This is a genomic window from Streptomyces sp. NPDC002499 (genome assembly GCF_053595415.1).
Window position 1 is genome coordinate 397,310 of the sequence record NZ_JBSFXO010000010.1, and the last position, 57,671, is coordinate 454,980.

At 72.2% G+C, this 57,671-nt stretch carries 47 protein-coding genes (2 of these 47 running past the window's edge); 19 read left to right on the plus strand and 28 right to left on the minus strand.

The features are described 5' to 3' along the window. The 3 genes from ACWD5F_RS29410 to ACWD5F_RS29420 form a co-directional block, all read left to right on the plus strand. On the plus strand, positions 1-182 hold the final stretch of the coding sequence (locus ACWD5F_RS29410) for a GTP-binding protein (protein WP_451258817.1). Its footprint begins 1,849 nt before the window's first position; only the last 182 of its 2,031 coding nucleotides appear in the window; the start codon falls outside the window, past its left edge; its stop codon occupies positions 180-182. A 348-nt stretch (positions 183-530) separates the two neighbouring features. Then, a complete protein-coding gene (locus ACWD5F_RS29415; RefSeq protein WP_401721274.1) occupies positions 531-1,004 on the plus strand; it encodes a single-stranded DNA-binding protein in 474 nt (157 codons plus the stop codon). Between the two features lie 270 nt (positions 1,005-1,274). Beyond that, positions 1,275-2,681: a Cys-Gln thioester bond-forming surface protein gene (locus ACWD5F_RS29420; protein ID WP_451258819.1), complete on the plus strand. Its 1,407-nt coding sequence runs from the start codon at positions 1,275-1,277 to the stop codon at positions 2,679-2,681. 105 nt (positions 2,682-2,786) lie between these two features. Here the strand turns inward: ACWD5F_RS29420 and ACWD5F_RS29425 are convergent, their stop codons facing one another. Then, the gene (locus ACWD5F_RS29425; protein WP_451258821.1) at positions 2,787-3,578 is read right to left on the minus strand and encodes an SDR family oxidoreductase; all 792 of its coding nucleotides are present in this window, start codon (positions 3,576-3,578) and stop codon (positions 2,787-2,789) included. A gap of 84 nt (positions 3,579-3,662) precedes the next feature. Here ACWD5F_RS29425 and ACWD5F_RS29430 point away from each other — a divergent pair, with 84 nt between their 5' ends. The 4 genes from ACWD5F_RS29430 (at position 3,663) to ACWD5F_RS29445 (ending at position 7,207) form a co-directional block, all read left to right on the plus strand. Next, positions 3,663-4,280, plus strand: a complete 618-nt coding sequence (locus ACWD5F_RS29430; RefSeq protein ID WP_451258823.1) for a TetR/AcrR family transcriptional regulator — start codon at positions 3,663-3,665, stop codon at positions 4,278-4,280. A gap of 150 nt (positions 4,281-4,430) precedes the next feature. Beyond that, a complete protein-coding gene (gene ettA / locus ACWD5F_RS29435; protein WP_451258825.1) occupies positions 4,431-6,095 on the plus strand; it encodes an energy-dependent translational throttle protein EttA in 1,665 nt (554 codons plus the stop codon). A 6-nt stretch (positions 6,096-6,101) separates the two neighbouring features. Further along, entirely contained in the window at positions 6,102-6,530 is a 429-nt protein-coding gene (locus tag ACWD5F_RS29440) for an acyl-CoA thioesterase (protein WP_401721262.1), read from the plus strand. Next, positions 6,527-7,207, plus strand: a complete 681-nt coding sequence (locus tag ACWD5F_RS29445; RefSeq protein WP_451258827.1) for a hypothetical protein — start codon at positions 6,527-6,529, stop codon at positions 7,205-7,207. Before ACWD5F_RS29440 ends, ACWD5F_RS29445 begins: the two co-directional genes overlap by 4 nt. Before the next feature lie 14 nt (positions 7,208-7,221). Here the strand turns inward: ACWD5F_RS29445 and ACWD5F_RS29450 are convergent, their stop codons facing one another. The 4 genes from ACWD5F_RS29450 to ACWD5F_RS29465 all read right to left on the minus strand — a co-directional run bounded on the left by ACWD5F_RS29450 (position 7,222) and on the right by ACWD5F_RS29465 (position 14,935). Further along, positions 7,222-8,184, minus strand: coding sequence for an ABC transporter ATP-binding protein (locus ACWD5F_RS29450; RefSeq protein WP_451258829.1), 963 nt, complete (start codon positions 8,182-8,184; stop codon positions 7,222-7,224). 97 nt (positions 8,185-8,281) lie between these two features. Further along, the gene (locus ACWD5F_RS29455) at positions 8,282-11,101 is read right to left on the minus strand and encodes an FtsX-like permease family protein (RefSeq protein ID WP_451258831.1); all 2,820 of its coding nucleotides are present in this window, start codon (positions 11,099-11,101) and stop codon (positions 8,282-8,284) included. 1 nt (position 11,102) lies between these two features. Then, positions 11,103-14,339: an FtsX-like permease family protein gene (locus tag ACWD5F_RS29460; protein ID WP_451258833.1), complete on the minus strand. Its 3,237-nt coding sequence runs from the start codon at positions 14,337-14,339 to the stop codon at positions 11,103-11,105. Positions 14,340-14,530: 191 nt separating this feature from the next. Next, positions 14,531-14,935 (minus strand): globin, encoded by a 405-nt coding sequence (locus ACWD5F_RS29465; protein ID WP_124000028.1) that lies wholly within the window; start codon positions 14,933-14,935, stop codon positions 14,531-14,533. A gap of 130 nt (positions 14,936-15,065) precedes the next feature. Here ACWD5F_RS29465 and ACWD5F_RS29470 point away from each other — a divergent pair, with 130 nt between their 5' ends. After that, positions 15,066-16,052: a methyltransferase domain-containing protein gene (locus tag ACWD5F_RS29470; RefSeq protein WP_451258835.1), complete on the plus strand. Its 987-nt coding sequence runs from the start codon at positions 15,066-15,068 to the stop codon at positions 16,050-16,052. 25 nt (positions 16,053-16,077) lie between these two features. Here the strand turns inward: ACWD5F_RS29470 and ACWD5F_RS29475 are convergent, their stop codons facing one another. The 14 genes from ACWD5F_RS29475 to ACWD5F_RS29540 form a co-directional block, all read right to left on the minus strand. Further along, positions 16,078-17,538 (minus strand): FHA domain-containing protein, encoded by a 1,461-nt coding sequence (locus ACWD5F_RS29475; protein ID WP_451258837.1) that lies wholly within the window; start codon positions 17,536-17,538, stop codon positions 16,078-16,080. A 37-nt stretch (positions 17,539-17,575) separates the two neighbouring features. Continuing rightward, entirely contained in the window at positions 17,576-18,922 is a 1,347-nt protein-coding gene (locus ACWD5F_RS29480) for a vWA domain-containing protein (protein WP_451258839.1), read from the minus strand. Positions 18,923-19,032: 110 nt separating this feature from the next. Beyond that, positions 19,033-20,400 carry a protein phosphatase 2C domain-containing protein gene (locus ACWD5F_RS29485; protein ID WP_451258930.1) on the minus strand — a complete coding sequence of 456 codons (1,368 nt, stop codon included), beginning with the start codon at positions 20,398-20,400 and terminating at the stop codon, positions 19,033-19,035. Further along, entirely contained in the window at positions 20,401-22,881 is a 2,481-nt protein-coding gene (locus tag ACWD5F_RS29490) for a tetratricopeptide repeat protein (RefSeq protein WP_451258841.1), read from the minus strand. It lies immediately after the preceding gene. A gap of 25 nt (positions 22,882-22,906) precedes the next feature. After that, a complete protein-coding gene (locus tag ACWD5F_RS29495) occupies positions 22,907-24,244 on the minus strand; it encodes a hypothetical protein (RefSeq protein ID WP_451258843.1) in 1,338 nt (445 codons plus the stop codon). Between the two features lie 81 nt (positions 24,245-24,325). Next, positions 24,326-25,363 carry a glutamate ABC transporter substrate-binding protein gene (locus tag ACWD5F_RS29500; protein WP_451258845.1) on the minus strand — a complete coding sequence of 346 codons (1,038 nt, stop codon included), beginning with the start codon at positions 25,361-25,363 and terminating at the stop codon, positions 24,326-24,328. A gap of 68 nt (positions 25,364-25,431) precedes the next feature. Next, positions 25,432-26,883 (minus strand): hypothetical protein, encoded by a 1,452-nt coding sequence (locus tag ACWD5F_RS29505; RefSeq protein ID WP_451258847.1) that lies wholly within the window; start codon positions 26,881-26,883, stop codon positions 25,432-25,434. Positions 26,884-27,077: 194 nt separating this feature from the next. Further along, positions 27,078-28,049 carry an N-acetylglucosamine kinase gene (locus ACWD5F_RS29510; protein WP_451258849.1) on the minus strand — a complete coding sequence of 324 codons (972 nt, stop codon included), beginning with the start codon at positions 28,047-28,049 and terminating at the stop codon, positions 27,078-27,080. Next, positions 28,040-29,305 (minus strand): 6-phospho-beta-glucosidase, encoded by a 1,266-nt coding sequence (locus ACWD5F_RS29515; protein WP_451258851.1) that lies wholly within the window; start codon positions 29,303-29,305, stop codon positions 28,040-28,042. Before ACWD5F_RS29515 ends, ACWD5F_RS29510 begins: the two co-directional genes overlap by 10 nt. 6 nt (positions 29,306-29,311) lie before the next feature. Further along, positions 29,312-30,205 carry a carbohydrate ABC transporter permease gene (locus ACWD5F_RS29520; RefSeq protein ID WP_451258853.1) on the minus strand — a complete coding sequence of 298 codons (894 nt, stop codon included), beginning with the start codon at positions 30,203-30,205 and terminating at the stop codon, positions 29,312-29,314. A 2-nt stretch (positions 30,206-30,207) separates the two neighbouring features. Then, on the minus strand, positions 30,208-31,176 hold the full coding sequence (locus ACWD5F_RS29525; protein WP_451258855.1) for a carbohydrate ABC transporter permease: 969 nt from the start codon (positions 31,174-31,176) through the stop codon (positions 30,208-30,210). After that, a complete protein-coding gene (locus ACWD5F_RS29530; protein ID WP_451258857.1) occupies positions 31,177-32,514 on the minus strand; it encodes an ABC transporter substrate-binding protein in 1,338 nt (445 codons plus the stop codon). A gap of 84 nt (positions 32,515-32,598) precedes the next feature. Continuing rightward, positions 32,599-33,810 carry an ROK family transcriptional regulator gene (locus ACWD5F_RS29535; RefSeq protein ID WP_401721218.1) on the minus strand — a complete coding sequence of 404 codons (1,212 nt, stop codon included), beginning with the start codon at positions 33,808-33,810 and terminating at the stop codon, positions 32,599-32,601. A 217-nt stretch (positions 33,811-34,027) separates the two neighbouring features. Then, positions 34,028-35,131 carry a mechanosensitive ion channel family protein gene (locus ACWD5F_RS29540; RefSeq protein ID WP_401721216.1) on the minus strand — a complete coding sequence of 368 codons (1,104 nt, stop codon included), beginning with the start codon at positions 35,129-35,131 and terminating at the stop codon, positions 34,028-34,030. A gap of 332 nt (positions 35,132-35,463) precedes the next feature. Here ACWD5F_RS29540 and ACWD5F_RS29545 point away from each other — a divergent pair, with 332 nt between their 5' ends. Continuing rightward, positions 35,464-36,000, plus strand: coding sequence for an HNH endonuclease (locus ACWD5F_RS29545; RefSeq protein ID WP_124000013.1), 537 nt, complete (start codon positions 35,464-35,466; stop codon positions 35,998-36,000). A 111-nt stretch (positions 36,001-36,111) separates the two neighbouring features. Here ACWD5F_RS29545 and ACWD5F_RS29550 read toward each other — a convergent pair whose 3' ends face one another. The 3 genes from ACWD5F_RS29550 to ACWD5F_RS29560 form a co-directional block, all read right to left on the minus strand. Then, positions 36,112-37,467, minus strand: coding sequence for an ABC transporter permease (locus ACWD5F_RS29550; protein WP_451258932.1), 1,356 nt, complete (start codon positions 37,465-37,467; stop codon positions 36,112-36,114). A 74-nt stretch (positions 37,468-37,541) separates the two neighbouring features. Continuing rightward, the gene (locus tag ACWD5F_RS29555; RefSeq protein WP_451258859.1) at positions 37,542-38,240 is read right to left on the minus strand and encodes an ABC transporter ATP-binding protein; all 699 of its coding nucleotides are present in this window, start codon (positions 38,238-38,240) and stop codon (positions 37,542-37,544) included. Continuing rightward, on the minus strand, positions 38,237-38,770 hold the full coding sequence (locus ACWD5F_RS29560; protein WP_451258861.1) for a PadR family transcriptional regulator: 534 nt from the start codon (positions 38,768-38,770) through the stop codon (positions 38,237-38,239). Before ACWD5F_RS29560 ends, ACWD5F_RS29555 begins: the two co-directional genes overlap by 4 nt. A 180-nt stretch (positions 38,771-38,950) precedes the next feature. On the opposite strand from ACWD5F_RS29560, the gene ACWD5F_RS29565 reads away from it, so the two are divergent. From ACWD5F_RS29565 to ACWD5F_RS29575, 3 genes are all read left to right on the plus strand, one after another. Beyond that, the gene (locus tag ACWD5F_RS29565; protein WP_451258863.1) at positions 38,951-39,163 is read left to right on the plus strand and encodes a hypothetical protein; all 213 of its coding nucleotides are present in this window, start codon (positions 38,951-38,953) and stop codon (positions 39,161-39,163) included. A gap of 29 nt (positions 39,164-39,192) precedes the next feature. After that, the gene (gene malQ / locus ACWD5F_RS29570; protein WP_451258865.1) at positions 39,193-41,292 is read left to right on the plus strand and encodes a 4-alpha-glucanotransferase; all 2,100 of its coding nucleotides are present in this window, start codon (positions 39,193-39,195) and stop codon (positions 41,290-41,292) included. A 67-nt stretch (positions 41,293-41,359) separates the two neighbouring features. Then, positions 41,360-41,623, plus strand: coding sequence for a hypothetical protein (locus tag ACWD5F_RS29575; protein WP_451258867.1), 264 nt, complete (start codon positions 41,360-41,362; stop codon positions 41,621-41,623). 66 nt (positions 41,624-41,689) lie between these two features. Here the strand turns inward: ACWD5F_RS29575 and ACWD5F_RS29580 are convergent, their stop codons facing one another. Beyond that, on the minus strand, positions 41,690-42,316 hold the full coding sequence (locus ACWD5F_RS29580) for a TetR/AcrR family transcriptional regulator (protein WP_451258869.1): 627 nt from the start codon (positions 42,314-42,316) through the stop codon (positions 41,690-41,692). 114 nt (positions 42,317-42,430) lie between these two features. Between ACWD5F_RS29580 and ACWD5F_RS29585 the strand changes: the two genes are divergently transcribed. Continuing rightward, positions 42,431-43,903: an FAD-dependent monooxygenase gene (locus ACWD5F_RS29585; RefSeq protein ID WP_451258871.1), complete on the plus strand. Its 1,473-nt coding sequence runs from the start codon at positions 42,431-42,433 to the stop codon at positions 43,901-43,903. 63 nt (positions 43,904-43,966) lie between these two features. On the opposite strand, the gene ACWD5F_RS29590 is transcribed toward ACWD5F_RS29585, so the two are convergent. Further along, on the minus strand, positions 43,967-44,470 hold the full coding sequence (locus ACWD5F_RS29590; RefSeq protein ID WP_401721192.1) for a MarR family winged helix-turn-helix transcriptional regulator: 504 nt from the start codon (positions 44,468-44,470) through the stop codon (positions 43,967-43,969). Positions 44,471-44,576: 106 nt separating this feature from the next. On the opposite strand from ACWD5F_RS29590, the gene ACWD5F_RS29595 reads away from it, so the two are divergent. Further along, entirely contained in the window at positions 44,577-45,569 is a 993-nt protein-coding gene (locus ACWD5F_RS29595) for an EamA family transporter (RefSeq protein WP_451258873.1), read from the plus strand. Here the strand turns inward: ACWD5F_RS29595 and ACWD5F_RS29600 are convergent. Next, the gene (locus tag ACWD5F_RS29600; protein WP_451258875.1) at positions 45,557-46,450 is read right to left on the minus strand and encodes an SDR family oxidoreductase; all 894 of its coding nucleotides are present in this window, start codon (positions 46,448-46,450) and stop codon (positions 45,557-45,559) included. The genes ACWD5F_RS29595 and ACWD5F_RS29600 overlap by 13 nt on opposite strands. Before the next feature lie 158 nt (positions 46,451-46,608). Here ACWD5F_RS29600 and ACWD5F_RS29605 point away from each other — a divergent pair, with 158 nt between their 5' ends. Beyond that, positions 46,609-47,517, plus strand: a complete 909-nt coding sequence (locus ACWD5F_RS29605; protein WP_451258877.1) for a LysR substrate-binding domain-containing protein — start codon at positions 46,609-46,611, stop codon at positions 47,515-47,517. Between the two features lie 32 nt (positions 47,518-47,549). Here the strand turns inward: ACWD5F_RS29605 and ACWD5F_RS29610 are convergent, their stop codons facing one another. Next, positions 47,550-48,041 (minus strand): hypothetical protein, encoded by a 492-nt coding sequence (locus ACWD5F_RS29610; RefSeq protein ID WP_451258879.1) that lies wholly within the window; start codon positions 48,039-48,041, stop codon positions 47,550-47,552. 204 nt (positions 48,042-48,245) lie between these two features. Here ACWD5F_RS29610 and ACWD5F_RS29615 point away from each other — a divergent pair, with 204 nt between their 5' ends. The 3 genes from ACWD5F_RS29615 (at position 48,246) to ACWD5F_RS29625 (ending at position 53,422) form a co-directional block, all read left to right on the plus strand. Next, positions 48,246-51,083, plus strand: a complete 2,838-nt coding sequence (locus ACWD5F_RS29615) for an AfsR/SARP family transcriptional regulator (protein ID WP_451258881.1) — start codon at positions 48,246-48,248, stop codon at positions 51,081-51,083. A gap of 143 nt (positions 51,084-51,226) precedes the next feature. After that, the gene (locus tag ACWD5F_RS29620; RefSeq protein WP_451258934.1) at positions 51,227-52,597 is read left to right on the plus strand and encodes a sigma-70 family RNA polymerase sigma factor; all 1,371 of its coding nucleotides are present in this window, start codon (positions 51,227-51,229) and stop codon (positions 52,595-52,597) included. A gap of 66 nt (positions 52,598-52,663) precedes the next feature. Next, positions 52,664-53,422, plus strand: coding sequence for an SDR family NAD(P)-dependent oxidoreductase (locus ACWD5F_RS29625; RefSeq protein ID WP_451258882.1), 759 nt, complete (start codon positions 52,664-52,666; stop codon positions 53,420-53,422). Between the two features lie 51 nt (positions 53,423-53,473). Here ACWD5F_RS29625 and pepN read toward each other — a convergent pair whose 3' ends face one another. Then, entirely contained in the window at positions 53,474-56,047 is a 2,574-nt protein-coding gene (gene pepN, locus ACWD5F_RS29630; protein ID WP_451258884.1) for an aminopeptidase N, read from the minus strand. Between the two features lie 112 nt (positions 56,048-56,159). Between pepN and ACWD5F_RS29635 the strand changes: the two genes are divergently transcribed. Continuing rightward, the gene (locus ACWD5F_RS29635; protein ID WP_451258886.1) at positions 56,160-56,654 is read left to right on the plus strand and encodes a DUF1203 domain-containing protein; all 495 of its coding nucleotides are present in this window, start codon (positions 56,160-56,162) and stop codon (positions 56,652-56,654) included. A gap of 81 nt (positions 56,655-56,735) precedes the next feature. Here ACWD5F_RS29635 and ACWD5F_RS29640 read toward each other — a convergent pair whose 3' ends face one another. Then, positions 56,736-57,671, minus strand: partial view of an aspartate-semialdehyde dehydrogenase gene (locus tag ACWD5F_RS29640; protein WP_451258888.1) — the 3' portion only. Its footprint extends 81 nt past the window's final position; only the last 936 of its 1,017 coding nucleotides appear in the window; the start codon falls outside the window, past its right edge; its stop codon occupies positions 56,736-56,738.

Here is a 57,671-nt window from a genome sequence, read left to right on the forward strand (position 1 = left end):
CGGCACGGGGTCCCGCGCGGCGGTACGGCACGGACGCGGAACGGCGGTTGCGGGAAGCGGCCGCCGGGTGCGGGCGGGCCCGTGTGCTGGATCCGGTGGCGGCGGAGCTGCTGCGGTACCGGGAGGTACGGGAGCAGTTCGGGCGGGTCGCGGGGGTGGGGGCGGCGGCGGGGACGCGGTGACACCGGTGACCCGGTGACCCGGTGACCCGGTGGCGCGGTGACCCGGTGGCGCGGTGACCCGGTGGCGCGGTGACGAGCGAGGGCTGGTCGGGGTGGATCCGGCCGGCCAAGGGGGCCGGGTGAACGGAGTCATGACGGTGGATCACTCGTCCGGGTGACGGAGTTTTCCACAGGCGGAGGGCGGTCCACAGGGCTCAGCGGGCTCGGCCCGACGGAGGCAGTCTGGCGGTGCGGCGATCGCGACGGACGTGATCGCCGCGGCGGCGAAAGACACAGACGCAGCCGTACGGGACGGGCCCGTAGGCATGTCCGCCCGGCCTCCGCGGCCGGGTGAGGGAGGGGTTCGTGATGAACGAGACGATCATCTGTGCCGTGGGGAACGTGGCGACGCAGCCGGTGTACCGGGAGCTGGCGTCGGGACCGTCCGCGCGGTTCCGGCTCGCGGTGACCGCGCGCTATCTGGATCGCGAGAAAAACACGTGGACGGACGGGCACACCAACTTCTTCACGGTGTGGGCCAACCGGCAGCTCGCGACGAACGTGGCGGCGTCGCTCAGTGTGGGCGACCCCGTCATCGTGCAGGGCCGGCTGAAGGTGCGCACGGACGTGCGCGAGGGGCAGAGCTGGACCTCGGCGGACCTGGACGCGGTGGCCATCGGGCACGACCTCGCACGCGGTACGTCGGCCTTCCGGCGGGCGAACAAGCAGGAGCCGGGATCGGCCGCCGCGTCCGCGCAGCCGGAGCCCAACTGGGAGACACCGCCGGGCGGTTCGGAGGCGGACTTGTCCCCACAGGAGCCGGAACCTGTGGCGGTGACGTGATGGTGGACAGTGCCCCGAGCTGACCGGACTGCGGCTTATCGGCGAATGCGCCCGGTGCGGCCTGGTGCGGGCCGGTGGATTTGTCGATAAGCCCTGCTCGGACGCGGTCCTGGCGATAACGATTCCGAGTCGGATCGTTTGTCCGACGGTATGACCGGGAGGCGTGGTGTGCCGCGTCCCTAGGATGCCGGTGATATCTCTCGGGGCTTCTGATTCTGCTGGTGGGACCACACCCCCCACGTCAACGGGTCCTGCTCGAAGGGGAATTTGGTGCTTTCTTCGTTCTCTGTGCTGTCCGTGTGCAGGCGGGGCGCGGCCCGGCTGGCCGCCGCCACTCTTGTGTCCGGACTCGTCGCCGCGGGTGTGCTGGCCGCGGCCGGATCGGCGGCCGCCGAGGAGACGACGCAGGGTCAGGGCGGGGCGACCGCGACCATAGGCGCCCTGAAGACGTACGGCACGGCCGTGATCCACGACGCCGGCGGGGACCAGGAGGTCTCGGCAGGGCTGTTCGAGATGTCCGTGGACGGCGGCGGCACCCTGCAGACGTACTGCGTCGACATCCACAACCCCACGCAGCGGGACGCGAAGTACCACGAGACCGCCTGGAGCGGCACATCGCTGGCCGCCAACAAGGACGCCGGCAAGATCCGTTGGATCCTGCAGAACTCCTACCCGCAGGTCAACGACCTCGCGGCGCTCGCAGCCAGAGCGGGTGTCCAGGGCCTGACCGAGCAGGACGCGGCGGCCGGCACCCAGGTGGCCATCTGGCGTTACTCGGACGGGGCCGACGTCGACGCGGTCGACCCGCAGGCCGAGCGGCTCGCGGACTACCTGCAGAAGAGCGCGTCCGGTCTGAAGGAGCCCAAGGCCTCGCTCACCCTCGACCCGGCCGCCGTCTCCGGCCACCCCGGCGAGCTGCTCGGGCCGGTGACCGTGCACACGAACGCGGCCGGTGTGACGCTGACGCCGCCGGCGGACGCCGCCACCAGCGGGGTGCGGATCGTCGGCAAGGACGGCGAGCCGATCACGTCCGCGGTGGACGGCAGCCAGGTCTTCTTCGACGTGCCCGAAGACAGCGCCGCCGGCTCGGCGGAGCTGACCGTGCAGGCCTCGACGACGGTGCCGGTCGGCCGTGCCTTCGCCTCCGAGAGCCGGAGCCAGACGCAGATCCTGGCCGGCTCCAGCGAGTCGACGGTCTCGGCGACGGCGAGCGCGAGCTGGGCGAGCCAGGGAGCCATACCGGCACTGTCCGCGGTGAAGAACTGCGCCAAGGGAGGCCTGGACCTCACCGCGGCCAACCAGGGCGACGAGGCGTTCACGTTCGCGCTGCTGGGCGCCGAGTACAGCATCCCGGCGGGGGAGTCGCAGACGGTGACGGTCCCCTTGCAGGAGGACCAGACGTACGACTTCACGATCACCGGGCCGAACGGCTTCGCGCAACGCTTCACCGGGGTGCTCGACTGCAAGACGCAAGGCAGCGCGGGCGGCGAAGCGGTCCAGACCCTCAGCGAGCCGAGCCCGGCCACGGTGGGAGGCGTCGCGGACGACACCAACCTCGCCGCGACGGGCAGCTCCACGGTGACTCCGCTGATCGCGGGTGTCGCCATCGGGCTGGTCGTGATCGGCGGGGCGGTGCTGGTGCTGGTCCGCAAGAAGGAGATGTCCGCGGAGGGGTGACGGTCACGGCGGAGGTCGGCTCACGGCGGACAGCGACTCACCGCTGAGGGCAGTTCGCAGCGGACGGCGGCTCACGGCAGAGGGCAGTTCGCAGCGGAGGGCGGCTCACAGTCCGGAGCCGCCCGTCGCGTCGATCACCCGGCCGGTCACCCAGCGTGCGTCGTCGGAGGCGAGGAACGCCACGATGTCGGCCACGTCCTCCGGCCGGCCGACCCGGCCCAGTGCGGCCAGGGACGCCGCGTGGGCTTCGGCCTGCGGATTGCCGCGTAGCCAGCTCGCGTTGACGTCCGTGTCGATGATGCCGGGCGCCACCGAGTTGGCGGTGATGCCTCGGGGGCCCAGTTCCTTGGCGAGGTTGAGGGTGAAGGTGTCCAGCGCGCCCTTGGTGGCGCCGTAGGCGATGATCTCCGGCATGGCGAGGCGGGCCGCGCCGCTGGAGATGTTGATGATCCGCCCTCCGTCGCGCAGCCGCTCCAGCCCCTGCTGCACGATGAAGAACGGTGCGCGGACGTTCACGGCGAAGACCTCGTCGAAGGCGTCCTCGGTCAGGGATATCAGGGCGGAGCTGCGGCCGATGCCGGCGTTGTTGACGATGATGTCGATGCCCCCGCCGGGTGTGTAGGCCTCGACCTGGGCGTCGAAGGCGGTCCACAGGGAGGCCGCGTCACCGTGCCGTCCCAGCTCGGCGTGCAGGGTGAAGGCCTGGCCGCCGTCCTTGCGGATGCGTTCGACGACCTCGTCCGCCGCTGTCTCGTCGCGCGCGTAGGCGACGGCGACGGTGGCGCCGTCCCGCCCGAGGCGTTGCGCGATGGCCCGGCCGATGCCGCGGCTGCCGCCGGTGACCAGTGCGGTCTTTCCCTCAAGTGCGCGTGTGCCCGCAAGTGTGCGTGTGCCCATGGCTGTTGGCCACTCCCCGATTTCTTGAGTGATTGCTCAAAAAAGGTAGCACGCATTCTTGAGCGAGCGCTCTAAAATGGAGGGGTGACTGACACACACGCCAAGCGAGGGCGGCCGAGGGCGTTCGACCGTGCCACGGCCCTGACAGCGGCCACCCGTCTGTTCTGGGAACGCGGCTACGAGGCCACCTCCATCGGCGAGCTGACGGAGGCGATGGGCATCAGGCCCGGCAGCCTGTACGCGGCCTTCGGGGACAAGAAGTCGCTGTTCAAGGAGGTGGTGCACAGTTACGGGCGCTCACCCGTGGGCGCCTTCATGGGCGTCGCCCTCGAAGAGGAACCCACCGCCCGCGGCGCCTTCACCCGCATCCTGCGCGAGGCGGCGGTCATCTATCCCGACCCGGCCCACCCGGCCGGATGCCTGACGATCAGCGCGGCCACCAACGTCACCCCGCAGGACGCCGAGGTGGAGGCATTCCTACGAGACCTGCGCAACGGGAACCTGGGAGTCTTCGAGGCCCGACTGCGCAGGGCGCAAGCGGCCGGCGAGCTGTCCGACGCGGCCGACCCCCGCGCGCTGTCCGCGTACTTCGCCGCGGTCATCCAGGGCATGTCGCAACGCGCCCGCGACGGGGCCACGGCGACGGAGCTGACCGAAACCGCGGAACTGGCCCTGCTCGCGTGGCCCGCGGCAGGAAACTGATCTTGCCCGCTGCGAACGGCTTTCCGGGTGCGCAAGAGAAACCCCAGGTCACAGCCCCCCGACCAAACGGGTTAACACCCAAGGGTGGACCTCGGGCAAGATGGGGTGTATCTGCCCACTGCCAGATTTCAAGCTGCCGGACGGTTTCTCTTGGCTGAGTTCATTTACACCATGCGCAAGGCGCGCAAGGCGCACGGCGACAAGGTGATTCTCGACGACGTCACCCTGAGCTTCCTCCCTGGGGCGAAGATCGGCGTCGTCGGCCCGAACGGCGCCGGTAAGTCCACCGTCCTCAAGATCATGGCCGGGCTGGAGCAGCCGTCGAACGGTGACGCGTTCCTGTCTCCCGGTTACACCGTCGGCATCCTGCTTCAGGAGCCGCCGTTGAACGAGGAGAAGAACGTCCTGGAGAACGTCCAGGAGGGTGTCGCCGAGGTCAAGGGCAAGCTCGACCGGTTCAACGAGATCGCCGAGCTGATGGCGACCGACTACTCCGACGCGCTGCTCGACGAGATGGGCAAGCTCCAGGAGGAGCTGGACCACGCCAACGCCTGGGACCTCGACGCTCAGCTGGAGCAGGCCATGGACGCGCTGGGCTGCCCGCCCGGCGACTGGCCCGTGGCCAACCTCTCCGGTGGTGAGAAGCGCCGCGTCGCGCTCTGCAAGCTGCTGCTCGAGGCGCCTGACCTGCTGCTCCTCGACGAGCCCACCAACCACCTCGACGCCGAGTCGGTGAACTGGCTGGAGCAGCACCTCGCCAAGTACGCCGGCACCGTCGTGGCCGTGACCCACGACAGGTACTTCCTGGACAACGTGGCCGGCTGGATCTGCGAGGTCGACCGCGGCCGTCTGCACGGTTACGAGGGCAACTACTCCAAGTACCTGGAGACCAAGGCCACCCGCCTCAAGGTCGAGGGAGCCAAGGACGCCAAGCGGCAGAAGCGTCTGAAGGACGAGCTGGAGTGGGTGCGGTCCAACGCCAAGGGGCGTCAGGCCAAGTCCAAGGCGCGCCTGGCGCGTTACGAGGAGATGGCCGCCGAGGCCGACAAGATGCGGAAGCTGGACTTCGAGGAGATCCAGATCCCGCCGGGCCCGCGGCTCGGCAGCATCGTCGTCGAGGTCAACAACCTCGGCAAGGCCTTCGGTGACAAGGTCCTCATCGACAACCTCAGCTTCACGCTCCCGCGCAACGGCATCGTCGGGATCATCGGTCCCAACGGCGCCGGCAAGACCACTCTGTTCAAGATGATCCAGGGCCTGGAGGAGCCGGACTCCGGTTCGATCAAGGTCGGCGAGACCGTCAAGATCAGCTACGTCGACCAGAGCCGCGAGAACATCGACCCCAAGAAGACGCTGTGGGCCGTCGTCTCCGACGAGCTCGACTACATCAACGTCGGCCATGTGGAGATGCCCTCGCGGGCGTACGTCTCCGCGTTCGGTTTCAAGGGTCCCGACCAGCAGAAGCCCGCCGGCGTTCTCTCCGGCGGTGAGCGCAACCGCCTCAACCTCGCGCTCACCCTCAAGCTCGGCGGCAACCTGCTGCTCCTCGACGAGCCGACCAACGACCTCGACGTCGAGACCCTCGGCTCCCTGGAGAACGCGCTCCTCGAGTTCCCCGGCTGCGCCGTGGTCGTCTCCCACGACCGGTGGTTCCTGGACCGGGTGGCGACGCACATCCTCGCCTACGAGGGCGACTCCAAGTGGTTCTGGTTCGAGGGCAACTTCGATGCGTACGAGAAGAACAAGGTCGAGCGGCTCGGACCGGACGCCGCCCGGCCGCACCGCGCCACCTACAAGAAGCTGACCCGGGGCTGATCGATCTTGCGCCACATCTACCGCTGCCCACTGCGCTGGTCGGACATGGACGCCTACGGCCATGTCAACAACGCGGTCTTCGTCCGCTACCTGGAGGAAGCCCGTATCGACTTCCTGTTCCGCCCGGAAAAGGACTTCCAGCAGGGGTCGGTGGTGGCGCGCCACGAGATCGACTACAAGCGGCAGCTCGTCCACCGGCACCACCCGGTGGACGTCGAGCTGTGGATCACGCAGATCAAGGCCGCGTCCTTCACCATCACCTACGAGGTGAAGGACGACGACCTGGTCTACGTACGGGCCTCGACGGTGGTCGTGCCGTTCGACTTCGAGGCCCAGCGGCCGCGCCGACTCACCGCCGAGGAGCGGGAGTTCCTGCGGGAGTACACGGACGACGCGGCCGCTGCGGACCCTGAGCAGGGGGCCGTCGCCGCATGACGGTGCTGCACCTCGCCGACGAGGGGGAGGCGGCGGACCTCGCGGCCTTCCTCTCCCGGCTGCTCCACTACGACCGTGGAGCAGCGGTGCGCCTTCAGGCCGCCGGCACGGCGCTCGCCGTCTTCGGGCGACCGCCGTCCTTCGAGGTACTGGCCATCCGCGCGGTACGACTCGGCAAGCCCTACGAGAACGGTCTCGACGTCACCCTGGATGTGACCGTCTCCGCCGGTGAACTCCTGGAGTCCGTCGACGAGTCGGCCGCCACGGCCGGCGTGCCGGCTGCGGTGACCGGGCCGCCGTGGGCCGGAGTCCTTCCGCCGCGCGGCGGCTGGCGGCCGGTGCCGGGACTCCCCGAACCGGACGCGCTGCGCGCGCTGGTCGGTGCCGCGGTCGCCGAATTCCGGTCCCGCATGCAGGAGTTGGCGCCGGAGCTGCGTACCCGGGCCGAACTCGACCGGATCGGGCGGGAGATCTGGTCCCGGACGGTCGGTGACACCCGCCTTCCGGTACGGGTCCTGCACGCGGCCCAGTCCCTCGGCTTCCTGCGCGGACCCGCCGACGCCTCGGGGGAGTGGCGGCTCTTCTCCTCCGGCGCGTGGCTGCGGCTGCGTACCGCCTATGGGTCGATCGCCGTACGCACGGCGGGAGTCGGGGCGCTCGGCGTCAGCGTGCGCTGAGCCGCGCCCGGTATCTATCGGTCACTGTCGTCCGGCCATACGGCGATGTGGTCCGGTTCCAGTTCCAAGCCGACGCGGTCGCGCATGCCCAGGGCCTCGGTGTACTCGGCGGGGAGCTGGAGGCGGCCCGCGCGGTCGAGCATGGCGTACTCGCGGGCGACCACCGTCTCGTGGCCCGTGGTCTCGTCGACCTCGCTGCGGCGCAGGACCTCCGTGGAGGTGCGGCCGTCGCGGATGGCGACCGTGCGGCGGACCTCGCCGGCGACGGCCTGGTCGTGGGTGACGATGACGATCGTGGTGCCCAGGGCCTCGTTCGCCGTGCGGAAGGCGGCGAAGACCTGTTCCGCGGTGTGCGAGTCGAGTTCGCCGGTGGGTTCGTCGGCGAGCAGGACCGAGGGGTTGTTGGCGAGGGCCGCGCCGATCGCGACGCGCTGTTGCTGGCCGCCGGACATCTGGTGCGGGCGGCGGTCGCGGCACTCGGCGATGCCGAGCAACTCCAGGAGTTCCAGGGCGCGTTCGGTGTGGGCGCGACGGGAACGGCGGCCGTGGGAACCGGTCAGCTGCATCGGCAGGGCGACGTTCTGGGCGGCGGTGAGGTAGGGGAGCAGGTTGCGGGAGGTCTGCTGCCAGACGAAGCCGATGGTGTCGCGGCGGTAGGCGAGGCGGTCCTTGGCGGTCATGGTGAGCAGGTCGTGGCCGGCCACGCGGGCGGCGCCCGCGGTGGGGGTGTCCAGGCCGGCGAGGATGTTCATCAGCGTGGACTTGCCGCTGCCGGACGCGCCCACCAGCGCCATCAACTCGCCCTCGCGGACCAGGAGATCGAGACCCTGGAGGGCCTGCACCTCGATGCCGTCCGTGGTGAAGATGCGGACGAGCCGGTCGCAGGTGATCAGGGCGTCGTGGCCGTAGGCGGGGCGGTCGCGGTGCGCGGTGGCGCGCTGGGCCAGGTCGGCGAGGGTGGGGTTCGTCGTGGTCATCGGAGATCTCCTGGAACGGTGCCTCGTCGGTGCCGCAATTCGTGAGTCGTACGGGCCATCGGCCGTCCCGCACCTTCGGTTCCGCCGGTCGCGCAGGTCATCGGCCGTCCCCCACCCGCAGTTCCGCCACCGACCCCCGCCGACCCGTCCACCACGCCTGCACCCCGGCGACGCCCACCGTCACCGCGATGATCGCCAGTGCCGGGACCGTGAGCGACACCGCGTCCGTGTGCAACTCGGCCGCGCCCGCCGGGACTTGGGCGGAGGCCAGGGCGATGGTCGTGAGGTCGATGCCGGGGGAGAGCAGCCGGATCGCCGCCCAGCCCGTGAGCGCGCCGCCCGCCGCCGCGAGCACCGCCTGGGGGAGTGACTCCAGGACGAGCAGGCGGCGGCCCTGCGCCCGGGTCAGGCCCATGGTGCGCAGGCGGGCCAACAGGGCCCGGCGTTCGGGGGCCGCGCGGACGAGGGAGAGGAGGAGGGCGAGTACGGCGTAGCCGGCGCCGGCGGCGACCGCGGCCGTGTAGACGCGTTCGGCGCCGGACTGCAGGGGCGAGTCGACGTACCCCGCCCGTTCCTCGGAGCGCAGGAGGACGCCCGCGTCGCCCGCCATCCGGCGCAGGGCGGCTCCGTCGAGGTGGTCGCCGGTCAGCAGCAGGACGGTCGGCCGGGCCGCCTCGGCGCTCAGGCCGGCCCGGTCCACCACGAGGAAGTCGGCACTGGTGACGGCCGGCGTGCGGTCGCGGACCAGCGTGATGCGGACGGTGACCCTGGTGCCGTCCTCCAGGCGGACGGGGAAGGGGCGGGTGCCGTAGGTGGCGGCGACGGTGGGCGAGGCGATCGCCGGCAGCACGTCCGACTGCGACCCCGTACCCGTATCAGAGCCCGATCCCGTGTCGGAGCCCGACCCCGACCCCGCACCAGCGCCCGCCGTGGTCCTCAACTCCCCCGCCCCGAAAGCCCCTTGCCCTGTCCGTGTCGTCAACTCCGCATAGCTCCGCGGGTCCACGCCCACCACGGGTACCGACTGCCTGTCGTCGTTCGGCTTGGCCTGGTAGTTGATGCTCACCGGCGTCAGCTCCCGGACCCCGGGCAGGCCGCGCACGCGGTCCGGCAGGGGCGACGGCAGCGCGGGGTTTCCCTCGACGCGGGCGTCGGCGCCGACGGTGAGGAGGGCGGCCTGGTCGCGGGCCTCGCTCACGCCCGCCAGGACCGAGCCGCCGAAGGCTGCCGTGGTCAGGGCGGTCAGGAGGGCCAGCAGGGGCAGCACCGCGGAGGCGGAGGTGCGGCCCGCGCGGGCCAGGGACAGATGGCCCACCGCGCCGCGCAGCCGGGCCGCCGGGCGGGCCAGGCCGCGCAGGGGGAGCGGGTAGAGGCGGACCAGGACCAGGGCCGCGGCCACGCCCACCAACACCGGTGCGAGGGAGGCGAGTTCGTCGCCCGACGTGCCCCTCCGGCGCAGGGTCTCGACCGCGCCGAGCGTGACGACGAGCAGGGTGAGCTCCGCGACCGTACGGCGCCGGGACGGTCGTACGGACGCCACGTCCTCGCGGGCGCCGTGCAGCCGCACCACCCGGTGGACGGCCGCCGCGCGCAGCGGCAGGGCCGTGCAGGCGACGGCGGTGGCGCCGGCCGCCGCGGCGATCGCGTAGGAGAGCCGGCCGCCGGGGAGGGCGAGGAGCGCGACCGTCAGGCCGAGGGCGCCGGCGGGCAGGGACACGATCGACGTCTCCGCGAGCAGGCGGCCCGACACTCCGCGCAGGGATCCGCCGCGGGCGCGCAGCAGGAGCAGTTCGGAGCGCCGGCGGTCGGCGGCGAGGCCGCCCGCCATCAGCAGGACGACCAGGGCGACCGTGCCGGTGCCGACCGCGGCCACGGCGACGAGCGGACGGATGCCCGAGCGCAGGTCGGTGTAGGAGACGACGACGTCGTCCAGTTCGGTGCTCACGTCGGTGGTGGGGTCGGTGAGCGTGCGCATCTCGCGCAGGGCCGGGCCGCCCTCCAGGGAGGCGATCGCGGACTTCAGGCGGTCGAGTTCGTAGGCGTGCAGACCGTCGGGCGCGGGCGCCAACTGCCAGTAGCGCAACGGGTTTCCGGGTGTGCCAAGGAGCGCGGGGGCGGCCTCGGGGGCGAGCAGAAGGCCGCCGAGCCAGTACCGGTCGCCCTCGGCGCCCGCGCCCGGCAGGAGGATCAGGCTGGGGGTGCGCAGGAGGGGCCGGGTCGCCCAGTAGGCGCCGTTCGGGTCGCGCGGGGTGACGATGCCGGTGACGCGTACGGCGAGCGGGTCGCGTTCCAGGCCGGGCACGTGGAGCACCGAACCGACCTTGATGTGCATGCGCTCGGCGGTCTCGGCGCTGACCGCGGCCTCCACCTCGGCCGTGGTGGTGGTCACCTGCTCCGAGGCGCGCGGCAGCCGGCCGGTCACCGACCGGACATGGCCTGCGAGGTCGTGCTGTGCGGTGAGGGTGACCTGCGCGGGCACACCGTTGGGCCGGGGCAGGAAGGCGTCCGGCACCTCCATCGGGGCGCCGGTCCGCACCCCGTACGTCGACTGGCCGGGGTCGGCGACGAGCGGGCGCGGGACGGCGTCGAGGACCTTCCGGTACTGGGCGCCGAGCTGTTCGGGGCGCAGCGCGTCCTCCCGCATGCCCTGCGACATGAGGGGGTCGGGCTGATCCGTGGACACGTCCACGCTGGTGCTGTCGGGACGCGCCTGCTCGACGGCATGCCGCAGCCCCGCGTCCTCGTACCGGTCGACCGCCCGGGGGAGGGCCGCGGCGAGGCACGCGGTCAGCATGACGAGCAGGGCCAGCGCGCAGGCGGCGCCGGGGGCGGTACGCAGTCGGGTACGGACCCAGGGGGCCAGTACCGGCGTACGGACGCCACGGGCAGGCAGCCGCCCGCCGATGAATCGGCCCATCTCACTCACCCCCCGAATCCCGCAACGACACCACCGGATCCGCCCGCCGCAGCGCCAGCGCCCCGGTCACCAGCAGCGGGGCCACCGCCACCGCGACGAGCAGCAACGCCACCTGGGGGACGGGCAGTTCGACCAGCACCGCCGGTACCGGTCGGGCCGCCTCACCCGTCAGCACGATCAGCGGGATCACCGCCCGGGTCAGTACCGCGCCGAGCGCTGTGCCCACGATCAGGGCCAGTGTCACCAGGACGCCCTGTTCGAGGGCGATCATGCGGGCCAGTCGGCGGCGCGGGGCGCCGAGGGCGCGCAGCACCGCGAGTTCGGCACCCCGCTCCCGCAGCGACCCCGCCGCGCTCACCGCGAACCCGACCGCGGCCAGCGCCGCCGCCACCCCGGCCGCCGCGCCGAACGCCGCCTCCGGGCCCGCGCCGAACGGGTCGTCGCGCAACTGCGCCGCCATCTCGTCCCGCACCACGACCTGCGCGGGGTCCATGTCCGGCTGCGCCCGCAGCGCGGCGGCGACCTGGCCCGAGCCGCCGGCGTCGGTGCGCAGCCACCACTCCGTGGGCGTGACGCCGATGCCGTACCGCGTCTCCAACTCCCGGTTCACGGACGGCAGATCGACCAGCAGGGCGCCGCCGTCCGTGTCGCTGGTCGTCGGCAGCTGCCGTACCGAGTCCACGATCCGTGCGGACACGGTCTGGCCGCCGAACGTCAGGTCCACGCGCTGCCCGGTGCGCGCGCCCGCCGAGGCGAGGAAGCGGTCGGTGGCGACGGCGGTGACCTCGGGCGACTGCGGCTGGGGGACCTGGACGCGCACGGTCAGCGCGGGGGCGAGCCAGGCCTCGGCGGTCGGCACATACCCCGTGCCGTACGTGACGGTCGGTGGTCCGGACGAACTCACCTTCGGCTTGGTCGGGTTGGCGGAGTCGCCCGGCGCGGCCGACAGCCCGTCACCGTGCGCGCCGGCCTTCCAGCGGGCGGGCAGGGCCACCGACCGGGTCGTCCCGTCGGCGCCGGTGGCCGTCAACTCGCCGAGCACCAGACGGTGTCGCTCGGCCTCTCCCGCGGGCTGGGGCAGCACCAGCTGTAGCCCGATGAGCGTGAGCGGGCCCGTGGCGGCGCCCAGGTCCAGGGCGTGCGGGCGTCCGTCGGCGGGGAGTTCGCCCACCGGTATCTCGTACGGGGTGCCGTACGCGTCCTCCAGGGTGGCCGTCACGTCCGCCGTCGTGCCCTGGCGGGGCGTGCTGAACAGGGTGGCCGTCAGCCGCACTCGGGAGCTGTGCGCGGGCACCTTGGCGCCGGCCGCCGCGGGCACTCCCCCCAGCCCCCGCACCAGCGGCCCCACCGCCCCGGGCGCCAAGTCCCGGCGCAGCAGCACCCCTTCGGCCGCGTGCTTGGTGTCCAGCGCCAGCACGGTCGCCGTGCGGCTGTCGGAGAGGGGGAGTTCGGTGCGGACGGCGGGAGCGGCTTCCCGCACGTGCGGGAGGGCCGCGTAGGAGTCCGTGCGGCCGAGGCCCGCGTCGCCCGCGCCCTGGACGCGGACCTGGGTGCCCGCGCCGAAGTCGGCCTGGTCGTCCTGCGAGCGGTCCCAGGAGGCGCCCTGGCCGATGGCCAGCATGCCGAGGGCGACCGCGAGGACCAGCAGCAGGACCGGGCCCGCGCCGCGCATCGGGCGGCGGCTGAGCTGCCAGCCCGCCAGTGCCGCCGTCAGCCCGCGCCCGCCGGCCGCCCGGCGTTCCGCGAGCCGCGCCACCAGGGGCAGCAGCCGCAGGGTCAGGACCGTGCCGGCGAGCAGCGCGAGCGCGGGGGCCGCCACCAGCAGCGGGTCGATGCCGAGCGTGCCGGTGGTGTCGTCGGAGACGGCGCCGGTGGTCTGCCGGCCGAGCTGCCAGTACGCCACCCCGGCCACCGCCAGCAGGCCCAGGTCCGCGCCCGCGCGCAGCGGAGCGGGCAGTGCGCGGGACCGGCGCGGGCGGAAGCCCTCGACCGTGAGGGCGGGCAGGGTCACCGCGAGCGCGCAGCCGAGGGCCACGCCCGCGGCCACCAGCCAGACGCCGAGCCGCCCGCCGGCCGGCACGTCCAGGTGCAGCCCGATCCGGGCCAGCGACCCGTGCCCGGCCAGCAGCCGGGTGAGCGGTCCCGCCAGCAGCGGCGCGCACACCACCGCGGGGACCGCGAGGAACAGCGCTTCCAGGGCGGCGAGCGCCGCGATCCGGGTGCGGGAGGCACCGCGCGCCCGCAACAGCCGTGTCTCGCCGGTGCGTTCGGCGCTCAGCAGTCGGGCCACGAGCAGCAGCGCGCAGGAGGCGAGCAGGGCCAGTTGCAGCGCGATGATCAGCAGGGTCGAACGGGAGACGAGTAGGGAGCGCTGGATCCGGTCGAGGACGTCGGGCAGGGCGGTGGCCGCGGCCGTCGTACCGCTGAGCGCGGGTTGCTTGCGCAGGGCCGCGCCGCCGGCGGTGGCGCTCTCGCCGAGCGCGTCGATCCGGGCGGTCGTCAGCGTCGAGAAGTCGGCCGACGCGATCCACGCCGACGGGCCGGCGCTCACCGTGCCGCCGGTGATGACGTCGGGGGCGGCGAGCAGGGGACCGTACGTCGTGAAGCCGACCGTCCTGATGCCGCGGCCGCCGAGGTCGTCCAGCTTCCAGTACGGGGCGTCCGCGGCGACGGGGCGGTACAGGCCGGTGAGGGTGACGCGGACCTTCGGGCCGCCGAGGCGGTCGGTGAGGGTGAGCCGGGCGCCGGGCTTCAGACCGAGGGCGCGGGCGGCGGTCTGGGGGAGCGCGGCCTCGACGCCGGCCGCCCGCCCGCCCGCCGCGGGTGCCCGGCCCGCCACGATCCGCACCTGCGTCGGGTCCAGGGCCGCGAGGTAGGTCAGATCCGGGTCGGCCGAGCGCTCGGCCGGTGCCTGGAGGGAGCGCGGCAGGGCGTACGGGCCCGAGCGCAGCAGCGTCCGTACGGTGACCGGCAGCCCGCCGAAGGTGTGCTGAGCGCCCTCCCGTACGGCACGGTCGGCGGCGCTGCGCCCCTCGGCCGGCACGTCGGCCTTGACGATCAGGGCGGTGTCGGCGGCGTTGCGGGGGTCCTGGAGGGAGTGCCGCAGCGCCGCGTCGTCGATCGCGGTCGAGTAGGCGGTGAGGGTCGCGAGGACCGCGGTGGTCAGCAGGACCGTGAGGAGCGCGGCGGTCAGGAGCAGGCGGTGTGCGCGGGCGCGCAGCAGGACAAGCCTCGTCACCGCGCCGAACACCGTCACCCCGACCCCCCGTGGCCGCCTGGAAGTTGTCCAGACCTGCGGGCGATGCTTTCAGACGGAAGGCAATTCGGGTAAGCGCCTACTGACCGAGCTTGACCGGATCGTGACGCGGAATGTCAGCTTCGGTCGGGTGGGGTCAGTCCCTCAGGCCGGTCGGTCCGGGCGGGTCCGGGTCAGTCCGGGGTGTTCACCATCGAGGCCGCCGCGTACGTCAGGTACTTCCACAGCGTCTGCTCGTGCTCCTCGGACAGACCCAGCTCGTCCACGGCGTCCCGCATGTGCTTCAGCCAGGCGTCGTGCGCCTCGCGGTTCACGGTGAAGGGCACGTGACGCATGCGGAGCCGGGGGTGGCCGCGGTTGTCGCTGTACGTCGTCGGGCCGCCCCAGTACTGCATGAGGAAGAGGGTCAGACGCTCCTCGGCCGGGCCCAGGTCCTCCTCCGGGTACATGGGCCGCAGCAGCGGGTCCTCGGCCACGCCCTGGTAGAAGCGGTGGACGAGTCGGCGGAAGGTCTCCTCCCCGCCGACCTGCTCGTAGAAGGTCTGCTCCTGAAGCGTGCCGCGCCGGATCTCTGTCACGCCTCCATGGTCTCAGACGGGGCGGACCAGGACTCAAGGCTTAGGTCCTGGAAGAAAGCGGGCACGCGCGCCCCCGTACGCACATCCCGGGCACTCGCGTCCGCCCGCCCGCCGCAGCACAGTGGAGGGTATGAGCGCGTACGCACTCGACAAGGACCTCGCCGAGCGGGCCGGCTCGGCGCGGGCCGCGTTGGTGCGGACGATCGAGGCGACCGGGGTGTGGGCCGGCGACCCGGTCTGGCGGGCGGCGTTCGAGACCGTGCCGCGCCATCTCTTCGTGCCGTACTACTACGTCGCCGTCGAGGGCGGCTACGAACGGCGCTGGGGCGAGAGCCCCGATCCGCGCACCCGGGAGCGCTGGCTGCGCGGTGTCTACGCCGACGCCCCGCTGGCCACTCGGCTGCGCGACGGCGACCTGGTCTCCTCCAGCAGCCAGCCCTCGCTGATGGCGATGATGCTGGCCGAGCTGGGTGTGCGGGACGGTGACCGCGTCCTCGAGGTCGGCGCCGGCACCGGCTACAACGCGGCCCTGCTGGCCCACCGGCTCGGCGACGACGACCTGGTCACCACCGTCGACCTGTACGCGGACATCACGGAGGCGGCCCGGCAGCACCTGGCCGCGGCCGGTCATCATCCGGCCGTCGTGACCGGCGACGGCGCGCGCGGAGTCCCCGAGCGCGCCCCCTTCGACCGGATCATCGCGACCTGCGCCCTGACCTCGGTCCCGCACGCCTGGCTCGCCCAGTGCCGCCCCGGCGCCCGGATCCTGACCCCGCTCGCCACCGGCCTGCTCGCCCTGACCGTCCGGGACGCCGCTCACGCCGAGGGCCGTTTCCTGCACACGCCCGCCTACTTCGTGCCGCTGCGCGGCGAGGGCAGGCCGGACCGGGAGCCGGTACCGCTCGGCGGGGTGCCGAGCAGCGCCCGGGACCACGAACTGTTCCGCTTCCTGCTCGCCCTCAGCCGCGGCAGCCTCGACCCGCAGGAGGCGTACGCGCTGTGGAACCGCGAGGGCATGCCGACGCGGGAGCGCTATGGGATCACGGTCAGCGGCGAGCACGAGTGGGCCTGGCTGGACGACCCGGAGGGACCGTACGCCTGGCCCCTCGCGGGCTGAGACAGAGCCGACAGCCTCCGCGGACTCAGCCCCGGCGGACCGTGATCGTCGTCCACGCCCCCACGTGCACCCGGTCCCCGTCCTGCAACGGCACCGGCACGAAGGGCTGGATCGGCTCCTCGCCGCCGTTGACCGTCGTACCGTTCGTCGAGTTCTGGTCGACGACCGCCCAGCTGCCGTCCGGCTGCTGGACCAGTACCGCGTGCTGGTGCGAGACGCCCGGGTCCTCCGGGGGCACCGCCAGGTCGATGTCGGGGGTGTCGCCGGTGGAGTGGCGGCGGCGGCCGATGGTGACCTGGTTGCCGCCGAGGGTGCGCTGCTGCTCGGGCGAGTACGCGGGCAGGTTGAGGCCCGCGGCCTCGGGGCCCGAGCGCTGCATCATCGCCATGAAGTACTCACGGTCCGGACCGATCGTCGCCGTCCAGGTCGCCGGCTGCTGCGGCGCCTGCGGGAAGCCGGGTCCGGGCGGGGCCTGGGTCGCGCCGGGCTGCGGATAGCCGTAGCCACCGCCGGGACCGGGACGCTGGCCGCCGGGACCGCCCTGGCCGCCGGGACCGCCCTGGCCGCCGGGTCCACCGGCGGGCGGGGAGAGCACCCAGTCGTCGTCACCGCCGCCGAAGGGCGGACCGCCCTGCTGCGGCGGACGTCCCGTCTCCTGCGGGAAGGCGGGCGGGGCGGACTGCTGCTGGTACGCCTGCGGGGCGCCCGAGGTCGCGCCGGGGCCGGCGGGCGGGGTGGGCCCGGGCGGCGGCGGGACCGGACGCGACGGGTCGCCGTAGCCACCGGGCGGGTTGTTGTAGCCGCCCTGGCCGCCGGGCTGGTTGCCGTAACCACCTTGGCCACCGGGGCCGCCGGGCTGGTTTCCGTAGCCACCGGGACCGCCCTGACCGCCGGGCTGGTTTCCGTAACCGCCCTGGCCGGGAGGGTTGCCGAAGAGACCGCCGGGACCACCGGGGCCGCCCTGCTCGCCCTGACCGCCGGGTCCGCCCTGGCCACCGGGGCCCGAGGGGTCGGTGCCGTACGGCGGAATCGGTTCGGCGGGCCGGTTCATCTGGGACGGGCGGGAGCCCTGGTACTCGTAGGGGTCACCGCCGCCGAAGGTCGGCGGGGGCGGCGGCTGCTGCTGGTAGCGCGGGCCGCCGGGACCGGGACCTGGACCTGGACCCTGGCCGGGCGCCGGGGGGCGCGGGGCGGCCGGGGTGTACGAGGTCGCGGTGTTCGTCAGGAAGTTCCACCGGCACTCCTCGCAGAAGGGCGCGCCGCCCTCACGGGGCGTACGGCACTGCGGGCAGAGCTCCGGCTCGGCGCGGTCCGGCACGGCGGACAGATGGGACCGTCCGCCCTGGCCCTGACCCTGGCCAGGCGGCGGGAAGCCGTAGCCGCCACCGGGCGGCGGGGGCGGAGGCACGGCACCGGCCATGCGGTGACCGCAGACCTCGCACCAGTCGTCGGAACCCGACTGGTGTCCGTTCGGGCAGGTCGGCATGTCGGCTCGTCCCCCTTCCCTTCGTCGTCTCTCGTGCTTACTTCTTTACACGAACAGTCTTTGTGGACCGTGTCTCGAGTGTCATCTCGTCGGCCGACTCGACCTTCGCCTTCAGTCGCACAGTACCTGTCGCGGCATCGACCACGTCCACCACCTTCGCAAGCAGTTTCGCAGTATCCGCGTTTCCGGAGTCGCTCGCGAGCTGAACGGCCCTGCCCAGTTTGGCCGTTGCTCCGTCGAAGTCTCCCGCTTTGCGTAGATCGAGCCCTTGTTGGATGGCTTGTGCCAGTTCGGCCTGCCCGGTGTAGTGGGCGACCTGAGGGTTGATCGACGTCGAGGCGGCCATGTCGTCGGTCCACATGGCCCGTACGAGCCCCTGGGCGCCCAGGTTTTGAGTGCTCCCGTCGGGCTGCGGGACGACCAGCGAGACCCGGGCGGCGAGCATCTCCTGGCCGATGCCGGCCGTGGGGACCTCGACGCACACGTGGTAGTCACGGGACTCGTCTCCCCAGGACCCGGTGGGGTAGTCGCCCGCGCGCGGCCCGGCCTCGGTGCGGCGGTCGGTCAACTCCTCGACCGTGGGCGCGACTTGCTTGACGAACTTGATGGTCGTGCCCACCGGGGTCCACACCCGCAGCGCGACGTCGGCGACCTCCTTGCCCATCGCCTTCTCCATCATCCGCGTGAAGTCGGAGGCGAGGGCGGCCGGGTCGGCGACGATGTCGGCCGTGCCGAGCAGTGCGGAGGCGATCGCTGTGACTTCTTTCACTTCCCAGTCGGTGCCCACGCCACGGGCGTCACAGGTGAAACGGCCGGCGCAGGAGTCGAGCGCGGCCTTCAGGTCCTCGGGCGACTCGTGCTCGTTGCGGCCGTCGGTGAGCAGGATGCCGTGCCGGATCGCCACGTCCGCCGAGGACAGCAGCCGGTCGGCCAGCCGCAGCCAGGTGCCGATGGCCGTACCGCCGCCCGCGCTCAGCTTGCGCAGCGCCTGCTTGGCCTGCTCGCGGGTGGTGGCGTCGGCGACCGCGAGGCTCCCGCCGCCCGGGTAGACCTCCTTGGCCACATGGGTGCCGCCGATCACCGCGAAGTGCACCCCGTCCCGCAGGGTGTCGATCGCGGCGGCGGTGGCGTCCCGCGCGTTGCGCATCTTGGTCGCCGGGTAGTCCATCGAGCCGGAACAGTCGACCATGATCGCCACGGCCGCGGACGGCCCCCGCCCCGGCGCGTAGAGCTGGGGCGCGGCGACCGGACTGCCGATCGTGCCGCCGCCGGTGGCGGTCACCGTGACGATCGCGTTGACCTCGTTGCCGTCCGCCGGCAGGTACTCGTTCTGGTACACGTCCACCGAGAACTGCGGCACGTTCGACTTCGCGAAATTGGCCATGCCTACTCAAATCCCCCTCAAAACCCCACAGTTGGCGGGGCGATGACGTCATTACGAACCGGTCCCCTCCGGTCCGCCCGTGCGCTGCCGTGCGTTCCCCGTGTACGGCCTCAGGCCGATCCTGCCCCCTGAGGCAGGGCCGGGAACGGCACGACGGCCACTGTTACGTTGTCGTGGCCCCCGCCGTCCAGGGCGTGGCCGACCAGAACCTGGGCGCTGTGCAGCGGACGCACGGCCGCGTCCGGCGGGACGACCTCGGCCATGTCCTCGGCCGCCTCCGCGTAGTTCCACAGCCCGTCGGTGCACACCACCACTACACCCGGCCGGTCCGGCTTGAAGGAAGCCGTGTGCGGATCCAGTTCGTAGGCGTCCGCGCCGAGCCAGCCGGTGATCGCGTGGGCGCGCTCGTCGGCGTAGGCCTCGGCCTCGTTCATCAGGCCCGCGGCCACCATCTGCGCGGCCCACGAGTCGTCCTCGGTCAGCCGGGCCGGCGGCGAGGCGCGGTCCACCGGGACCCAGTAGGCGCGGCTGTCGCCGACCCAGCCGACGACCAGCAGTCCTGCGGTCACCACCGAACCGACGATGGTGCAGGCCGGCGCGTTCTGGTGCGGGGCGTGCTCGCGGGCCGTGGCGGGCTCGTCGGCCAGCGCGTTGACGGCCAGCGAGGCGGCCACGATCGCGTCGTGCAGCGCCTGCTGCGGGTGGGTGCCGCGGGGCAGGGCGGCCAGCAGCGACTCGGTGGCGACCCGGGCCGCGGCGAGCGAGGCGTCGTCGGGACGGGTCGCCGAGGAGACGCCGTCGCAGACGATCGCCACCGACGCGGGCGAGCCGTCGGGCAGCGTGGCGAGGCCGATGCCGAACGCGTCCTCGTTGCGGTGGTGGCGCAGACCCCGGTCGCTGACGGCGGCCAGCGGGCCGCACTCCTGCTCCATGTGGTCGCGCTCGCGGGGCTGGGCGTGCCCGCAGTTCTCGCAGTAGCCGTCCCGGTCGACGTGACCCGCCCGGCAGGCCACGCACACCTTGGCCTCCGCCGCCGGACCGGCCTGCTCGGCCAGCCGCGGGTCCGGTGCCTGCAACGGGTACTCGTCGGGCTCCGGCGGCCGGTCGAAGCGCACCCCGGAGGCCGGGGAGACCGGCGATCCGGTGGGCGGACCGGTCGGCAGTCCGGCGGCCTGGGGCAGCGGCGGCGGGTGCTCCGGGGACAGCGGGGTGCCGCCGGAGTCCGTGCCGCGCAGGTCCGTCGGCAGATGGGTCGCCGCGGGCGTGCTCGAACTGCTCGGCTCGGGGGCGACGGGCCAGGCCACGCCGTCGTCGCCGGACGGCACGTCCGTGCCGTTCAGCATGACCGTGGGGTGGTCGTCGGGCGGTGCGGGCACCGCGGACAGGTCGTATCCGCACGCACCGCAGAAGCGGTCGCCCGACTCGAGCGGCCACTCGCAGCTCGGGCACGCGGACAGCTGGGGCATCTGCGACATCAGCTACACCCACGTCCGGGGGCGGTAACGGTTGGCACGTTCCACCAGGTCGATCCTCTCCTCGCCGCCCCGCGCCAGCCGGGCCAGCGTGCGGTACGAACGCTCCAGGCCGAAGCGGAGGCCCCGCTCGTCCAGGTCGCTGCCGAGCAGCACCCGCCGCGCGGGCGCCGAACCCTGGCCCCCGGAGAGTATCCAGTCCAGCGCGCACCCGAGGACCTCGGCCGACAACTGCTCCCGGCGAGCCGGGTCCAGACCGTACGCGTCCAGCGCCTCGACCTGCCCCGCGGCGGCGGTCAGGTCGTCCAGGAAGGGTACGTCCCCGGCGACCGCCGTGCGTTGACGCAGCCGCGCCCGTACGGCGGCCACGCGCGCGGCCGTGTAGTGGATCGACGACTCCGGCACCGACTCCAGCGTCCGTACGGCCCCGGCCCGGTCCCCGCTCGCCAGCTGGACGCGGGCCAGCGCGAAGGCGGCGCTCACATAGCTGGGGTCGGTCGACCAGACCAGGCGGTAGTACTCGGCCGCGTTGTCCAGCTGCCCCAGCACCTCCGCGCACAGCCCGAGGGCCAGCTTGGGGGCGATCTCGCCGGGGAAGGCGTCGTAGATCGCGTCGAAGGCGAGCGCCGCGCCCTCCTGGTCGCCGGTGACCAGGGCGGCGGCGCCCCGGTACCAGACCACCCGCCAGTCGTCGGGCCGCTCGCTCTCCAGGGCCTGGAGGGCGTTCAGCGCGGTCGCCGAGTCGCCGTTCTCCAGCCAGGCGCGGATCTGCCGCAGCCGGGTCTCGGCCGACTGGGCCGGCGCGGCGGCGAGCGCGCCGAGCAGTTCGGTCGCCGCGGTGGTCATCAGGCCCGCGAGGAAGCCCGCGTTGGGGTCGGCGGGGTCCACGTGCGGGACCGGCAGGGCGAGCGCGGCGGCCGGTGAGTCGACCGACTTGACCAGCGCGGGAGCGTCCCCCGAGGTGAGTTCGGGCTGCCGCTGCTGCGCTGTCGCCCGGGCGCCGAGGCGCGAGACCTCGCCGGTCAGCTTCGGGAACAACTCCGCGTCCGTGACCTTCAGTTCGGGCCCGAACAGGGTCGACAGGGCGGGGCGGGCGCGGCCCGTCTGGAGCGAAACGACCTCGCGCAGCACGCCCGTCAGCTGCTCGGCCATCTCCTGCGCGGAGGCGAACCGGCGGGCCGGGTCGGGGTCGGTGGCGCGGACCAACAGCCGGTAGAAGGACTCGTACTGGCGGAAGACCTCGATGTTGTCCGGGTCGGGCAGGGAGTCCACGAAGACGTTCGTGTAGCCCTGGAAGTCGAAGGTCATCACCGCGAGGGTGCGGGCCACCGTGTACAGGTCGCTGGCCACCGACGGGCCGACCTCCGCGACCTCCGGCGCCTGGTAGCCCACCGTGCCGTAGATGGCCGACTCGTCGTCGTCCATCCTGCGCACCGCGCCCATGTCGATCAGCTTCAGCTGGTCCTCGGTCTGGATCGCGTTGTCGACCTTGAAGTCGCAGTACAGGAGGTTGCGGCTGTGCAGATGGCCGAGCGCCTCAAGGGCCTCGATGCCGTACGCGCACGCCTGCTCCACCGGCAGCGGGTCGCGCTTGCCCTCGGGCGTGCGGCGGTCGTTGGCGATCTCCTTGAGCGACTTGCCGCCGACGTACTCCATGACGATGTAGCCGTCGAGCGAGCCGGTGCGCTGGTCGAGGTGTTCCACGAAGTTGTAGATCCGCACGATGTTGGAGTGCTCGATCTCCGCCAGGAACCGCCGCTCGGAGATCGCCGCCGCCATCGCGTCCTGGTCGCCGGTGTCCAGCAGGCCCTTGAGCACGACCCACCGGTCCGACACCGCGCGGTCCACGGCCAGGTAGACCCAGCCGAGCCCGCCGTGCGCCAGACAGCCGACCACCTCGTACTGGCCGTGCACCACATCGCCCGCGGCCAGCTTCGGCGTGAACGAGTACGGGTTGCCGCACTTGGTGCAGAAGCCCTCCGTGCGCCCGGGTGAGTCGCCGCGTGAACGGCCCACCGGCGCCCCGCAGTCCGAGCGCGAGCAGAACCGCTTGCGCTCGGGCACCTCGGGGTTGTCCTGCACCATCGCGCGCGGGTCGGGCCGCGGCACGTCCGGGACCTGCACCAGACCGACGCCGAGCCGGCCACGGCTGCTGGTGCCGGTACTGGAGCCGGAGCTGCGCACCGACACCGAACGGCCCGTCGTGCCGCCCGACACCGAGCGCGAGAGCCGTCCCGACACCGAGCGCCGGGACTTCGCCGACTGCGACGACGTACGCGAGCTGCTGCGGCTGCTGGCGCGCGAACTGGCGCTGTTCGCCGAGCCCTTGCGGCCGCCGGTCAGCCCGGTCGGCGGCGAGCTCACCATGCCGTCCGCCGAGACGACCGGGGCCAGGCCGCACGTGTCGCAGTACAGCTCGCCGTCGCCCACGTCCTCGTACGTGCCCTCGCAGTCCGGCCGCTGGCACTTCTGTTCCGCCTGACTCATGACGCCGCCGCCCCCTTCGAGTCGCTCATGCTCCCGGCCCCCTACGGTCCTGCGGTCCGCCCTGGTCCGCCGCGGGCGGGGCGGTGAGCAGTTCGGCCGCCGCGTGCTGGTAGCGCAGCACGGCCTGTTCGGCCACCCGCAGATCGCACGGCGCGCTCCACAGCATGCGGCGCGCCGCGTCGTACCGCTCGATGAGGAACCTGTCCTCGGCGAGCCCGTGCCGGGCGACCTTCGCCTTGTACGCGTCCAGCCGGCCGCGCAACTCCGCGCGGACCGCGAGCGGTTGGGTGACCGCGCTCAACGACTCGCGGGCGCGCAGCAGTTCGTCCTCCGCCTTCTGCTCCAGGGACTCCAGGAGCGGCGAGAGCCGGTGCCACTGGGCGTGCCTGCGGTACTCGGCGGCCGTCGCCAACTGCTCCTGCAGCACGGTCGGCGGGCCGCTGACCACCGGCACCTCGGTGGCGGCGATCTTCGCCAGCACCTCGCCACGCGCGTTGCGCGCCTCGGCGAGCGTGCGGTCCGCGCGCGAGAGCACGTCCCGCAGCCTGACCAGCCGCTGCTCCGCGTCCTGCCGGACGGTGAGCACGGCGTCGATCTCGCGGCGCACGTCCTCCAGGGCGCGCGCCTCACGGTCGTACACCGTCGTGTCGGGCCGGCCGCCGCCCGGGGCCGAACTCCCCTGCGCGGCGACCCAGTACGCGAGCGGGTCGGACACCACCTGCTCGCGCAGCGAGGTCAGGGTGCGGGTGATGCGCTCCAGGTCGTCGCCCGCCGGATGCTCACCGGGGCGCACGCCGACGGAGTGGGCGAGCTTGCGGGTGCGCTGCAGCTCCGCGGCCAGTAAATCGATCCGGGCGGGCAGCGCCGACCACACCGCGTCTGCGGTGACGACCATGTCCAGGCTCGTCGCGTACAGCTCGTTCATCCGCTCCACGAGCGTGACCAGCGAGAAGCGGTGGCTGAGCTTGCCGGCGGCGGACCCCAGCGTCGGCGCGTTCGCCGTGGCCTCGGTGGACACCGAGCCGGCGACCGTGACGCACTCGCCGCGCAGCAGCTCCGTCAGCTCCACCAGGTCCTCACGGCTGGACCAGCGGCGCCGGGAGCGGATGTCCCGGGCGGAGCGCAACGCGCCGCTGTACGCGTCGAAGTACGCCCACAGCAGGGTGATCGATGCGTCCGCGGACGCCCAGCGCTCCTTGGTGGTGCCCGTCAGCTCGGCGCCTTCGAGGAGTCTGCGGCCCGCGTGGTCCTGGAGGGCGAGCAGCGAGGTCTCGACCGCCTCGTGCTCCGCGCCGAGCCGCGCCAGCGCACGGTCCACCTCGTCCCGGTCCATCACCGGCCCGGCGGGGTCCGTGACGCCCATCGATCACCTCTCGCTGCTGTCGTGTGCCGTCGTGTCGTGGTCGTGCCGTGTTCCGTCAATCGTCCGTCGGTCGATGGTCGTTCACCGGTAGTGCGCCACGGGAGGGGTCGCCGAGGGCGACTTCTCGTCGCCCTGGTCCAGGGTCGCGTGCAGCCACTTCGCGTACGACGCCTGCCAGCCGCCGTCGTCGACGTAGTTGCGCAGGGTCCGGTTGACCTGGCGTACCAGATCGTCGGCCTTCGAGTTCATCGCCACGCCGTAGTACTCGTCGGTGAACGGCGCGCCCTTGAGCTCCACCGCCGGGTCCTGCGCGGCCTGGCTCGCGGCGAGCGCGCCGTCCGTCACCACCGCGTCGACCTCGCCCAGCTGCAACTTCACCAGGCAGTCGAGCTGGTTGGGGACCGTCGTCGAGATGTCGGTGGAGGCCGGGATCTTGTCGCCCTTGTCCGCCGTCAGGTTGTCGAGCGCGGTGGAACTCTCGGCCGAGCAGACCTTCTTGTCGGCGAGAGTGGCGTTGTAGCCGGTGATCGTCGAGTTCTTGGGCGCCAGGACCTGCTGGCCGGTCCTGAAGTAGGGCGCGGAGAAGGCGACCTGCTTGATCCGGTCGCAGGTGATCGTCATGGTGCGGACCACCATGTCGACCTCGCCGCTCTCGATCGCCTCTATCCGCCTGCTGGTCGGTATCGCCTTGAACGAGACCGCGTTCGGGTCGCCGAGGATGTCCTGGGCGATCCGGTGGACGAGGTCGATGTCGAAGCCCTCCAGCGCGCCGGAGGAGTTGGTCGGGTCGAGGTAGCCCCAGCGGTAGCTGTTGGTGTCGACGCCGACGATCAGCCGCCGGTCCTTGCGGGCCTTGATCTCGTCGATGGTCGTCGTGGCACCGCCGCCCGTCGGCGACAGGCTCCGGTCCTGCGGGTTCGTGCACTCCTCCGCCTTGGCCTGCCGGCCGTCGGCGACGCCCTGCCCGCCGGTCCCGACGGAGCCGTCCGCGCCCTTGGACTGGGACAGGGGCAGCAGCACGAAGACCACGGTGAGAGCGCAGGCGACCGCCATCGCACCCACCCCGCCCCAGCCCCGGAGGCTGGACCGCAGACGCTGTGACAGACGGTGTGCGTTCATCCTCACGCCCCCTTTCGGAGCCTTCCCCCGACCCGACTTCCCCCGAATCCCGTTCACCACTGGCCTGTTCACCGGTACTCCGACAGCCTGCGCCCGATGCCGAGCACCGCGCCGGCCGCGGCCAGCACCGCGAGCACCGCGGCCCCGTACGGCAGTCCGGTGAACGCGTCCCGGCCGCCCGTCGCGGCCTGTTCGAACTCGCCCTGCTCATGATCGAGCGCCGTCTTCAGCGCCTTGTCGACGTTGTCGAAGCACACGCTCGTGGGGTCCTTGCCGACCCCGATGACCTTGTCCCGGGCCTGCTGGTAGTTGCCCTTGTCGTTCAGCCCCTGGGCCACCACGTGCCGGTCCTTCCACGCCTTCATGAAGCTGTTGGCGTCCGCGACCGGCTTCGCGCCCGCCGAGTCGTCGGCGAGGGAGTCGGCCTTGGCGAGCGCCGAGGCGAGCCGGCCGATCTCGGTGTCGTAGCCCACCGCGTAGGCGTCCATGGTCTGGTCGCCGACTTTCTTGGTGTCGGCGCCCCGGCGGATCAGGCTGAGGTTCTCGTCGCTGCGGGCCGTCAAGGAGGCGATGCGGGCGTCCTGGAGGACGTTGAGGGAGCGCACGCCGTGTTCGTAGGAGTCGTTCAGGCCCGCGCGGGCGACCGTGTGGCCGACCACCAGCCAGAGCAGGACCACCACGCAGGCGCCCGACGCGGTGACCAGGCCGTGGTTCAACACCCGGTTCGTGCGCTGGTAGTTGCGCCGCTGGGCCCAGACCAGGGCGGCCAGCACGGCGACGCCGAGGCCGAGCGCGGCCCACGGGAACGCCTTCGCGTCCGCGTAGTCCGACTGGAGCCGCTGGTTCTCCCAGGTGTAGAGGTCCTGGGCCTTCGGCAGCATCTGCTTCTGCATCTTCTCGTTGGCCGCGCGCAGATAGGCGCCGCCCACCGGGAAGCCCTGCCGGTTGTTGGCCCGGGCCGTCTCGACCAGGCCCTTGTACTCCGGCAGTTGCTCGTTCAGGTCGGCGATGGCGTTCGCCGATTCGGATCCGGCCTCCGAGTTGGCGGCGGCCTTGACCAGCTTGGCCGCCGCCTCGCGTATGTCCTTCTCGTACGCCTGCCGCGTCGCGGGCTTCTCCTGGAGGCCCGCCAGATAGCCGCTGGCCGCCGCGGTGTTGGCGTCGGCGAGCGCGCGGTATATGTCGGCCGCGTCGGAGCTGAGCGGCTGGCTGCGGTTGAGGACGTCGTCGGCCGCGGCCGCCCGGTCCGCCATCTGCCAGGCGGTGATCGCGCCGAAGAGGACGACGAGCAGCGCGAGCAGCGCGCCGATGATCCGCAGCCGCCCCGGCTCGGTGGTCGCGGCGGCCCGCAGCCGGTCGGCGCCCTCGGCGAAGGCCGTACGGCGCGCGGGCCCGGGCGCGACGGGCGGACCCGACGGCGCCGCGGGCGGCACGGGCTGTCCCTGCTGCGGCGGCACGACCGGCATCGTGGGCAGGCCGGAACCCGGTGGCGCCGTGGTGCTCTTCGGCGGGTGTGTCACTTCGACCTCCCCCATGGTCATCGTCGCCGCAAGTATCGCCGCCCGCACCGACATCCGCACCGGCCTTCACTGGATCTTGATCCGATCGCAGCCGGTGGAGCGCGGTTCAGTAGCCGGTATACCGGTACAGCGCGACGCCCGCAGCACCCCCTGCCCATGAATACGCCGCCGGAATCAGTTCGGTTCCCGCGACCTCACTCCTCGAAGTGCGCCCGCACGCGCCGGTGCACCTCGGCCGCCGCTCCGACCCGGTCCAGGCCCAGCAGCGCCGCCCCCAGCACCGGGCTCGCCGTGACCACCAGCGGCACCGCCTTCGGCGCCCGTACCGCCAGCAAGTCCCGTATGCCGTCGTTGAGTTGGGGGTGCTGCGCGGCCAGCACACCGCCGCCGAGCAGGACCGGGGTCTCCTCCTCCAACAGGTCGAGCCGGGTCAGCGCCACCGTCGCCATGGTCACCACCTCGTCCGCCAGCCGGTCCACCAGCGCGCGGGCGACCGGGTCGCCGTCGGCCGCGGTGGCGAACAGGACCGGGGTCAGTTCGTGCCGCCGCGCGTACGCGACCTCCTCCAGGTGCAGGGCCTCGATCAGTTCGAGCATGGTGGTGTGGCCGAAGTGGGCGGGCAGGGCGCGGGCCAGCGCCGTCGGCCCGCCGCGGCCGTCCTCGGCCCGGGCGGCGAACCACAGGGCCTCCTCCGCCAGGCCCCAACCACCGCCCCAGTCACCGGAGATGCGGCCGATCGCGGGGAAGCGGGCGGTGCGGCCGTCGGGGCGCATGCCGACGCAGTTGATCCCCGCCCCGCACACCACGGCGACCCCGCGCGGCTCGGTGATGCCGGCCCGCAGGATGGCGAAGGTGTCGTTGCGGACCTCGATCCCGCCGCCCCACCCGCGCGCGTGCAGCGCCGCCGCCAGCTGCTCCTCCTCCACCGGGAAGTCGGCGTTGGCGAGACAGGCCGAGACATGCTCGACCGACTCCACGCCGGCCGCGGCGAAGGCCTCCTCCACCGCCGCGGCGACGGAGTCCACGGCCGTCTCTATCCCCACCGTGGGCGGCCGGAACCCGCCGCCGCGGGCCGTGGCGAGGATCTCCCCGTCGGCCGCCACGACCGCGACGTCGGTCTTGCTGTTGCCGGCGTCGACGGCGAGGACACGTGCGGTCATGCCCACGCGAGATGCTCCTGGTTGTGTGCGATCAGCTGGTCGGTGAGGGTCTCGGCGTACTCGAACTGGCCGATGAGGGGATGCGCGAGCAGCGCCTTGAACACCCGGTCGCGGCCGCCGCGCAGGGCGGCCTCCAGCACCAGGTCCTCGTAGGCGGTCACGTTGGCCATCAGGCCCGCGTACAGCGGGTCGACGGCGGCCACCGGCAGCGGGGTCGGGCCCTGCGGGCCGACGGCCGCCTGGACCTCGATCACCGCGTCGTCGGGCAGGAAGGGCAGCGTGCCCCGGTTGTAGGCGTTCACCACCTGGTACGGCGATCCGCCGGCGCCCAGCAGCGAGGCGGCGAGGTCCACGGCCGCCTCCGAGTAGTAGGCGCCGCCGCGTCTGGCCAGCAGCTCCGGCTTCTCGTCGAGCGTCGGGTCGCCGTACATCGTCAGCAACTGCCGCTCCATCTCCGCCACTTCGGCGGCCCGGGAGGGCTTGGTGCGCAGCTCGCGGACGACCTCGTCGTGGGCGTAGAAGTAGCGCAGGTAGTACGACGGGACCACGCCGAGCCGGTCCACCAGGACCCGTGGCAGGTGCAGGTCCTCGGCGATCGCGTCGGTGTGCTCGGCCAGCAGCTTGGGCAGCACGTTCTCGCCCTCGGGGCCGCCCAGGCGCACCCCGGTCTCCCAGGTGAGGTGGTTGAGACCCACGTGGTCGAGGTGGATGTCCGTGGGCGCGACGCCCAGCATCCCGGCGAACTTCCGCTGGAAGCCGATCGCCACGTTGCACAGCCCGACCGCCTTGTGGCCGGCCTGGAGCAGCGCGCGGGTCACGATCCCCACCGGGTTGGTGAAGTCGATGATCCAGGCGTCCGGGTTGGCCCGGCGGACCCGCTCGGCGATGTCCAGGACCACCGGGACCGTGCGCAGCGCCTTGGCCAGACCGCCGGCGCCGGTGGTCTCCTGGCCGACGCAGCCGCACTCCAGCGGCCAGGTCTCGTCCTGCTGGCGGGCCGCCTGGCCGCCGACGCGCAGTTGCAGCAGCACCGCGTCGGCGCCCTCGACGCCGGCGTCCAGGTCGGAGGTGGTGACGATCCTGCCGTTGTGCCCCTGCTTGGCGAAGATCCGGCGGGCCAGCCCGCCGACCAGCTCGAGCCGGTCGGCGGCCGGGTCGACCAGCACGAGTTCCTCGATGGGCAGGGTGTCCCGCAACCGGGCGAAGCCGTCGATCAGTTCGGGTGTGTAGGTCGAGCCTCCGCCGACCACGGTGAGTTTCATACGGGGTTAACCCTTCACTCCGGTGAGCGTGACGCCCTCGACGAACGCCTTCTGGGCGAAGAAGAAGACGAGGATCACGGGGGCCATGACCAGTACGGTCGCGGCCATGGTCAGATTCCAGTCGGTGTGGTGCGCGCCCTTGAAGGACTCCAGGCCGTAACTCAGTGTCCAGGCGCCCGGGTTCTCGGACGCGTAGATCTGGGGACCGAAGTAGTCGTTCCAGGCGTAGAAGAACTGGAAGAGCGCGACGGCCGCGATACCGGGCTTGGCCATCGGGAGCACCACCCGCAGCAGGGTGCGCAGTTCGCCGCAGCCGTCGACCTTCGCCGCGTCCAGGTACTCGTTCGGGATGGTCAGCAGGAACTGGCGCAGCAGGAAGATGGTGAACGCGTCGCCGAACGCCATCGGGATGATCAGCGGCCACAGCGTGCCGGACAGGTCCAGCTGCTTCGCCCAGAACAGGTACATCGGGATGATGACCACCTGGGGCGGCAGCATCATCATCGAGATGACCAGCATCAGGGAGAGGTTCCGGCCGCGGAAGCGGAACTTGGCGAGCGCGTAGGCCACCGGGATCGACGACGCGACACTCAGGACGGTGCCGAGACCGGCGTAGATCAGGGTGTTCTTCCACCAGGTCAGGAAGCCCGGGGTGTCGAAGACCTTCTTGTAGTTGCCCCACTCCCAGGTGTGCGGGATCAGATCGCGGCTGAGGGCCTGGGTGTCGCTCATCAGCGAGGTCAGGAACACGAACACGAACGGGAGCACGAAGAAGAGCGCGGCCGCGACGCCCAGCGAGTGGATCGCGATCCACTCCAGGAGCGCCCGGCGCCGGGCCGTGCGCTCGGCGGGAGTGGCCGGGGTCCCCAACTCCACGGGCTTGTCCAGGACTTGGGTCATGGTCAGTCACCTGCCAGGTTGAGACCGCCCCGACGCCGCATCAGGAACGCGGTGAACACCATCGACAGGACGAAGAGGACGAGGGCGACGACACACGCGGAGCCGTAGTCGAAGCGCTGGAAGCCGAGGTTGTAGACGAGCTGGGGGAGGGTGAGCGTGGACTTCTCCGGGTAGCCGGGCTCGAACTGCGTGCCGGCGCCCTGGATCACGCCCGAGGCGACCTTCCCCGCGATCAGCGGCTGGGTGTAGTACTGCATCGCCTGGATCACGCCGGTGACCACCGCGAACATGACGATCGGCGAGATGTTGGGCAGCGTGACGAACCGGAACCGCTGCCAGGCCGAGGCGCCGTCCAGCTCGGCCGCCTCGTACTGCTCCTTGGGCACGTCGAGCAGCGCGGCCATGAAGATGACCATGAGGTCGCCGATGCCCCACAGGGCGAGCAGGGTGAGGGCCGGCTTGGACCAGGTGGGGTCGTTGAACCAGCCCGGCGCCGGGATGCCGATCTTCTCCAGGATCGAGTTGACCGGGCCCGTACCGGGGTTGAGCAGGAAGGCGAACGCCATCGTGGCCGCCACCGGCGGGGCGAGGTAGGGCAGGTAGAACAGGGTGCGGAAGACACCCGTGGCCGTCTTGATCTTGGTGATCAGCAGGCCGACACCGAGTCCGAACAGGACCCGCAGCGTCACCGTGATCACGACCAGCCACAGGGTGTTGCGCAGGGCGGGCCAGAAGAGGGGGTAGTGCTCGAAGACGTACGTCCAGTTCTTCGTGCCGCTCCACGTCGGCGGTTTGAAGCCGTCGTAGTGCATGAACGAGAAGTAGATCGTCGAGATCATCGGGTACGCGAAGAACACCGCGAACCCGATCAGCCAGGGCGACATGAAGGCGAAGGTCCGCAGTGCTTGTTTCCGCTGCTTCGCAGCGAGGCCAGACCTGCGGCGCTTCGACGCCAGAGTGATCGTGGACATCTACTTCGCCTGCGCGATGTCCGTGTCGATCTGCTTGGCCGTGCTCTCCAGGCCGGACTTGAGGTTCTTCACCTTGCCGCTCTCGAAGTCGTAGCCGAAGTTCTGGATCGTCACCAGGTACTGGCCGCCGTTGATGGAGGCCGGGCTGGTGGTGGAGTTCGGGTTCGCGGCGATGTCCAGGAAGGTCTTGAAGCGCGGGTCGTACTTCAGCTTCGGGGACTTCAGGGCGGCCAGCGTGGAGGGCACGTTGTGGATGTCGTTGGCGAAGCCGACCACCGCGTCCGTGTTCGTGGTCATGTACTTCACCAGCTCCCAGGCCGCGTTCTGCTTGTGGCTGGTGGCGGCGATGCCGGCGATGGTGCCGGTGATGTAGCCCTTGCCGTACTGGTCGGCCTGGTCGTCGGGGACGGGCAGCGGGGCCACGCCGATCTCGAACTTGGGCTTGGCGTCCAGGGCCATGCCCAGGCGCCACTCACCGTCCAGCTGCATGGCGACCTGGCCGGTGTGGAAGGGGTGCTTGGCGCCCCACTCGTCGCCGAGCGTGGCGCGGTACTTCTCCAGCTTCTGGAAGCCGCCGAGTTCGTCCACGAGCTTCTTCTGCAGCTCGAAACCGGCCGTGAACGCCGGGTCCTTGGCCACGTTCGACTTGCCGCTGGAGTCGAAGTACGTCGGTGAGAACTGCGCGAAGAGGTGCTCGGTCGTGCTCTCCCAGCCGTGGTAGTTCGGCATGAACCCGAGCTGCTTGTAGGTGTCGCCGTCGGAGATCGTCAGCTTCTTGGCGTCGGTCTCGAACTCGGACCAGGTCTTCGGCGGGGTCTTGATGCCGGCCTTCGCGAACGCCGTCTTGTTGTAGTAGAGGCCGTAGGCGTCACCGAGCAGCGGCACCGTGCAGCGGTTGCCGTCGAACTGGGTGTACTCGTTCATCGCCTTCGGGAACGTCGTCTCCGGGTCGATGTCCGCCTTCTTGAAGAAGGGGTTGAGGTCGACCAGGGCGCCCGAGGAGCAGAACTTGCCGACGTTGTTCGTGGTGAACGACGAGATGACGTCGGGGGCCTTGCCGCCGCCCGCGCGCAGCGCCTGGTTGATCTTGTCGTCGGTGACGTTGCCGACGATGTTGACGTGGATGTTGGGGTGGGCCTTCTCGAAGCCGGCGACCAGGGTCTTGACGGCCTTCACCTCGTTCGGCGCGCTCCAGGCGTGCCAGAAGTTGATGGTCGTGTCCTTCGAGGCGTCGTCGTCGGAGCCGGAGGAGGACTGGCCGGTACAGGCGGTGGCCAGCAGGGCGATGGAGGCGGAAGCGGCGAGAGCGACGGCCGCTTTCCGGGACATTCCGGGCATGGCAGGGTCTCCCAGGGACGGGGCGAGGTGGGTGAGGGAAGAACACGGACGGGTGGGGCGTGGTGCGTGGGGCTCGGAGGGGGTTCAGCGCGAGGTGTCGAAGACCTCGTCGCGGGTGGTCGCGAGCGCGCTCTCCAACGCGCCGCGCAGCACGGGTTGTTCGGTGACGTCGCCGACGACGAGCCGGGGCCGGGAGGCGGCCAGCTCCTCCAGCTCGGCCTGGACCAGGGCGCGCAGGGTCTCGCCGCCGGAGGTCAGCGAGGCCCCGCTGAGGACGACGAGTTCGGGGTCGAGGACGGAGACCAGCGAGGCCAGACCGGTCGCCAGATGGGTCGCGTACGTCTCCAACAGCCGCCGTTCCGGGCCGCTGTCGGTCTCGGCGGCGCGGGCGACGAGGGCGGCGGCCACCTCGGTGGACGAGCCCGAGGGGATGTCCTCGACGCCGAACTGCCGGGCCAGCTTGGGGATCGCCTGCGAACCGGCCAGCTCCTGGTAACCACCGCTGTTGGCCTTGGTCACCTGCCGGACCAGGGGTGCGCCCGGCACCGGCAGGAAGCCGACCTCGCCTGCACCGCCGGTCCAGCCGCGGTGCAGCCGCCCGCCGAGGACGAGCGCGGCACCGAGACCGCCCTCGTTCCACAGCAGCACGAAGTCACCGTGGCCGCGGGCCGCGCCGAGCCTTTGTTCGGCGACGGCGGCGAGGTTCACGTCGTTCTCGTACTCGACCGGCATCGGCAGCGCGGCGGCGAGTTCGTCGAGCAGCGCCGGGGTGTGCCAGCCCGGCAGGTGCGAGGCGTAGCGCAGCCGGCCGGTGTTGGGATCGAAGGCGCCGGGGGTGCCGATGACGAGCCGGTGGACGTCGTCCCGGGCCAGCCCGGCCGCCTTGACGGCACCGTCGAGGGCGTCGGTGACCTGCCGGACCACGGGCTGCGCCGGCCGCCGTCCCGGGGTGGGCAGTTCGTACGAGCCCACCGTGCGGCCGGTGACGTCGGCGACCGCGGCCAGCACCCGTTCCGGGGTGACGTCGAGCCCGGCGGCGTACGCGGCCGCCGGATTGACCTCGTACAGCTGGGCGTTGGGGCCCGGGCGGCCCTCGGTGGTGCCGGTGGCGAGCACCAGGCCGGCCGCCTCCAGGCGGGCGAGCAGCTGCGAGGCGGTGGGCTTGGAGAGACCGGTGAGCTTGCCGATCCGGGTGCGGGAGAGCGGGCCGTGCTCCAGGAGGAGGTCCAGGGCGGCGCGGTCGTTCATGGCGCGCAGGACCCGCGGGGTGCCCGGCGTGCCGGCTGTTCCTGCCATGTGGGTCGCCACCTGCCTTTCGACTGCCCAGCTTCTCAGCGACCTCCGCTGGAAGTCCATCCGGTGACCATGGTGCCTGTCGGCGGGTGATCACTGTTAGGAAAGTTTCCTATTGGCTGGAAAGGAACGTAAGCCCGGTGCGAAGGGGGCGTCAATAGAAACCGCCCCCGAGGCAACAGACTCGTTACCTGGGGGCGGGTTTCGCGCTGGCCGCGGGCTACTTCGCGGGGGTCGAAGGCCGCTGCTGGACTATCGGCGACGCGGCGGCCGTCTGCGGGGAGTCCGCGTTGGCGTACACCGAGGGGGCCGCCACGGCCGCCGTCGGGTCGGGGGTCTCGCTCTCCTCGAGAGGGGCCGTGGCGCCGCCGACGATGCGGATGTCCGCCGCGTCGAAGGCACGCTTGATGCGCCAGCGCAGCTCGCGCTCGACCGAGAGGGACTTGCCGGGCATCGTCTTGGCGGTGACCCGGACGACCATCGAGTCCAGCAGGACGCTGTCCAGGCCGAGCACCTCGATCGGGCTCCACAGCAGCTCGTTCCAGGGCTCCTCGGCGGTCATCTTCTCGGCGACCTCGTCGAGGGTGGCCTTGACCTTGTCCAGGTCCTCGGACGCCTTGACGGTCACGTCGACGCCCGCGGTCGCCCAGCCCTGGGAGAGGTTGCCGATGCGCTTGATCTCGCCGTTGCGGACGTACCAGATCTCGCCGTTGTCGCCGCGCAGCTTCGTCACGCGCAGGCCGACCTCGATCACCTCGCCGGAGGCGACGCCCGAGTCGATCTGGTCGCCGACGCCGTACTGGTCCTCCAGGATCATGAAGACGCCGGAGAGGAAGTCCGTGACGAGGTTGCGGGCACCGAAACCGATCGCGACACCCGCGACACCGGCGGAGGCGAGCAGCGGGGCCAGATTGATCTGGAAGGTGCCCAGGATCATCAGCGCGGCCGTGCCGAGGATCAGGAAGCTCGCCACCGAGCGCAGCACCGAGCCGATCGCCTGGGACCGCTGCCGGCGCCGCTCCACGTTGACCAGCAGACCGCCCAGCGCGGTGCCGTCCACCGCCTGCACGGTGCGGGTCATCCGGTCTATCAGCTTGGTGATCGCCCGCCGGACGACGATTCTCAGCACCCCGGCGATCACCAGGATGAGCAGCACCCGCAGGCCGATCGCCAGCCAGGTGGACCAGTTCTGCTCGACCCAGCTGGCGGCGTTGGTCGCGCTCTCCTGGGCGTCCTGGAGCGAGGGCACCGCCGGGGTCGTCGACTCCGAGGGGGTCGGCGACGGCGACGGGCCGGCGGCCAGTAGGACGGCGGACAAGGACACGGCAGGTACCTCCAGGTGCAGCCTCCGCCCCACCGGCCGGCGGTCAAGGTCTCGGGCTCTCAGGTCACGAAAAGGTCACCGGCGGGGCAGGTTCACCACACTATCGGGGCATCGTGTGCGGATTGTTGCCGTCTTCCGGGGAGGGACCGCGCCCGCACGGGGAAGTACAGGTGGGATGAAGCTTTCCCCGTCCGGGGCATGCTTCGGATGTGGTCGAAAACACTCCCAGCCCGTTACCGGGACATGGTGGCGCTTCCACCAGGCATGAGGGGAGACTGGCTACAGATCGTCCCGGCGCGAGCCACGCGCCGCCGACGCACAAGGAGGCATCCGTGCCGCACGTCCTGGTCCTCAATGCGTCGTACGAGCCACTCGGCGTCGTACCGCTCCGCCGCGCGCTCGTCCTCGTCCTGGAGAACAAGGCTGTCGCCTTGGAGGAATCCGGCGCCTTTATGCACAGCGCAACCGTCACAGTCCCCGCACCCAGCGTGGTCCGGCTCAAGCGATTCGTACGGGTTCCCTATCGGGGGCCCGTTCCTCTTACCCGGCGGGCGCTGTTCGCGCGTGACGGGGGCCGGTGCATGTACTGCGGTGGCGTCGCAACCAGCGTCGACCATGTCATTCCGCGCAGCCGCGGGGGCAAGCACGTCTGGGACAACGTGGTGGCGTCCTGCCGCCGCTGCAACCACGTGAAGGCCGACCGACACCTCTTCGAGATCGGCTGGCGGCTGCGCCACAAACCCGCCCCACCCTCCGGACTGGCCTGGCGCATCATCGGGACCGGACACAGGGACCCGCGCTGGATGCCGTACTTGCAACCGTACGGCGCGGAAGACGCTGTGGCCCGGATCGACGGCATATCCGCCTGACGATCCGGGCTTTCGCATATCCCCTGGTCAGCGGGGATACGGCGAATGCGGCACGGGGCCCTGTCCGCCCCCGGGAGCCCCTCGTGCTCCCGGGGGCGGACCGCCATGGGCTCACGCGTGCCGCAGCTCCGCCGGCCGGACCGAGCGACGCAGCAGGGGCAGCGAGGTGGCCGCCGCCAGCAGACAGGCCGCGTACACGGCACAGGGGACCAGGAGCGCGGTGAACGGCACGGGCAGGGAGTCCGTCGAGACGGCCGAGCCGTACCAGACGCCGATCGCCAGGCCGCCGAGGCCCGCCACCGCGATCGCCGGGGTCAGCGGCAGCGCGGTCTCCAGGAGCAGCGCCCGGGCCAGTACGGAGTGCGGCACCCCGGCGGCGGCCTGCGCGGCCAGGCCCCGGCGCCGGGTGGCCAGGGACTCGGCGGTGCCGACGGCCAGGCCGGTCAGGACGAGCGCGAGGGCGACGAGGATCGCGGCGCCGGCGAGGTCGATGCCGGTCGTGTAGTAGGCCATGTGCGCCGCGGCGCCGCCCTCGCGGCGGCTTTCGTGCAGTTCCGCGAGCAGCACCTGCCGTACGCCGACGAAGCCCGAGCCGACGACCGTCACCAGCAGCACCGCCCCATGCGTACGGGCGGTGGCCCAGGGGTCCTCGCGCAGCCGTTCCGCCGCGATGAGCAGCGCGGGGCGCCCGGTGCTGGCCGCGAAGCCCTCGCCCAGCTGACGGGAGGAGGCGCCCGAGAGCCAGATCGCGGTGAGGCTGCCCAGCACCGCCAGGGCGATCACCGTGACCGGGCCCAGACCGAAGGAGACGGGACTGCCGGTCACCGGCGTCACGGCGATGACCAGCAACAGCGCCACCAGCAGCCAGGTCACCGTGCGGAACAGCCGCCCCGGCCCCCGCGCCGGCCGCGTCCGGCGCACCCGGCCCAGCGGATCGGCCACCACCCGGCGCAGCGACACCGCGCCCACGGCCGCGCCCAGCACCGGCACGGCCACGGCGACCAGCGCGATCCCGGCCCAGGCCACGGCGGTCGGGCTCGGCCACGTGTGCAGCAGCACCGGTACGAAGACGGCCGTGGCGAGCGCCGAACCGGCCAGCGCGGCGGGCCCCGACTCCAGCGCCGCGATCCGCCGCACCTGCCGGGGCGCGGCCCCCGCCAGCCGCAGCGCGGCCAGCCGCCGATCCCGGTGCACCGCCCCGATCCGCGCGCACTGCCCGAGAAACCCGAGCACCGGAAGGAGCAGCAGCCCCAGCGCCAGGCTCACGTTCCGCCGGTCACTGGGTGAGTTGAACAGCCCCGACCCGAAGGACACGGAGTACCACCCGTCCAAGGACAGCAGCGCTACGACCCCCAGCCCGATCCCCGTCGCCAGCGCCGCCCCCACCACGGTCAGCCCGACCCGCCACCACTCCCGTCGATCGGACCCCCGGGTGAGCAGCCAGGCAAGCCGCAGATCGGCAAGCAGCACGCTGCCGCCGGGCCTTCGGCGGGGGTGAGCGGAGCCGGTCCCACCCTGTCCGCCGGTTCGGGTGCCCCCGCTCACGCCGCCACCCCCTGTGCGGCCACGGCCCCGTCCGTCAGGCGTAGCTCTCGGTCCGCGTAGGCCGCCACCTGGTCGTCATGGGTGATGAGGACGACCGCGGTGCCCGTGTCGCGGGCCGTGTGGACCAGGGCCGTCATCACCTGCTCGGTGGTGAGGGAGTCGAGGGCTCCCGTCGGCTCGTCCGCGAAGACGATCCGTGGAGTGGTCACCAACGCCCGCGCCAGCGCGACCCGTTGGGCCTGGCCGCCGCTCATCTCGCCGGGGCGCAGGTCCTCCTGGCCGCGCACCCCGAACCGCTCCAGCCACTCGCCGGCCCCGGCGTGGGCCTCCGTGCGCGAGGCACCCGCCAGCAGCAGCGGCAGCGCCACGTTGTCCAGCGCCGTCAGCTCGGGTATCAGCTGCCCGAACTGGAACACCACCCCGAACTCGGTCCGCCGCAGCTCGCTCAGCCGCTTCTCCGGCAGCTCGTCGAGGCGCTGCCCGGCATAGGTCACCGAGCCCGCGTCCGGGCGGACGATCCCGGCGAGACAGTGCAGCAGCGTGGACTTCCCGCTGCCGCTCGGGCCGGTCACGGCGAGCAGCTCGCCTTCCCGCAGCTCGACCGACGCGCCGCGCAGGGCCTCGGTCCTGCCGTGCGCCTTGACGAGGTCACGGGCCGCCAGCAGCGGCACCGCCTCGCCCCCCTTGTCGCTCATGCTGCGTCTACCTCCGCGATCAGAGTGGTGAGCCGGACCCCCGTGGTGGTCATCCAACGCAGGTCGGCGTCAAGGTGGTTGAGGGCGTAGTCGGCCGAGAGCACGGTCGCGAGATCGGCACCGCGCGCGGTCTTCACCGCCGTCAGCTCCCGCATCCGCTCCATGTGGGCGGCGCGTTGGGCGCGCAGATACGCGTCCGCGTCACCGCCGGACAGGATCGAGACGACGACCTTGGCGAAGATCTCGTTCGTCACGAAGGGCGCGGGCGGGGCGATCTCCCGCGCCCACTCGGCCAGTTCACGTTCCCCCTCGTCGGTCCAGCGGTACTTGGTCCGCTCCGGACCGCCGTCCGAGTCGGTGCCCTCGACCTCCGCGAGGCCGTCCCGGACCAGGCGCTGCAGGGTCGTGTAGACCTGCCCGTAGGCGAGCGGACGGGCCTGCGGGAAGCGTTCGTCGTGCCGTCGCTTGAGGTCGTAGCCATGGCTCGACCCCGAGGCGAGCAGCCCCAACAGGATGTGGCGGGTGCTCATGGCGATCATTATGCACGCGATACATGTACTGAGTGAATAGTGGGGAGCGGCGGTGCCGGGCGACCCCACGCAGAATGTGAGGAAAGGCACGTAGTCCCCCGTCGTACGTCTGCCACCGCGCCCGCTGGGTAGGCCTGCGGTAACCCGCAAGGTCGCCGTACCCGAAAAAAGGAGGCCCCCGTGGCCGCACTGGCACACCCCCTCTCCAAACCCGAGGCGGATCCGTGCGCCTTCAGCTCGGAGGGCGCCTGCGCCGAGACCCCGCTGACCAGCGAACCTCCGCTGCCCGACGCCGAGCCCCTGACCAGTGAGCCGCCGCTCGCCGACGCGCCCTCGCTGACCAGCGAGTCGGCGCCGTTCGCCGACGTAGAGCCGGAATTCACGGCGCTGTAGATGACCGCGCAGGCGCCAGGAGGCCGAGGATGAGCGCGCAGGGGCCGGACGCACCCGAACCGTCCGCCGAGGACCCGTACGCCGAGGACCTGACCCGGCTGGCCGCGCTGTACGGCGTCGCCGGCTCCTACAGCCCGTCCCCGGACCGTACGGTCACGGCCTCCGCCACCGCCGTCACGCTCGCCCTGGCCGCCCTCGGCGTCGACGCGGGCACCCCGGAGGCGGCCCGCGCCGCGCTCGACGCCCGCGAGCGCGAACTGGCGGAGCGGCTGCTGCCGCCGACCGTGGTCGTGTGGAGCGGCGGTACGTCCGCCGCGCTCGACGCTCTCCCGGCCGGCACCCGGCTGCGGATCGAGACCGAGCAGGGCGAGACCCGCGCCGACACCGACCGACTCCCGCACGGCGTCCACCGGTTGACCGCCACTGCGCCCGACGGCCGCACCGCCGAGGCCCACCTGGTCGTCGCCCCGGCCCATCTGCCCACGCCCACGGGACGCTCGTACGGACTGCTCGTCCAGCTCTACTCCCTGCTCTCCGGGCGCTCCTGGGGCATGGGTGACCTGGGGGACCTCGCCGAACTGAGCGCCTGGGCAGGACGTGCGCTCGGCGCCGGCTTCATCCAGGTCAACCCCCTGCACGCGGCCGTGCCCGGACCGCCCACCGACCCGTCCCCCTACCGCCCCTCCTCCCGCCGCTTCCCCGACCCCGTCCACCTGCGCGTCGAGGACGTCCCGGAGTACGCGTACGTCACCGAGCCCGAGCGGCTGCGGACGCTCCTTGAGCGGGCCGCGCGACTGCGTGAGGCGGTGCTCGAGAAGGACGAGTTGATCGACCGGGACGCGGTCTGGGAGCTGAAGCGGGAGGCGCTGGAGCTGATCCGCGAGGTGCCGCTGGGGCCGGGCAGGCGGGCGGAGTACGTCGACTTCCTGGCCCGTGAGGGCGAGGCGCTGGAGGACCACGCGACCTGGTACGCCCTCGCCGAGGTGCACGGTCCCGACTGGAGCCGCTGGCCCGAAGGCCTGCGCGACCCCCGCTCTCCCGAAACGGCGCGTGCCCGCGGCGAGTTGATGGACCGCGTCGACTTCCACTGCCGGCTCGCCTGGCTCACCGACGCCCAACTCACCGCCGCCCAGCGCACCGCACGCGCGTCCGGCATGCCCGTCGGGCTCGTCCACGACCTCGCGGTCGGCGTGCACCCGCAGGGCGCCGACGCCTGGGCACAGCAGGAGTACTTCGCCGCCGGCATGTCGGTGGGCGCCCCGCCGGACGCCTTCAACTCCCGCGGCCAGGACTGGGGTCTGCCGCCCTGGCGCCCGGACCGCCTGGCCGCGTCGGGCTACGCGCCCTACCGCCGGCTGCTGCGCGCCCTGTTCCGCTACGCCGGCGCCCTGCGCATCGACCACGTCATGGGCCTGTTCCGCCTCTGGTGGGTCCCGCAGGGCCGCCCGCCCACGGAGGGCACCTACGTCCGCTACGACGCCGAGGCCATGCTCGCCGTGCTCGTGCTGGAGGCCGAGCGCGCCGGGTCCTTCGTCATCGGCGAGGACCTGGGGACCGTGGAGCCCGGCGTGCGGGAGGCGCTGCGCGAGCGCGGGGTGTTCGGCACCTCCGTGCTGTGGTTCGAACGGGACTGGGAGGGCGACGGCCGCCCGGTGCCGCCGGAGGCCTGGCGCGCCGACTGTCTCGCCACCGCCACCACCCACGACCTGCCCTCCACCGCCGCCCGCCTCACCGGCGAACACGTCGAACTCCGCGACCGCCTGGGCCTGTTGACCCGACCTGTGGACGAGGAGCGGGCGGAGGCGGCGGCGGACACGGGGGAGTGGCTGGCCCTGCTCGCCCGGCTCGGCCTGCTGCACGGCACCGGCGGCGGCCACGGCACCTCCACCGAGGAGGCCGAGATCCAGGCCGTGCACGGCTTCCTGCTGCGCACCCCGGCCCATCTGATCGGCATCTGGCTCCCCGACACGGTCGGCGACCGCCGGCCGCAGAACCTGCCGGGCACCTGGGACCAGTACCCGAACTGGCGGCTGCCGATCGCGGACGCCGACGGGCGCCCGGTCACCCTGGAGGAACTCGCGGCCTCACCGCGACTGCACGCCCTGATCGAGGTGATCCGGGCGGGATGACCCCGGTGGTTCCCCATACGGCACCCCGGACGAGCGTCCTCATTCGTCGTTCGATACTTTTGTGATCGTGGACAAGAAGAACGCCCTGCGCGCCGGCGCCCTGGCTGCCGGAACGACGCTGATGATGCTGCTCATGTCGTCCCCCGCGCTCGCGCTGACGCGCGACGACGGCGACGACCCCGGCAAGGGCCTCAGCGTCATCGAGACGCTGGGCCTCTACGTGCTGTGCCCGCTCGCCCTGTTCGCGATCATCGCGGGTCTGGTGCTGGCGCTGGACAAGTCCAAGGACCGCGAGCCGAAGACGAAGGCTCCGGCCAAGGCGAAGGTCTGACCGCACTCTTCAGTGAGGGCGCTGTTCTTGCGGTAGTACCGCGAGGGCAGCGCCCTCAGTGTGTTCTCAAGGGCTCGGCCGGGTCAGATACCGCTGGACCGTGGGTGCCAGCCACGCCACGATCTCCTCGCGGGCCAGCGCCACGACCGGCGGCAGCCGCAGCACGTAACGGGTCAGCGCGAGCCCCAGCAACTGCGTCGCGCACAGCGCGGCCCGGGTCGGCACCTGCTCGGGGTCCGGGCACACCTGCCGGGCGACCGGCAGCAACTGGTCGCGGAAGATGGCCTGCATCCGCACGGCCCCGGCCTCGCTGGTGGCGCCGACCCGGAGCAGGGCGGTGAGCACCTCGCTCTCCTCCCACATGGCGAGGAAGTGCTTGACGAGGACCTCGCCGACGTCCTGCCGGCGCAGTGCGCCGACGTCCGGCAGCTCCAGGTCGACGGAGACGGCCGCCGCGAAGAGGCCCTCCTTGTTGCCGTAATAGCGCATCACCATCGAGGGGTCGATGTGCGCGTCCTTGGCGATGGCGCGGATGGTGGCGCGCTCGTATCCGTCGGCCGCGAAGCGCTCGCGCGCGGCGGCGAGGATCGCGTCGCGCGTGCCGTCGGAGCGGCGGCGCGGAGGGCCTGCGGCAGCTTCGGTGCCTGTGGTTCCCGTGGTTCCCGTGGTTCCTGTGGTGTCACTCCCGTTCATGCCTACGAGTGTAGGCCAACATCCGTTTGCCAACATGTGTTGACTCGTACGCCGAGGCGTGCCTATCTTCGTCAACAAGCGTTGGCAAACAAGCGTTGGCATCAGGAGGTCACCATGAACACCACGAGCGCCGCGAACGGCACCACCACCCCCGTGATCGTCGTCGGTTCCGGCCCCACGGGTCTGCTGCTGGCCGGTGACCTCGCCTCCGCCGGCGTCCACGTCACCCTTCTCGAGAAGCGCCCGCACGAACTCAGCAACCTCTCCCGGGCCTTCGGTGTGCACGCCCGCACCCTGGAGCAGCTCGACGCCCGCGGACTGGCCGAGCAGTTGCTGGCCACCGGCGACACCATCACCGGGCTGCGCCTCTTCCGCCGGCTCACGCTCGATCTGGGCACGCTGCCGTCCCGGTTCCCGTTCCTGCTGATCACCCCGCAGTACGAGGTCGAGCGGCTGCTGGAGCGGCGGGCGCGCGAGGCCGGGGTCGCGTTCGAGTACGAGGCCGAGGTCGTGGGGCTGCGCCAGGACGACGAGGGGGTCGACCTCGACGTCCGTGGCGCGGACGGCACGGTCGCTACCCGGCGGGCCGCCTACGTCGTCGGCACGGACGGCCACCACAGCGCCGTACGCCGGGCCGTCGGGCTGCCCTTCCCCGGTGTCTCCGTCATCAAGTCGCTGTTCCTGGCGGACGTGCGGCTGGCGCAACCACCCGAGGGCGTGCTCACCGTCAACGGCGCGGGCGACGCCTTCGCGATGATCGCCTCGTTCGGCGACGGCTGGTACCGGGTCATGGGCTGGAACCGCCGCAACGAGGTGGCCGACGACGCCCCGCTCGACCTCGACGAGATCAAGGAGGTCACCCGGCGCGCCCTGGGCACCGACCACGGCATGCACGACGCCCGCTGGCTCTCCCGCTTCCACAGCGACGAACGCCAGGCACCCGAGTACCGGGTCGGCCGGGTCTTCCTCGCGGGCGACGCCGCGCACGTCCACTCCCCGGCCGGCGGCCAGGGCATGAACACCGGTCTCCAGGACGCGGCCAACCTCGGCTGGAAGCTCGCCGCGGCCGTCCAGGGCCGGGCCTCCGAGGGCCTCCTCGACACCTACCAGTCCGAACGGCACCCGGTCGGCAAGGCGGTCCTGCGCAGCAGTGGCGGTCTGGTCCGGCTCGCCCGCGCGCAGAGTCCGGTGCTGCGCGCCGTCCGCGGCCTGGTCTCGGCCTTCGTCAACGTGGCCCGCCCCGTCCAGCGCAAGGCCCTCGCCCAGGTCTCCGGCCTCGGCTACGCCTACCCGTCCCCCCGAGGCGCCCACCGCCTCACCGGCACCCGCGCCCCGGACATCGCCCTGAAGGACGGCGGCCGCCTGTACGAGGCTCTGCGCGGCGGCCGGTTCGTACTGATCACACCGGACGAAGGGCGCGAGGGGTACGACGACCAAGGCGCCCGCAAGGACCTGCTCGCCGTGGAACGCTGGGCGAGCCGGCGGCGTACGACCCTGTTGGTGCGGCCCGACGGGTACGTGGCCTGGGCGGCGGACTCGGCGGACGCGCCGGCGATCGAGCGGGCGCTCGCCGCGCACGTGGGCTGAACGGATCGGAACGGCTCTGAACGGTCCGGATGAGGCCGGGCCGAACCGAACCGAACCGGCCCGCTATCGCTGGGTGTTCTGTGTCCCCGCGAGCAACTCCCTGAGCAGGTCGGCCAGTTGGCCGGCCTGTTCGCCGTCGAGAGTGGACAGGGCCTCCGCCTCGACGGCGAGGCCGGCCGCGACCGCGCGGTCGACGATGTCCAACCCCTTCTCGGTCAGGGTGACTTGGAGGGCGCGGCGGTCGTGCGGGTCGGGGGAGCGGCGGAGCAGTCCGGCCCGTTCGAGTTTGTCGAGGCGGCCGGTCATGCCGCCCGTGGTGAGCATCAGCGTCGCCGAGAGCTGGCGGGGCGAGAGGGTGTGCGGCGCGCCGGAACGGCGCAGGGTGGCCAGCACGTCGAACTCGCCGCGGGCGATGCCGTAGGGCGCGTACGCCTTCTCCATGCGGTCGCCCATCTCCCGGGAGAGCCGGAAGATCCGCCCGAAGACCTCCATCGCGGCGGTGTCGAGATCGGGCCGCACCGCCGCCCACTGCTCGACGATCGCGTCGACGGGGTCTTTGTGGGTCATGGGTCGAGTATCCGCCGTAGGTCGGTCGGCCGCAAGAAAGTGGCTTGACGGTAAGTCGCTTAGCGCTAAGCTAATTACCATCGACCTATCTCGAAGGGTGCGTCCCATGGCCACCGCAAGCCGGCGTTCGACCCTGCCCGTGCTCACCGTCCTCACCGCCCTCGCCCCCGTCTCCTGGGGCACGACCTACGCCGTGACCACGGAGTTCCTGCCGCCGGACCGGCCGCTGTTCACCGGCCTGATGCGCGCGCTGCCCGCCGGTCTTGTCCTGCTGGCGCTGGCCCGGGTGCTGCCGCGCGGCATCTGGTGGGCGAAGGCGGCGGTGCTCGGTGCGCTGAACATCGGCGCGTTCTTTCCGCTGCTGTTCCTGTCCGCGTACCGGATGCCCGGCGGGATGGCGGCGGTGGTCGGCTCGGTGGGGCCGCTGTTCGTGATCGGGCTCTCGGCGCTGTTGCTGGGGCAGCGGCCGACGGGGCGGGCGCTGGTCGCCGGGGCCGTGGCCGCGTTCGGCGTCAGTCTGGTCGTACTGAAGGCGGCGGGCGCGCTGGACCCTGTCGGCGTGCTGGCCGCCGTCGCCTCGACCGCTTCCATGTCGACCGGCACGGTGCTCACCAAGAAGTGGGGCCGGCCCGAGGGCGTGGGCCCGTTGGCGCTCACCGCCTGGCAGTTGACCGCGGGCGGCCTGCTCATAGCCCCGCTCGCGTTCCTGGTCGAGGGCGCCCCGCCGGCGCTCGACGGCCGCGCGATCGGCGGCTACCTCTATCTCGCCCTCGCCAACACGGCCCTCGCGTACTGGCTCTGGTTCCGCGGCATCGGCCGCCTCACCGCCACACAGGTCACGTTCCTCGGCCCGCTCTCCCCGCTGACCGCGGCGATCGTGGGCTGGTCGGCTCTCGGGCAGACGCTGACGCCGGTCCAACTGGCGGGGATGGCGCTGGCGTTCGGGGCGACGGTGGCCGGGCAGTTGGGAGCGGGGCGGGGTGGTCCGGTGAGGAAGGCGGCCGGCGTGGCAACTGTCCCCGTCGCCACCCCCGCCCCTGGTGTCGTCCCTGCCACCGCCCCTGCCACCGTCTCCGTCGTCGCCCGTCAGGCGAAGTAGTGGCCCTCCTCCAGGTCCGCGATCAGACCGGGCTCCGTCGGTTCCCAGCCCAGGCGCGCGCGGGTCAGTTCGCTGGACGCGGGGATGTCGAGGGCGGCGATGCGGCCGATCCAGCCGAAGTGGGCGTCGGCCTCCTCGGGGGAGACGCCGTCGACCGGCAGGTCCAGCCGGCGGCCGATGGTCTCGGCGATGTCCCGGAAGGCGATGCCCTCCTCGGCGATCGCGTGCACCCGGGTGCCCGCCGGGGCCTCTTCGAGCGCCAGCCGGAACAGCCGCGCTGCGTCCAGGCGGTGCACGGCGGGCCAGCGGTTGGTGCCGTCACCGACGTACGCCGAGAAGCCCTTGGCGCGGGCGATCTCGATCAGCAGATGGACGAAGCCGTGGTCGCCCCGGCCGTGCACGGTGGGCGCGAAGCGGACGGAGGACGAGCGGACCCCGTGGTCGGCGAGCCCCAGGGCGGTGATCTCCGACCGCAGCCGGGGCGAGCCGAACCACTCGCCCTCCGGCGTGTAGTCCTCGGCCACGAGGTGGCCGGGCCGCAGCCCCGCCGTTCCCGAGGAGATCGCGAAGGGCTTGCCGGAGCCTTCGAGCGCGGCGCCGATCGTCTCGATGGCCCGCAGGTCGGCCGCGCAGGACGCCTCGAAGTCCGAGAAGTCGTGGATGAACGCCAGATGGGCGACCGCGTCGGCGGACGCGGCGCCCTTGGTCAGGCTGTCGAGGTCGTCGAGGCTTCCGTGCAGCGCCTCGGCCCCGGCGTCCACCAGCGCCGCGGCGGACCGTTCCGAGCGGGCGAGGCCGGTGACCTGGTGACCGGCGGTGAGGAGTTCGCGGACCACGGCGGAACCGATGAAGCCGGTGGCGCCCGTGACGAATACGCGCATGGTGTGTCCTTCGGAGGAAAGGTGGGGCCGCGCCTCCGTGGAGAAGGAGGTGCCGTGCCTCCATCGTCCGAAGGGGCGCCCCTCCCCGTCCAAAGCCTGTTTCGCATGGCGCAATACGTTTCGGGCATCACTCCAGGCCGTGGCGGTACGGTGGGAGCATGCCCTTCTCGGACGGCACCCCCGATCTCGACCTGGACCTCCGTCTGGTCCGCTACTTCACCGCCGTGGCCGAGCACCGGCACTTCGGCCGGGCCGCCGACGCGCTGCACACCACCCAGCCGTCCCTGAGCCGGCAGATCCGGCGCCTGGAACAGCAGGTGGGTGCCCGGCTCCTGGACCGCACCCCGCGGGGCACCCGGCTCACCGAGGCCGGCGAGGTGTTCCTGCCGCACGCCGAGGCGCTGCTGCACTCCGCGGCCCAGGCCGCCGCGCAGGCCCGCGCCGCCGCCCGGCCGACCCTGATCACCGTCGGCTACACCGCGGGCGTGATCGTCACCCCCGCGGTGCGCGAACTGCGTCACCGGCACCCCGATGCCGAGGTGGAGACCCGGCACCTGGGCTTCGGCGAGTCCCGTGAGGCCCTGCTCGACCACCGGGTGGACGCCGTGGTGACCCGACTGCCGCTGCCCAGCGCCGGGTTGGAGGTGACGGTCCTCTACGACGAGCAGCGGGTCGTGGTGCTCCCGCTCGACCACCGGCTGGCCGGCAAGGAGTCCGTCACCGTCGACGACATCGCCGACGAACCGCTGCCCCGGATCCCCGGCGCCGATCCCGCGTGGGAGGCCTTCTGGCGCCTGGAACCCCGCCCGGACGGCGGCCGCGCACCCGACGGGCCCGTCGTCGGCGCCCTGGAGGACAAGTTCGAGGTCGTCGCCGACGGCCGGGCCGTGGCCATCACCGCCCACCCGCGCGGCCGGGCGATGCGCCCCGACCTCACGGTCGTCCCCCTGACCGGCGTCGCCCCCGCCCAGGTCGCCCTGGCCACCCGCGCGGGAGACCGGGGCCGCCTGGTCACCGCGTTCCGCAAGGCGGCCCGAAGCCATCTGACGGGGCCGGAACCGATGTAGCCGCCGCTCCTGCCGTGCCGTCGGGCGCCGGGTCAGCGGTTACAGGTCCGCACGGCCCAGACCGGGCCCCAGTTCACGGGGTCGTGCATGCCACCCGTGTACCAGCCGATCTCCTTTCCCCACTGGTTGAGGAAGGTCACGGTCAAGGACCCGTGGTTGTGCGCGTCGAACAGGCCCCGGAAGTTGTGCAGATCGAACGTGTCGCACCCGGACAGCCCGAAGGCCAGGTACCCGCCGGCCGTCCACTGGATGGTGCAGAACGCGTCACCGCAACTGTTCCTGTTGTGCACCCAGGCACGCGCGGCTGAGGCGCCCGCATCGCCCAGATCGAAGTGCTTGGTGCGCACGGTTCCGCCTGATCGCGGGTTGGCCGACGGGTCGCCGGCGACCGCCGTGGGTGCCGCCGGCCGCGCCGCTGCCGGATGGGCCCCGATCGAGAGGACGGACATGAGCGCGGCAAGCACCGCCGCGGCCGCCACCGTGCCCCTCAGCCGAAATCGCTTCCCTTTTGCGCTTGTTCGCATGGGTCACACCACTTTCATCGATCGATGTCCACTGGTTCGCACCGGGCCGGACGACTCCCCCGACGCCCCCGGCCCGGCGCTCACACGATGTGGCGTGAATGTGGCCAAGAACCTTGCGAGATCCTTGCTTCACTGATCGGCGTGGGTGGCCGCCGGGCCGTGGTCCGGCGGGCGGACTGTTCGGAGCAACCTCGGGGGACGGGCGTGACGGAGTTTCTGCTGCTGGGCACGGTCGAGTTACGGGGGGCCGGCGGGGCCGCGGTGGAGCTGGGACCGGCCAGACAGCGTGCGGTGCTGGCGGCGTTACTGGTGGACGCGGGCCGCTGGGTCTCGGCGGAGACGCTGATCGACCGGGTCTGGGGGGAGGACCTGCCCGCTCAGGTGCGCCCTTCGCTCTACGCCCACATCTCCCGGATCCGTCGATTACTGGCGAGCGCGGCCGCGGGCGTCGACGCGGGCGCGGACGGCTCCGCCGGGGGATCGCTGCTGCGGCGCGGTCCCGGCGGGTATCTCCTCGACGTTCCGTCCGACCAGGTCGATGTGCACCGGTTCCGGCGGCTGGTCGAACAGGCTCGCGGCGCGGACCGTACGGATGTCGAGCGGGCGACGCTGCTGCGTGAGGCGCTCGGGTTGTGGCGGGGCGGACCGCTGTCGGGGCTGCGCGGCGTGTGGGCCGAGCGCACTCGGCACAGTTGGGGCCAGCAGCGGATCGAGGCGGTGCTGGCGTGGGCCGACGCCGAACTCCGCGTCGGTGGTGCCGCGGAGGTGATCGGTTCGCTCACTCCGCTGGCTGCCGAGCATCCGCTGGTCGAGCCGCTGACCATGGCGCTGATGCGTGCGCTGCACTCTGCCGGGCGCGGCCCGGAGGCCCTGACCTGCTACGCCGTCCTGCGGAAGCGGCTGGCCGAGGAGCTCGGTACGGACCCGGGCGCCGAGGTGCAACGCGTACACCAGGCGATCCTGCGCGGCGAATCCACCCCGCCCGCGGCGCGCCCGTCGCACCCGCCCGCCGCCGCGCAGTCCGGACGCACGATTCCCGCGCAACTGCCCTTGGAGGTACGGGGGTTCACCGGTCGGCAGGTGGAACTGGCGCAGCTGGATGGGATTCTGGCCACCGCCGCCGAGCGCCCGACCGCGGTGGTGGTCTCGGCGGTGTCGGGGACGGCAGGGGTGGGAAAGACTGCGCTGGCGGTGCACTGGGCCCACCGGGTGTCCGACCGTTTCCCGGACGGCCAGCTGTATGTGAACCTGCTCGGCTACGACCCGTCCGGCGCGGCGGTGACACCCGATCAGGCACTACGAGGCTTCCTCGACGCCTTGGGCGTGCCCGCCCCGCGCGTCCCGGTGGACCTTCAGGCACGGGTGGGCCTGTACCGCAGCCTCCTGTCCGGACGACGGGTACTGGTCGTGCTGGACAACGCCCGCGATCCCGACCAGGTCCGCCCGTTGCTGCCCGGCTCGGCCGGCTGCCTGGCCGTGGTGACCAGCCGCAACCGACTCACGGGCCTGGTCGCCGCCGAGGGCGCCCACCCCGTCGCCCTCGACCTGCTCACCCCGGCGGAGGCCCACGACCTGGTGACCCATCGCCTCGGCACACACCGGGTGGCGGCCGAACCCGACGCCGTGGAAGAGATCATCACCCGGTGCGCCCGGCTCCCGCTCGCCCTGGCCGTGGCCACCGCCCGCGCCGCCACCAGATCCGCCCTGCCGCTCTCCCGGCTGGCCGGCGAACTGGCCGCCGCCCACGGCAGCCTGGCGGCGTTCACGGGCGACAGCAACGACCCGATGACCGACGCACGCGCGGTGTTCTCCTGGTCCCATCACGCCCTCACCCCGGGTGCGGCCCGCCTGCTCACGCTGCTAGGCCTGCATCCCGGCCCCGACATCTCCGCCCCGGCCGCCGCCAGTCTCGCCGGCCTGCCCCTCCATCAGGTACACGCCCGGTTGGCCGAACTCGCCGACGCCCATCTCATCACCGAACATCTCCCCGACCGGTTCACCCTCCACGACCTGCTGCGCGCCTACGCCACCGAACAGGCCCAGGCCCTCGACCCGGACACCGAACGACAGCCGGCCGCGTACCGCGTGCTCGACCACTACCTCTCGGCCGCCCACACCGCCGACCACCTGCTCGACCCGCACCGCGCCCCCGTCCCCCCGGCCCGGCCCGCCCCCGGCGTGAACCTCGAACAGTCCACCGACCAGGCCCAGGCACTCGCCTGGTTCACCGTCGAGCACCAGGTCCTGCTCGCCGTCCTGCGCCGGGCCGACGACACCGGGCTGGACACCCATGCCTGGCAGCTGGCCCGAGCCCTGGCCACCTATCTCCAGCGGCGCGGCCACTGGCAAGATCTCCTGACCACCCAGCACACCGGTCTGCATGCCGCGCGACGGCTGCCGGACGAGAGAGGGCAGGCCCACACCCATCTCGGCCTCGCGCTCGCCCACATCCGGCTCCTCGACCTCGAAGACGCCCGCCACCACCTCGACCGGGCCCTCGACCTGTTCGGCCAGGTCCGCGATCCCGTCGGCCAGGGCCACACCCGCACCATGATCTCGATGGCCTGGTCCCTGGAGGGCCGCTGGGACACCGAACACCACCTCAAGCAGGCTCTCGAGGACTTCCGGGCGGCCGGCCACCAGGTCGGACAGGCCAAGGTCCTCAACAACCTCGCCTGGTACTACGCCACACGCGCCGACCGCATTGCCCTCACCTACTGCCAACAAGCACTGGACCTGCTGAAGAACACCTCGGACCGCGTGATCACGGCGGCCACGTGGGACACCTACGGCTACGCCCACCACCAGCTCGGCCGGCACCACCAGGCCGTCGACTGCTACCACGAGGCCCTGGGGATGTACCGGGTCCTGGGCGACCGCTTCGCCGAGGCCGACATCCTCACGCACCTCGGCGACGCCCACCACGCCACCGACGAGACCGACAGGGCACGCGACACCTGGCAGCAGGCCCTCACGATCCTCGATGATCTCGACCACCTCAACGCCGCGCAGGTCCGCACCAAGCTCAGGACCTTGACGTGATCACCGCCTCCTGGGCAGGGCAGGACCAGGATCGATGGACGTGACATTCATCGACACCATTCCCCCGACCGGACCACCTCCGCCCGCCTCCCCTCGCGATAGCGTCACCTCGTCCCCGCGTGACGCATTTCCCGGAGGTGCCCGTGGTCGCCGACGTCTGCGCGGTCTGTGCGAAGCCGCTGCCCGCTCGTAACGGTCGTACGGGCCGGAGTTCCGTCTACTGTTCCGCCGCCTGCCGGCAGAAGGCCTACCGGGAGCGGCAGGGGGACGCCGGGGTCAGTGTGCACGGGCTGATCAAGGAGATCGGGCGGCAGGTGGAGGAGCTGGTGCCGCAGCCGCCTTCCGTCTTCTACTCCGGCGTGACGGACCTGTCGTCGTCCGTCGCCCGCCTCCGGCGCGTGGCCCGCACGGCCCGGGACACCGCACGGGAATCCGTCACGCCGGGTTCCGTGACGGAAGCCCCCGTGACGGAATCCCTCGTGACGAAGACCTCGGGCCCGCACACCCCCGCCCCGCACACCCCCGCCCCCCAACTCACCCTCGCCGAGACCGACTTCGCCGCGCTCACCGAGACCCATCGCCGTGAGATCCAGGTGCACTGCTACCGCATGTCCGGCTCGTACGACGACGCCGAGGACCTCGTGCAGGAGACCTTTCTGCGGGCCTGGCGGGCCCGGGACGCCTTCGAGGGGCGGGCGAGCGCGCGGACCTGGCTGTACCGGATCGCCACCAACGCCTGCCTCGACTTCCAGCGCCGTACCGCCCGCCGCCCGCAGCGCTACGAGCCCATCCCCGGCATGAACCACGGCACCGGCGAGGCCCCGGCCCGGCTGACCTGGCTCCAGCCCTATCCCGACGACGAGTTGCCCTCGGCGGAGGAACAGCCCGAGGCCGCCGCCGTCGGCAAGGAGACCCTGGAGCTGGTCTTCCTCGCCGCCATCCAGCACCTCCCGCCCCGCCAGCGCGCCGTGCTGATCCTGCGGGACGTGCTCGGCCTCACCGCCGCCGAGACCGCCGAGGCCCTCGACCTGACCGTGGCCTCCGCCAACAGCGCCCTCCAGCGCGCCCGCCCCACCCTCCGCGACCACCTGCCCGACCGCCGCGGCGACTGGACCGCCGCCGCGCCCACCGACGCCCAACGCGCCGTCCTCCAGGGGTACATGGCCGCCGTCGAACGCCTCGACTTCGCCGCGATGACCGACCTGCTCAGCAAGGACGTCACGCTCACCATGCCGCCGAACCCCTTCTGGTTCACCGGCCGCGACGCCCTCATCGACTTCGTCCGGCCCAACCTCGACCCGGCCTCCCCGATGTTCCTGGGCCACTGGCGCAACCTGCCCGCCCGCGCCAACGGCCAGCTGGCGACCGGGGGTTACGTCCGCAGGCCCGGCACGAACGTCTACCGCGCCCAGGTCCTGGACGTGCTCCGCTTCGACGCCGACGACCGGATCGTGGAGGTCATGTCCTTCGAGCCGCACCTCTTCCCGGCCTTCGGACTGCCCCTCAGGCTCTGACCGATGACTGATCGCGAGGGTGTGCGTCTGTATCGGTGTCAACGAACACCACCTCAGGAGATCACCATGCTGCTCACCGACAAGACCGCGATCATCTACGGCGCGGGCGGCTCCATCGGCGGCGCGGTCGCCCGTGCTTTCGCCGAGCAGGGGGCCCGTGTCCACCTCGTGGGCCGTACCCGCGAGACCCTTCAGGCGGCGGCGGCCGATCTCAAGGACGCCGAGATCGCCGTCGTGGACGCCCTCGACGAGGCGGCGGTGGAGGAGCACCTCGCCGGCGTGGGTGACGTCGACATCTCCTTCAACCTCGTCACCCGCGGCGACGTCCAGGGCGCCCCGCTCACCGACATGCCCGTGGACGACTTCCTGCGCCCGCTGATCAACGGTGCCCGCGCCAACTTCATCACGGCACGGGCCGCCGGACGCCGGATGGCCGAGCGGGGTTCCGGGGTGATCCTCACCCTCAACAGCGGTTCCGCGCACGGCAGTCCGATGATGGGGGGCACGGGACCCGCCGATGCCGCGATCGACACCCTCGTACGCAATCTCGCGATCGAACTGGGCCCGCGCGGGGTCCGGGCGGTGGGGCTGTGGGCGGCCGGGGTGCCGGAGACGTTCACCGTCGAGAAGCTCGCCGCGGTGAACCCGGCGATCGACGAGGCCGCCGTGGCGGGCATCGTCGAGGGCCTCGCCGGGATGCGCATGACCCGCCGCAACCCCACCCTCGCCGAGGTCGCCGCCACGGCCGTGTTCCTCGCCTCGGACCAGGCGGCCGGGATCACGGGCACGTTCGTCAACGTCACCGGCGGGATGGTCGCCCACTGACGACGGCGGCGCCGGGCACAGTGCCCGGCGCCGCCGTCGTCGTACCGGAAACTACTCGGCGGCCGCGTCCGCCGCCTGCGCCCGCAGCGCCCGCTCCACGCCCGCGCGGGACTCGGAGATCAGGCGGCGCAGCGACGCACCAGGCTCGGCCGAGGCCAGCCAGGCGTCCGTGCGGTCCAGGGTGTCCTGGGAGACCTGGATCGACGGGTAGAGGCCGACCACGATCTGCTGGGCCATCTCGTGCGAACGCGAGTCCCAGACCCCGCTCACGGACTCGAAGAACTTCGCCGTGTACGGCGCGAGCAGTTCGCGCTGGTCGGTCTGGACGAAGCCGCCGATGACCGCTTCCTGCACGGCGTTCGGCAGCTTGTCGGACTCGACGACCGACGCCCAGGCCTCCGCCTTCGCCTCGGCGGTCGGACGGGCCGAACGGGCGCTGGCCGCGTGCCGCTCACCGGCCGCCGTCTTGTCCCGCTCGTACTCGCCGGCGATCTCCGCCTCGTCGAACCGGCCGACCGCGGCGAGGCGTTGCACGAACGCCCAGCGCAGCTCGGTGTCGACGGCCAGGCCCTCGATCGTCTGCGTGCCCTCCAACAGGGCGTCCAGCAGGTCCAGTTGCTCCGGCGTACGGGCCGTGGCCGCGAACGCCCGGGCCCACGCCAGCTGGTGGTCGCCGCCCGGCTCGGCGGACCGCAGATGGGCCAGCGTCGCGTCGGTCCAGCGGGTCAGCAGCGCCTCGCGGGTGGACGGGTCGGCGTACAGCTCGATCGCCAGCTTCACCTGGCGGTGCAGCGACTGCACGACACCGATGTCCGACTCCTTGCCGATGCCCGACAGGACGAGGGAGAGGTAGTCGCGGGTGGCGAGTTCGGCGTCGCGGGTCATGTCCCAGGCCGAGGCCCAGCACAGGGCGCGGGGCAGGGAGGACTCGAAGTCGCCGAGGTGCTCGGTGACGAAGGCCAGCGACTGCTCGTCCAGGCGGACCTTGGCGTACGACAGGTCGTCGTCGTTGAGCAGGATCACGTCCGGACGGCGCTTGCCGACCAGCTGCGGTACGGCCGTCAACTCGCCGTCCACGTCCAGTTCGACGCGCTCGTCGCGCACCAACTTGCCGGTGTCCTCGTCGAGTTCGTACAGGCCGACGGCGATCCGGTGCGGGCGCAGGGTCGGCTCGCCCTTGGCGCCGGCGGGCAGCGCGGGGGCCTCCTGGCGGACGGCGAAGGCGGTGATGACACCGTCGGCGTCCGTCTCGATCTCGGGGCGCAGGATGTTGATGCCGGCCGTCTCCAGCCACGCCTTCGACCAGGCCTTCAGATCCCGGCCCGAGGTCTCCTCCAGGGCGCCGAGCAGGTCGGACAGGCGGGTGTTGCCGAAGGCGTGGCGCTTGAAGTACGCCTGCACGCCCGCGAAGAACTCGTCCATGCCGACGTACGCCACGAGCTGCTTCAGGACGCTCGCGCCCTTGGCGTACGTGATGCCGTCGAAGTTTACGAGGACGTCGTCGAGGTCGTTGATCTCGGCCATGATCGGGTGGGTGGAGGGCAGTTGGTCCTGCCGGTAGGCCCACGTCTTCATGGAGTTGGCGAAGGTCGTCCACGAGTGCGGCCACCGGGAGTCCGGGTGGTAGGACTGGCAGGCGATCGACGTGTAGGTGGCGAACGACTCGTTCAGCCAGAGGTCGTTCCACCACTCCATGGTGACCAGGTCGCCGAACCACATGTGGGCCAGCTCGTGCAGGATCGTCTCCGCGCGCACCTCGTAGGCGGCGTCCGTCACCTTGGAGCGGAAGACGTACTGGTCGCGGATGGTCACCGCGCCCGCGTTCTCCATCGCGCCCGCGTTGAACTCCGGCACGAAGAGCTGGTCGTACTTCTGGAACGGGTACGCGTAGTCGAACTTCTCCTGGAACCACTCGAAGCCCTGCCGGGTGACCTCGAAGATGGCGTCGGAGTCGAGGAACTCGGCGAGCGAGGGCCGGCAGTAGATGCCGAGCGGCACGCTCTGCCCGTCCTTCTCGTAGACGCTGTGCACCGAGTGGTACGGGCCGACGATCAGCGCCGTGATGTACGACGAGATGCGCGGCGTCGGCGCGAAGACCCAGACGTCGTCCTTGGGCTCGGGCGTCGGCGAGTTGGAGACGACGGTCCAGCCGCTCGGCGCCTTCACGGTGAACTGGAAGGTCGCCTTCAGGTCCGGCTGCTCGAAGGAGGCGAAGACGCGGCGGGCGTCCGGGACCTCGAACTGGGTGTAGAGGTAGGCCTGGTTGTCGACCGGGTCGACGAAACGGTGCAGGCCCTCACCGGTGTTGGTGTACGCGCAGTCCGCGACGACCCGCAGGACGTTGCGTCCCTCCAGCAGGCCGGGCAGCGCGATCCGGGAGTCCGCGAAGACCTCGGCGGGCGCCAGCGGCTCGCCGTTCAGCGTCACCTCGTGGACCGCCGGGGCGACCAGGTCGATGAACGACTCGCTGCCGCCCTCCGCGACATCGAAGCGCACCGTGGTCACGGACCGGTAGGTACCGCCCTCCTGCGCGCCGGAGAGGTCGAGATCGATCTCGTACGAGTCAACGGTCAGCAGCTTCGCCCGCTGCCGCGCCTCTTCGCGAGTCAGGTTTGTGCCAGGCACGCGGTCATCTCCTCGTTATGTGTGGGTTGCGCCATCCTTCCACGGGACCTGATGGGAACGCGATGTCCATTTCCCGCCGGTGAGCGGGCGGGCCGAGCGCGAGCCTGGAGTCATGACGACCTACACCGCACGACCCGTCGACCCGACGGTCCTGAAGGAGCTGCGCTCTGCTGACGACGCGGGCGCCCGAATGGTTCCCGTACTCGACGAGGAGGGCGGCGCCCCCCTCCGCTGCTGCCTCCGCCGCAGCGAGCCGGGGGAGCGGATCGCCCTGGTCTCGTACGCCCCACTGCGCCGCTGGGCAGCGGAAACGGGGGCGCGGCCCGGGGCGTACGACGAGCAGGGCCCGGTCTTCATCCACGCGGACGACTGCACAGGCCCGGCGACCGACTCCGCCCACCCCTTCGACAACGCCCACCGGGTGCTGCGCCGCTACTCCACCGACGGCCACATCCTGGGCGGCCGGCTGGTCGAGGCACCGGACGACGAAGCCCTCCGAAACGCCTTCGACGACCCGTCCGTGGCACTGGTCCACGTCCGGGCCGTCGAGTACGGCTGTTTCCTCTACGAGGTACGGCGGCCCGGATTCAGCCCCTCCGGCGTTTGAGGAGCGGGGTCTGGGGCGGAGCCCCAGAAGGATGGGACGGGTAGGGGCGGCGGGGGCGAGGAATCCCGGTCCGGACCGGCGTCAGCCCGTGAGCTCCGCCGCCACCAGCTCCGCGATCTGGACCGCGTTCAGCGCCGCGCCCTTGCGGAGGTTGTCGTTGGAGATGAAGAGGGCGATGCCGTTCTCGGCCGTCTCGTCGGCGCGGATGCGGCCGACGTACGACGGGTCCTGGCCGGCCGCCTGGAGGGGGGTCGGGATGTCGGAGAGGGCCACGCCCGGGGCGCCGCCCAGCAGCTCCGTGGCGCGCTCCGGCGTGATGGGGCGGGCGAAGCGCGCGTTGACCTGGAGGGAGTGGCCCGAGAAGACCGGGACGCGGACACACGTGCCGGAGACCTTCAGCCCCGGGATCTCCAGGATCTTGCGGGACTCGTTGCGGAGCTTCTGCTCCTCGTCGGTCTCGTTCAGGCCGTCGTCGACGATCGAGCCGGCGAGCGGCAGCACGTTGAAGGCGATCGGGCGCTTGTAGACCTGCGGCTCGGGGAAGTCGACCGCGCTGCCGTCGTGGGTCAGCTTGTCCGCGTCGGCCACGACCTTCTGCGCCTGCCCGTGCAGCTCCGCCACGCCCGCGAGACCCGAGCCGGACACCGCCTGGTAGGTGGCGACGACCAGCGCCTCCAGACCCGCCTCCGCGTGCAGCGGCTTCAGCACCGGCATCGCGGCCATCGTCGTGCAGTTCGGGTTGGCGATGATGCCCTTGGGCCGGTCCACGATCGCGTGCGGGTTCACCTCGGAGACCACGAGGGGTACGTCCGGGTCCTTGCGCCACGCCGAGGAGTTGTCGATCACGACCGCGCCCTGCGCGGCGACCTTCTCCGCCAGCGCCTTCGAGGTCGCGCCGCCCGCCGAGAACAGCACGATGTCGAGACCGGAGTAGTCGGCGGTCGCCGCGTCCTCCACCGTCACCCCGTCCAGGACCGTCCCCGCCGAGCGGGCCGAGGCGAACAGACGCAGCTCGGT

What these genes read in the sequence shown, in the direction of transcription:
- ACWD5F_RS29415 (WP_401721274.1), top strand. Translation starts at nt 531, where the DNA reads ATGAACGAGACGATCATCTGTGCCGTGGGGAACGTGGCGACGCAGCCG.
- ACWD5F_RS29425 (WP_451258821.1), bottom strand. Translation starts at nt 3,578, where the DNA reads ATGGGCACACGCACACTTGCGGGCACACGCGCACTTGAGGGAAAGACC.
- ACWD5F_RS29445 (WP_451258827.1), top strand. Translation starts at nt 6,527, where the DNA reads ATGACGGTGCTGCACCTCGCCGACGAGGGGGAGGCGGCGGACCTCGCG.
- ACWD5F_RS29450 (WP_451258829.1), bottom strand. Translation starts at nt 8,184, where the DNA reads ATGACCACGACGAACCCCACCCTCGCCGACCTGGCCCAGCGCGCCACC.
- ACWD5F_RS29455 (WP_451258831.1), bottom strand. Translation starts at nt 11,101, where the DNA reads ATGGGCCGATTCATCGGCGGGCGGCTGCCTGCCCGTGGCGTCCGTACG.
- ACWD5F_RS29470 (WP_451258835.1), top strand. Translation starts at nt 15,066, where the DNA reads ATGAGCGCGTACGCACTCGACAAGGACCTCGCCGAGCGGGCCGGCTCG.
- ACWD5F_RS29475 (WP_451258837.1), bottom strand. Translation starts at nt 17,538, where the DNA reads ATGCCGACCTGCCCGAACGGACACCAGTCGGGTTCCGACGACTGGTGC.
- ACWD5F_RS29480 (WP_451258839.1), bottom strand. Translation starts at nt 18,922, where the DNA reads ATGGCCAATTTCGCGAAGTCGAACGTGCCGCAGTTCTCGGTGGACGTG.
- ACWD5F_RS29490 (WP_451258841.1), bottom strand. Translation starts at nt 22,881, where the DNA reads ATGAGTCAGGCGGAACAGAAGTGCCAGCGGCCGGACTGCGAGGGCACG.
- ACWD5F_RS29495 (WP_451258843.1), bottom strand. Translation starts at nt 24,244, where the DNA reads ATGGGCGTCACGGACCCCGCCGGGCCGGTGATGGACCGGGACGAGGTG.
- ACWD5F_RS29500 (WP_451258845.1), bottom strand. Translation starts at nt 25,363, where the DNA reads ATGAACGCACACCGTCTGTCACAGCGTCTGCGGTCCAGCCTCCGGGGC.
- ACWD5F_RS29515 (WP_451258851.1), bottom strand. Translation starts at nt 29,305, where the DNA reads ATGAAACTCACCGTGGTCGGCGGAGGCTCGACCTACACACCCGAACTG.
- ACWD5F_RS29520 (WP_451258853.1), bottom strand. Translation starts at nt 30,205, where the DNA reads ATGACCCAAGTCCTGGACAAGCCCGTGGAGTTGGGGACCCCGGCCACT.
- ACWD5F_RS29525 (WP_451258855.1), bottom strand. Translation starts at nt 31,176, where the DNA reads ATGTCCACGATCACTCTGGCGTCGAAGCGCCGCAGGTCTGGCCTCGCT.
- ACWD5F_RS29530 (WP_451258857.1), bottom strand. Translation starts at nt 32,514, where the DNA reads ATGCCCGGAATGTCCCGGAAAGCGGCCGTCGCTCTCGCCGCTTCCGCC.
- ACWD5F_RS29535 (WP_401721218.1), bottom strand. Translation starts at nt 33,810, where the DNA reads ATGGCAGGAACAGCCGGCACGCCGGGCACCCCGCGGGTCCTGCGCGCC.
- ACWD5F_RS29555 (WP_451258859.1), bottom strand. Translation starts at nt 38,240, where the DNA reads ATGAGCGACAAGGGGGGCGAGGCGGTGCCGCTGCTGGCGGCCCGTGAC.
- ACWD5F_RS29560 (WP_451258861.1), bottom strand. Translation starts at nt 38,770, where the DNA reads ATGAGCACCCGCCACATCCTGTTGGGGCTGCTCGCCTCGGGGTCGAGC.
- malQ (WP_451258865.1), top strand. Translation starts at nt 39,193, where the DNA reads ATGAGCGCGCAGGGGCCGGACGCACCCGAACCGTCCGCCGAGGACCCG.
- ACWD5F_RS29580 (WP_451258869.1), bottom strand. Translation starts at nt 42,316, where the DNA reads ATGAACGGGAGTGACACCACAGGAACCACGGGAACCACGGGAACCACA.
- ACWD5F_RS29585 (WP_451258871.1), top strand. Translation starts at nt 42,431, where the DNA reads ATGAACACCACGAGCGCCGCGAACGGCACCACCACCCCCGTGATCGTC.
- ACWD5F_RS29590 (WP_401721192.1), bottom strand. Translation starts at nt 44,470, where the DNA reads ATGACCCACAAAGACCCCGTCGACGCGATCGTCGAGCAGTGGGCGGCG.
- ACWD5F_RS29595 (WP_451258873.1), top strand. Translation starts at nt 44,577, where the DNA reads ATGGCCACCGCAAGCCGGCGTTCGACCCTGCCCGTGCTCACCGTCCTC.
- ACWD5F_RS29600 (WP_451258875.1), bottom strand. Translation starts at nt 46,450, where the DNA reads ATGCGCGTATTCGTCACGGGCGCCACCGGCTTCATCGGTTCCGCCGTG.
- ACWD5F_RS29605 (WP_451258877.1), top strand. Translation starts at nt 46,609, where the DNA reads ATGCCCTTCTCGGACGGCACCCCCGATCTCGACCTGGACCTCCGTCTG.
- ACWD5F_RS29610 (WP_451258879.1), bottom strand. Translation starts at nt 48,041, where the DNA reads ATGCGAACAAGCGCAAAAGGGAAGCGATTTCGGCTGAGGGGCACGGTG.
- ACWD5F_RS29625 (WP_451258882.1), top strand. Translation starts at nt 52,664, where the DNA reads ATGCTGCTCACCGACAAGACCGCGATCATCTACGGCGCGGGCGGCTCC.
- ACWD5F_RS29635 (WP_451258886.1), top strand. Translation starts at nt 56,160, where the DNA reads ATGACGACCTACACCGCACGACCCGTCGACCCGACGGTCCTGAAGGAG.